Annotated in this window: 50 protein-coding genes, 1 rRNA gene and 1 pseudogene (1 of these 52 cut by a window edge); 37 read left to right on the forward strand and 15 right to left on the reverse strand. The window is 72.0% G+C overall.

Translation table 11 applies throughout. From position 1 onward, the window contains the following. Positions 1–178: 178 nt before the first annotated feature. The 3 genes from rrf (at position 179) to ACZ58V_RS34890 (ending at position 2,345) form a co-directional block, all read left to right on the forward strand. Positions 179–295 (forward strand): 5S ribosomal RNA (gene rrf / locus ACZ58V_RS34880). A 194-nt stretch (positions 296–489) separates the two neighbouring features. Next, positions 490–1,707 (forward strand): hypothetical protein, encoded by a 1,218-nt coding sequence (locus ACZ58V_RS34885; protein ID WP_471295426.1) that lies wholly within the window; start codon positions 490–492, stop codon positions 1,705–1,707. Then, positions 1,599–2,345, forward strand: a complete 747-nt coding sequence (locus ACZ58V_RS34890) for a tetratricopeptide repeat protein (protein WP_468197487.1) — start codon at positions 1,599–1,601, stop codon at positions 2,343–2,345. Before ACZ58V_RS34885 ends, ACZ58V_RS34890 begins: the two co-directional genes overlap by 109 nt. 76 nt (positions 2,346–2,421) lie before the next feature. On the opposite strand, the gene ACZ58V_RS34895 is transcribed toward ACZ58V_RS34890, so the two are convergent. Then, positions 2,422–3,714, reverse strand: a complete 1,293-nt coding sequence (locus ACZ58V_RS34895; protein WP_471295172.1) for a DUF1015 family protein — start codon at positions 3,712–3,714, stop codon at positions 2,422–2,424. Between the two features lie 72 nt (positions 3,715–3,786). On the opposite strand from ACZ58V_RS34895, the gene ACZ58V_RS34900 reads away from it, so the two are divergent. From ACZ58V_RS34900 to ACZ58V_RS34915, 4 genes are all read left to right on the forward strand, one after another. After that, entirely contained in the window at positions 3,787–4,818 is a 1,032-nt protein-coding gene (locus tag ACZ58V_RS34900) for an HAD hydrolase-like protein (protein ID WP_468197081.1), read from the forward strand. 113 nt (positions 4,819–4,931) lie between these two features. Continuing rightward, the gene (locus ACZ58V_RS34905; RefSeq protein WP_468197083.1) at positions 4,932–5,975 is read left to right on the forward strand and encodes a FecCD family ABC transporter permease; all 1,044 of its coding nucleotides are present in this window, start codon (positions 4,932–4,934) and stop codon (positions 5,973–5,975) included. Beyond that, positions 5,972–7,012, forward strand: a complete 1,041-nt coding sequence (locus ACZ58V_RS34910) for a FecCD family ABC transporter permease (protein WP_471295175.1) — start codon at positions 5,972–5,974, stop codon at positions 7,010–7,012. The genes ACZ58V_RS34905 and ACZ58V_RS34910 overlap by 4 nt, the downstream gene beginning before the upstream one ends. Next, complete coding sequence (locus tag ACZ58V_RS34915; RefSeq protein WP_468197087.1) at positions 7,009–7,869, forward strand: ABC transporter ATP-binding protein; 861 nt, start codon at positions 7,009–7,011, stop codon at positions 7,867–7,869. The genes ACZ58V_RS34910 and ACZ58V_RS34915 overlap by 4 nt, the downstream gene beginning before the upstream one ends. On the opposite strand, the gene ACZ58V_RS34920 is transcribed toward ACZ58V_RS34915, so the two are convergent. Next, positions 7,853–8,200, reverse strand: coding sequence for a sterol-binding protein (locus tag ACZ58V_RS34920; RefSeq protein WP_468197088.1), 348 nt, complete (start codon positions 8,198–8,200; stop codon positions 7,853–7,855). The genes ACZ58V_RS34915 and ACZ58V_RS34920 overlap by 17 nt on opposite strands. 42 nt (positions 8,201–8,242) lie before the next feature. On the opposite strand from ACZ58V_RS34920, the gene ACZ58V_RS34925 reads away from it, so the two are divergent. The 5 genes from ACZ58V_RS34925 (at position 8,243) to ACZ58V_RS34945 (ending at position 13,516) form a co-directional block, all read left to right on the forward strand. Next, the gene (locus ACZ58V_RS34925; protein ID WP_468197091.1) at positions 8,243–8,572 is read left to right on the forward strand and encodes a hypothetical protein; all 330 of its coding nucleotides are present in this window, start codon (positions 8,243–8,245) and stop codon (positions 8,570–8,572) included. A 7-nt stretch (positions 8,573–8,579) separates the two neighbouring features. After that, positions 8,580–9,395: a TlyA family RNA methyltransferase gene (locus ACZ58V_RS34930; protein ID WP_468197093.1), complete on the forward strand. Its 816-nt coding sequence runs from the start codon at positions 8,580–8,582 to the stop codon at positions 9,393–9,395. Further along, a complete protein-coding gene (locus tag ACZ58V_RS34935) occupies positions 9,392–10,297 on the forward strand; it encodes an NAD kinase (protein WP_189731107.1) in 906 nt (301 codons plus the stop codon). Before ACZ58V_RS34930 ends, ACZ58V_RS34935 begins: the two co-directional genes overlap by 4 nt. A 95-nt stretch (positions 10,298–10,392) precedes the next feature. Continuing rightward, positions 10,393–12,111, forward strand: coding sequence for a DNA repair protein RecN (gene recN, locus ACZ58V_RS34940; RefSeq protein WP_468197490.1), 1,719 nt, complete (start codon positions 10,393–10,395; stop codon positions 12,109–12,111). A 259-nt stretch (positions 12,112–12,370) separates the two neighbouring features. Continuing rightward, a complete protein-coding gene (locus ACZ58V_RS34945; protein WP_471295178.1) occupies positions 12,371–13,516 on the forward strand; it encodes a glycosyltransferase family 4 protein in 1,146 nt (381 codons plus the stop codon). 4 nt (positions 13,517–13,520) lie between these two features. Here the strand turns inward: ACZ58V_RS34945 and ACZ58V_RS34950 are convergent, their stop codons facing one another. After that, positions 13,521–15,167 carry a PucR family transcriptional regulator gene (locus ACZ58V_RS34950; protein ID WP_471295179.1) on the reverse strand — a complete coding sequence of 549 codons (1,647 nt, stop codon included), beginning with the start codon at positions 15,165–15,167 and terminating at the stop codon, positions 13,521–13,523. 104 nt (positions 15,168–15,271) lie between these two features. Between ACZ58V_RS34950 and ACZ58V_RS34955 the strand changes: the two genes are divergently transcribed. Beyond that, the gene (locus tag ACZ58V_RS34955; protein ID WP_471295180.1) at positions 15,272–16,228 is read left to right on the forward strand and encodes an LLM class F420-dependent oxidoreductase; all 957 of its coding nucleotides are present in this window, start codon (positions 15,272–15,274) and stop codon (positions 16,226–16,228) included. A gap of 54 nt (positions 16,229–16,282) precedes the next feature. Here ACZ58V_RS34955 and ACZ58V_RS34960 read toward each other — a convergent pair whose 3' ends face one another. Then, on the reverse strand, positions 16,283–18,085 hold the full coding sequence (locus tag ACZ58V_RS34960) for a glycoside hydrolase family 15 protein (protein WP_468197102.1): 1,803 nt from the start codon (positions 18,083–18,085) through the stop codon (positions 16,283–16,285). Positions 18,086–18,606: 521 nt separating this feature from the next. On the opposite strand from ACZ58V_RS34960, the gene ACZ58V_RS34965 reads away from it, so the two are divergent. The 10 genes from ACZ58V_RS34965 to ACZ58V_RS35010 all read left to right on the forward strand — a co-directional run bounded on the left by ACZ58V_RS34965 (position 18,607) and on the right by ACZ58V_RS35010 (position 30,755). Next, positions 18,607–20,265: a CTP synthase gene (locus ACZ58V_RS34965; RefSeq protein WP_468197492.1), complete on the forward strand. Its 1,659-nt coding sequence runs from the start codon at positions 18,607–18,609 to the stop codon at positions 20,263–20,265. A gap of 96 nt (positions 20,266–20,361) precedes the next feature. Continuing rightward, on the forward strand, positions 20,362–20,988 hold the full coding sequence (locus tag ACZ58V_RS34970) for an NUDIX domain-containing protein (protein ID WP_382590621.1): 627 nt from the start codon (positions 20,362–20,364) through the stop codon (positions 20,986–20,988). Between the two features lie 265 nt (positions 20,989–21,253). Then, positions 21,254–23,293, forward strand: coding sequence for a tetratricopeptide repeat protein (locus ACZ58V_RS34975; RefSeq protein ID WP_468197104.1), 2,040 nt, complete (start codon positions 21,254–21,256; stop codon positions 23,291–23,293). 136 nt (positions 23,294–23,429) lie between these two features. Beyond that, positions 23,430–24,554 (forward strand): alanine dehydrogenase, encoded by a 1,125-nt coding sequence (ald, locus tag ACZ58V_RS34980; protein WP_468197107.1) that lies wholly within the window; start codon positions 23,430–23,432, stop codon positions 24,552–24,554. Between the two features lie 412 nt (positions 24,555–24,966). After that, positions 24,967–26,094 carry a ParA family protein gene (locus ACZ58V_RS34985; RefSeq protein WP_215122371.1) on the forward strand — a complete coding sequence of 376 codons (1,128 nt, stop codon included), beginning with the start codon at positions 24,967–24,969 and terminating at the stop codon, positions 26,092–26,094. Next, positions 26,091–26,657 (forward strand): hypothetical protein, encoded by a 567-nt coding sequence (locus ACZ58V_RS34990; protein ID WP_468197495.1) that lies wholly within the window; start codon positions 26,091–26,093, stop codon positions 26,655–26,657. Before ACZ58V_RS34985 ends, ACZ58V_RS34990 begins: the two co-directional genes overlap by 4 nt. Positions 26,658–26,675: 18 nt before the next feature. Next, entirely contained in the window at positions 26,676–27,914 is a 1,239-nt protein-coding gene (locus ACZ58V_RS34995; RefSeq protein ID WP_471295185.1) for a segregation and condensation protein A, read from the forward strand. Next, on the forward strand, positions 27,911–28,597 hold the full coding sequence (gene scpB / locus ACZ58V_RS35000; RefSeq protein ID WP_468197112.1) for an SMC-Scp complex subunit ScpB: 687 nt from the start codon (positions 27,911–27,913) through the stop codon (positions 28,595–28,597). The genes ACZ58V_RS34995 and scpB overlap by 4 nt, the downstream gene beginning before the upstream one ends. Beyond that, positions 28,597–29,661 carry a pseudouridine synthase gene (locus tag ACZ58V_RS35005; protein WP_189731127.1) on the forward strand — a complete coding sequence of 355 codons (1,065 nt, stop codon included), beginning with the start codon at positions 28,597–28,599 and terminating at the stop codon, positions 29,659–29,661. The genes scpB and ACZ58V_RS35005 overlap by 1 nt, the downstream gene beginning before the upstream one ends. A gap of 74 nt (positions 29,662–29,735) precedes the next feature. Then, a complete protein-coding gene (locus ACZ58V_RS35010) occupies positions 29,736–30,755 on the forward strand; it encodes an ADP-ribosylglycohydrolase family protein (RefSeq protein WP_471295188.1) in 1,020 nt (339 codons plus the stop codon). A 3-nt stretch (positions 30,756–30,758) separates the two neighbouring features. On the opposite strand, the gene ACZ58V_RS35015 is transcribed toward ACZ58V_RS35010, so the two are convergent. Together ACZ58V_RS35015 and ACZ58V_RS35020 are read right to left on the reverse strand one after the other, a co-directional pair. Continuing rightward, on the reverse strand, positions 30,759–31,457 hold the full coding sequence (locus ACZ58V_RS35015; RefSeq protein ID WP_471295190.1) for a nucleotidyltransferase domain-containing protein: 699 nt from the start codon (positions 31,455–31,457) through the stop codon (positions 30,759–30,761). 22 nt (positions 31,458–31,479) lie between these two features. After that, positions 31,480–31,920 carry a Rieske (2Fe-2S) protein gene (locus tag ACZ58V_RS35020; protein ID WP_471295191.1) on the reverse strand — a complete coding sequence of 147 codons (441 nt, stop codon included), beginning with the start codon at positions 31,918–31,920 and terminating at the stop codon, positions 31,480–31,482. A 180-nt stretch (positions 31,921–32,100) separates the two neighbouring features. On the opposite strand from ACZ58V_RS35020, the gene aroH reads away from it, so the two are divergent. The 5 genes from aroH (at position 32,101) to der (ending at position 36,551) form a co-directional block, all read left to right on the forward strand. Next, positions 32,101–32,463, forward strand: coding sequence for a chorismate mutase (gene aroH / locus ACZ58V_RS35025; RefSeq protein WP_468197122.1), 363 nt, complete (start codon positions 32,101–32,103; stop codon positions 32,461–32,463). After that, entirely contained in the window at positions 32,460–33,545 is a 1,086-nt protein-coding gene (locus ACZ58V_RS35030; RefSeq protein WP_468197124.1) for a prephenate dehydrogenase, read from the forward strand. Before aroH ends, ACZ58V_RS35030 begins: the two co-directional genes overlap by 4 nt. Positions 33,546–33,661: 116 nt before the next feature. After that, positions 33,662–34,342 (forward strand): (d)CMP kinase, encoded by a 681-nt coding sequence (gene cmk / locus ACZ58V_RS35035; protein ID WP_471295193.1) that lies wholly within the window; start codon positions 33,662–33,664, stop codon positions 34,340–34,342. After that, positions 34,339–34,986: a lysophospholipid acyltransferase family protein gene (locus ACZ58V_RS35040; RefSeq protein ID WP_468197127.1), complete on the forward strand. Its 648-nt coding sequence runs from the start codon at positions 34,339–34,341 to the stop codon at positions 34,984–34,986. Before cmk ends, ACZ58V_RS35040 begins: the two co-directional genes overlap by 4 nt. 80 nt (positions 34,987–35,066) lie before the next feature. After that, positions 35,067–36,551: a ribosome biogenesis GTPase Der gene (gene der, locus ACZ58V_RS35045; protein ID WP_468197129.1), complete on the forward strand. Its 1,485-nt coding sequence runs from the start codon at positions 35,067–35,069 to the stop codon at positions 36,549–36,551. Positions 36,552–36,611: 60 nt separating this feature from the next. On the opposite strand, the gene ACZ58V_RS35050 is transcribed toward der, so the two are convergent. Further along, positions 36,612–37,001, reverse strand: coding sequence for a hypothetical protein (locus ACZ58V_RS35050; protein WP_468197131.1), 390 nt, complete (start codon positions 36,999–37,001; stop codon positions 36,612–36,614). A gap of 86 nt (positions 37,002–37,087) precedes the next feature. Next, on the reverse strand, positions 37,088–37,870 hold the full coding sequence (locus ACZ58V_RS35055; RefSeq protein ID WP_468197134.1) for a hypothetical protein: 783 nt from the start codon (positions 37,868–37,870) through the stop codon (positions 37,088–37,090). A 543-nt stretch (positions 37,871–38,413) separates the two neighbouring features. Between ACZ58V_RS35055 and ACZ58V_RS35060 the strand changes: the two genes are divergently transcribed. Further along, a complete protein-coding gene (locus tag ACZ58V_RS35060; RefSeq protein ID WP_471295197.1) occupies positions 38,414–39,052 on the forward strand; it encodes a LysM peptidoglycan-binding domain-containing protein in 639 nt (212 codons plus the stop codon). 86 nt (positions 39,053–39,138) lie between these two features. On the opposite strand, the gene ACZ58V_RS35065 is transcribed toward ACZ58V_RS35060, so the two are convergent. Genes ACZ58V_RS35065 through ACZ58V_RS35075 form a run of 3 tightly spaced genes read right to left on the reverse strand, consistent with a single transcriptional unit; the run spans position 39,139 to position 43,073 of the window. Next, complete coding sequence (locus ACZ58V_RS35065) at positions 39,139–39,780, reverse strand: ATP-binding cassette domain-containing protein (protein WP_471295199.1); 642 nt, start codon at positions 39,778–39,780, stop codon at positions 39,139–39,141. Next, positions 39,777–42,578 carry an ABC transporter permease subunit gene (locus ACZ58V_RS35070; RefSeq protein ID WP_471295201.1) on the reverse strand — a complete coding sequence of 934 codons (2,802 nt, stop codon included), beginning with the start codon at positions 42,576–42,578 and terminating at the stop codon, positions 39,777–39,779. Before ACZ58V_RS35070 ends, ACZ58V_RS35065 begins: the two co-directional genes overlap by 4 nt. 9 nt (positions 42,579–42,587) lie before the next feature. Continuing rightward, positions 42,588–43,073, reverse strand: coding sequence for a hypothetical protein (locus ACZ58V_RS35075; protein ID WP_471295203.1), 486 nt, complete (start codon positions 43,071–43,073; stop codon positions 42,588–42,590). A 139-nt stretch (positions 43,074–43,212) separates the two neighbouring features. On the opposite strand from ACZ58V_RS35075, the gene ACZ58V_RS35080 reads away from it, so the two are divergent. The 3 genes from ACZ58V_RS35080 to ACZ58V_RS35090 are packed head-to-tail and all read left to right on the forward strand — an operon-like array spanning position 43,213 to position 46,134. Further along, a complete protein-coding gene (locus ACZ58V_RS35080) occupies positions 43,213–43,776 on the forward strand; it encodes an MTB12 C-terminal domain-containing protein (protein ID WP_471295204.1) in 564 nt (187 codons plus the stop codon). After that, the gene (locus ACZ58V_RS35085; protein WP_471295207.1) at positions 43,751–45,037 is read left to right on the forward strand and encodes an ABC transporter substrate-binding protein; all 1,287 of its coding nucleotides are present in this window, start codon (positions 43,751–43,753) and stop codon (positions 45,035–45,037) included. Before ACZ58V_RS35080 ends, ACZ58V_RS35085 begins: the two co-directional genes overlap by 26 nt. Positions 45,038–45,093: 56 nt before the next feature. Beyond that, positions 45,094–46,134, forward strand: a complete 1,041-nt coding sequence (locus ACZ58V_RS35090) for a helix-turn-helix transcriptional regulator (protein WP_471295209.1) — start codon at positions 45,094–45,096, stop codon at positions 46,132–46,134. Here ACZ58V_RS35090 and ctaD read toward each other — a convergent pair. Further along, positions 46,133–47,704: pseudogene (gene ctaD / locus ACZ58V_RS35095) on the reverse strand (aa3-type cytochrome oxidase subunit I); the annotation flags it as partial. The gene ACZ58V_RS35090 and the pseudogene ctaD overlap by 2 nt on opposite strands. Before the next feature lie 404 nt (positions 47,705–48,108). On the opposite strand from ctaD, the gene ACZ58V_RS35100 reads away from it, so the two are divergent. Further along, positions 48,109–48,324 carry an I78 family peptidase inhibitor gene (locus tag ACZ58V_RS35100; protein ID WP_382498034.1) on the forward strand — a complete coding sequence of 72 codons (216 nt, stop codon included), beginning with the start codon at positions 48,109–48,111 and terminating at the stop codon, positions 48,322–48,324. Between the two features lie 58 nt (positions 48,325–48,382). On the opposite strand, the gene ACZ58V_RS35105 is transcribed toward ACZ58V_RS35100, so the two are convergent. Together ACZ58V_RS35105 and ACZ58V_RS35110 are read right to left on the reverse strand one after the other, a co-directional pair. Next, positions 48,383–49,366, reverse strand: coding sequence for a phosphatase PAP2 family protein (locus tag ACZ58V_RS35105; protein ID WP_471295211.1), 984 nt, complete (start codon positions 49,364–49,366; stop codon positions 48,383–48,385). A 227-nt stretch (positions 49,367–49,593) separates the two neighbouring features. Beyond that, entirely contained in the window at positions 49,594–50,814 is a 1,221-nt protein-coding gene (locus tag ACZ58V_RS35110) for a hypothetical protein (RefSeq protein WP_471295212.1), read from the reverse strand. A gap of 274 nt (positions 50,815–51,088) precedes the next feature. Here ACZ58V_RS35110 and ACZ58V_RS35115 point away from each other — a divergent pair, with 274 nt between their 5' ends. Together ACZ58V_RS35115 and ACZ58V_RS35120 are read left to right on the forward strand one after the other, a co-directional pair. Beyond that, the gene (locus ACZ58V_RS35115; RefSeq protein ID WP_468197157.1) at positions 51,089–52,696 is read left to right on the forward strand and encodes an MFS transporter; all 1,608 of its coding nucleotides are present in this window, start codon (positions 51,089–51,091) and stop codon (positions 52,694–52,696) included. A 979-nt stretch (positions 52,697–53,675) separates the two neighbouring features. Continuing rightward, positions 53,676–54,866, forward strand: coding sequence for an acyl-CoA dehydrogenase family protein (locus ACZ58V_RS35120; RefSeq protein WP_468197160.1), 1,191 nt, complete (start codon positions 53,676–53,678; stop codon positions 54,864–54,866). A 51-nt stretch (positions 54,867–54,917) separates the two neighbouring features. Here the strand turns inward: ACZ58V_RS35120 and ACZ58V_RS35125 are convergent, their stop codons facing one another. Next, positions 54,918–55,355, reverse strand: a complete 438-nt coding sequence (locus ACZ58V_RS35125; protein ID WP_184597617.1) for a cell division protein SepF — start codon at positions 55,353–55,355, stop codon at positions 54,918–54,920. A gap of 288 nt (positions 55,356–55,643) precedes the next feature. Here ACZ58V_RS35125 and ACZ58V_RS35130 point away from each other — a divergent pair, with 288 nt between their 5' ends. Further along, a complete protein-coding gene (locus tag ACZ58V_RS35130; protein WP_468197163.1) occupies positions 55,644–56,849 on the forward strand; it encodes a DUF5685 family protein in 1,206 nt (401 codons plus the stop codon). A gap of 188 nt (positions 56,850–57,037) precedes the next feature. Beyond that, positions 57,038–57,082, forward strand: partial view of a S1 family peptidase gene (locus ACZ58V_RS35135; RefSeq protein WP_471295215.1) — the 5' portion only. It continues 861 nt past the right edge of the window; 45 of the gene's 906 nt are visible here — the first part of the coding sequence; the start codon lies at positions 57,038–57,040; its stop codon lies beyond the right edge, outside the window.

The raw sequence follows: 57,082 nt of genomic DNA on the forward strand, positions 1-57,082 counted from the left end.
GTTGATAGGCCGGATATGGAAGCACGGTAACGTGTGGAGTTGACCGGTACTAATAGGCCGAGGGCTTGTCCTCAGTTGCTCGCGTCCACTGTGTTAGTTCTGAGACAACGAACAGTTGTCGGCTTTGAGCAGAACAAACAATTAAAGAGTGTGCTTGTTCGCTCGAAACCATTAGGGTTTCGGTGGTTATAGCGTAGGGGAAACGCCCGGTTACATTTCGAACCCGGAAGCTAAGCCTTACAGCGCCGATGGTACTGCAGGGGGGACCCTGTGGGAGAGTAGGACGCCGCCGAACAATCTTTGGAAGGACCCCTGGTCCCAGCGTTCAGCTGGGACCAGGGGTCCTTTTTTATTTTGCGGTGCGCACCGGGTAGCCGGCTGCGCGAGAATGACTTGCGGTACCGAAGACAGGAGTCACCATGTCCACCAACTCTCCCGACGACCGACCGGAGCGCGATCAGCGGCGACGGGAGGGGGACCGGAGCGACCGTGGCGGTCAGCGCGGGGACCGTGGAGACCGTGGGGGCTTCCGCCGCGACAACAACCGCCGCGACAACGACCGTGGTGGCTTCGGCCGTCGTGAAGGTGACCGAGGCGATCGAGCCGACCGCGGTGAGCGCGGTGGCTTCCGGCGTGACGATCGTCGCGACGACAGCCGTGGTCGTGACGACAACCGCGGTGGTGGGTTCGGCCGGCGCGACGACCGTGACCGGGGACCGCGCAGGGACGACCGCGACCGCGGCGGGTTCCGGCGTGACGACCGCGGTGACCGTCCCGCCTTCCGGCGCGACGACCGTGGAGAGCGCCGCGACGATCGGGACCGTGGTGGCTTCCGGCGTGACGACCGTCGCGACGACAGCCGTGGTCGTGACGACAACCGTGGCGGTGGCTACGGTCGGCGCGACGACCGCCGGGGCGATGTCCGTCGTGGAGACGACCGTGGACCGCGCGGTGGTTTCCGACGGGACGACAGGCGCGATGACCGTCGAGACGATAGGCGTGACGACCGTCGAGATGACAGGCGTGACGACCGTCGAGATGACAGGCGTGACGACCGTCGCGATGGCGACCGCGGTGGGTTCCCGCGGCGCGACGACCGCGGAGAGCGTCGCGACAACCGGGACCGCAACTTCCGTGGTGACGACCGGGACCGTAACTCCCGTGGTGACGATCGCGACCGTGGTTTCCGGCGTGACGACCGCGGTGGTTTCCGCCGTGATGACAGGCGCGATGACCGTCGTGACGAGCGCCGTGGGGACGACCGCGGGGAGCGTGGCGGTTTCCGTCGGGACGACGCCGGTCGAGGCGGGCGTGGTGGCTTCCGTCGCGACGACGCTCCGCGCGGCGAGCGGGGCGAGTTCCGGCGCGACGACCACCGCGGCGACCGTGGTGATCGCAGCGAGCGTGGCGGCTTCCGTGGGCGCGATGACCGTGGCGGGCGCGACGACCGTGGCGGGCGTGGGCCGCGGCGGGACGATCGCGATCGCGGCTTCCGGCGCGAGGGCGGTGACCGTGGTGGTTTCCGTGGGCGCGACGACCGACGTGGCGCCGGCCGGTTCCGTGAGGAGCGGGAGCGGGACAGGGAGCCGATCAAGCGGCTGCCGATCCCCGAGGACGTCACGGGCGAAGAGATCGACAAGGACGTACGGCAGGAACTGCAGAGCCTGCCGAAGACGCTCGCGGACGACGTCGCCAAGAACCTGGTGATGGTCGCTCGGCTCCTCGACGAGGACCCCGAGGGCGCGTACGGCTACTCGCGGGTCGCGCTGCGGCTGGCGTCGCGTGTCGCCGCCGTGCGGGAGGCCGCCGGGTTCGCCGCGTACGCCAACCAGAAGTACGGCGAGGCGCTGGCCGAGTTCCGGGCCGCCAAGCGGATGACCGGGAACATCGACCTGTGGCCCGTCATGGCCGACTGCGAGCGTGGGCTCGGGCGGCCGGAGAAGGCGCTGGACATGGCCGGCGCCCCCGAGGTGCACAAGCTCGACAAGGCCGGACAGGTCGAGATGCGGCTCGTCGCCGCCGGTGCGCGGCGTGACATGGAGCAGCTGGACGCGGCCATCGTGACACTGCAGAGCCCCGAGCTGGCCGCCAACTCCGTGCAGCCGTGGACCGCGCGGCTGCGGTACGCGTACGCCGACGCGCTGCTCGCCGCCGGGCGGGAGAGCGAGGCGCGGGAGTGGTTCGCGAAGGCCGTGGAGGCTGACCGGGACGGCAGCACGGACGCGTCGGACCGGCTCGCCGAGCTGGACGGTGTGGAGTTCGTCGACGTCATGACCGATGACGACAGCGACACCGACGACGTGAGCGACGGCGGGGACTCCTCCGAGGAGGAGAAGAAGGACTGACGTCCGGTGGAAGGGGGCGGATCCCGGTGTGGATCCGCCCCTTTTCTCTGTGGCCAGAGGCCCAGCTTCTTTGTGTTCAGAGGTCGAGCGTGCGCAGCACCAGGCCCGATGCCGGCTTCGGGCCGAACGACGTCGACTTGCGCGGCATCGTCACGCCCTGGCGGGCCAGGTCGCGGACGACCTCCTCGCGGACCGGGTGCATCAGGACGGCCGTACCGCCGTCGCGTTCCGCCTTGGCGACCGTGGCGGCCGTGTCGTGGATGTAGGCGATGTGGGCGGGGGAGTCCTCGGGGATGTGCCAGACGTGCTCGAGGAGCGTGGCGTGCAGGACCGTCGCGTCGAGGGTGCGCCAGGCAGCGGGGCGGTCGGCGGGGATCGTACGGGCCAGGAGATCCGGGTCCGGGTGGTCGACGAGATGGAAGGAACCGTCGCCGGCCAACAGGAACGCGTTGCCCTCGCAGGCCGCGTCCGCCAGCGCCTCCAGGGCCTCGGGCAGGGGGGCCACCAGGCGGCGTACCCGGAACAGACCGTGCAGGGCTGCCACGGCCCGGTCGACCGGCAGGTCGTGGAGGAGACGGTGGATGGCGCGGACCCGGAGGGGGTAGCGGGCCGTGTCGACCAGGAGGACCAGGCCGTGGTCCCACGGGCTGGGGGAGGGGTGTTCCGTGCGGAGCCGGCAGTAGGTCGCCCAGCGGTGGTGGCCGTCGGCGATGAGGGCCTGGTGACGGGCCAGGTCGGTCTGGATCGCAGCCAGGTCGGCGGGCGCGGTCACGGACCACAGGCGGTGGCTGAAACCGTCCTCCGTGGTGGTGGAGAGGAGAGGCGGCCGGTCGGCGGTGCGCTCGATCAGGTCCGCCGTGGTCGTCGTCGGGCCGTCGCCGCGGTAGGTCAGCAGGAGGGGCTCGAGGTTCGCGGACGTGGCCCGCATCAGGGCCGCGCGGTCGGCGACGATGTGGGGCATGACGTCCTCGTGCGGCAGCACCACCTGCTCGGCGGGGTCCGACACGCGCAGGGCGCCGATGATGCCGCGTTGCAGCATGCCGTCGCCGTCCCGTTGCTCGTAGATGTACAGGCCGGGTTCCGGGTCGGTGGCCAGGACGCCCTCGGAGAGCCAGCGGTGCAGGGTCTCGGCGGCCTGTTCGTTGCGGGCGCTGGGCGTGGCGGCCTGGGGCAGGATCAGGCGCACGATGTTGTGCGGGTCGGAGGACTCGAGGTGGTGCAGACCGTCGGGACGAACCACGACGTCATACGGCGGAGATGTCACGGCGGCAAGGCTGCCGACCCGGTCGGGGTCGTAACGAAGGCCTCGGAACGGGGTGAGTTCCAGGCCTCGGTGCGCCGTTGCCTCCGAGTGACCTGCTGTGTTCATCCCGGCATCGTACGGGTGTCAGTGGCATGGGGGATGATCGGGGGAAAGCCGTCGAACGAGGAGCGATGCGGGATGAGCCGGAGCGTCAGGACGAGGCCCGAGGGCAGTGGGCAGGCCCTGAGCGAGGCGTACGACACGGCGCTGCTCGATCTGGACGGGGTCGTGTACGCGGGTGGGAGCGCGATCGCGTACGCCGTCGAGTCGCTGGCCGAGGCGCGGGCGGGCGGGATGCGGCTCGCGTACGTCACGAACAACGCGCTGCGGACTCCGGACACCGTGGCCGCGCATCTGACCGAGCTGGGGATACCCACGGGCGCGGACGACGTCATCACCTCGGCGCAGGCGGTCGCCCGGCTGATCAGTGAGCAGGTGCCGCAGGGCGCCCGGGTGCTGGTGATCGGAGGGGAAGGGCTGCGGGTGGCACTGCGCGAGCGCGGGCTCGTGCCCGTCGAGTCGGCGGACGACGATCCGGCGGCGGTGGTGCAGGGGTTCGGCGGGCCCGAGCTGCCGTGGGGCCGGTTCGCGGAGGCCAGTTATGCGGTCGCGCGCGGCGTGCCGTGGTTCGCCTCCAACACCGACCTGACGATTCCGAGCGGGCGCGGGATCGCGCCGGGCAACGGCGCGGCGGTGGAGGTCGTCCGGATCGCCACGGGCGCCGAGCCGCAGGTCGCGGGGAAGCCGCTGCCGCCGATGCACCGGGAGACCATCCTGCGGACCGGGGCGAAGCGGCCGCTCGTGGTGGGGGACCGGCTGGACACGGACATCGAGGGCGCGTTCAACGGGGACGTCGACTCGCTGCTCGTCCTGACCGGGGTCACCGACGGTGCGCAGCTGCTGGCCGCGCCGCCGCAGCACCGGCCGACGTATGTGGACGCCGATCTGCGGGGGATGCTCAGCGGCCAGCCGGACATCGACGCGGTGGGCGACGGCGGATTTCGGTGCGGAGGCTGGACGGCGACGGCCGGCGCGGAGGTGCTGGAGCTCGACGGGGACGGCGAGGCGCTGGACGGGCTGCGCGCGCTGTGTGCGGCGGCGTGGACGGTCGCCGGTGAGGATGTGTGCGAGCTGGACGGCGTGAAGGCGCTGGCAAGGCTGGGCCTCTGAGCACCGGTTGGGAACCGCGGTGCGCGGGCACGCTACGGCTGTGCGTGGGTCCGAGGGGCCGCGGCCGGATCCGGAATCGTGATCGAATGGCAGGGTAGGCTAACCTAACTTGCGTGTTGGTCGAGAGTCCCCCCGAACAGCGCGCGGAGACCGCCCCCGCGCCCCCGACTCGACGGGTGGTACGAGCCTTTGGGCTGGTCCTGGCCGTCGCGATCCTGGTGATCGTCGCGCTGGCGAGTATCGCGATCGGAGCGAAAGAGCTGTCCCTCGGGCAGGTCTGGCACGGTCTGTTCGCGGACTCGGGGACGTACGGCGATGTCGTCGTCGCTGAGCGGATGTCACGGACCGTGCTGGGGCTGCTCGCCGGGGCCGCCCTCGGTCTGGCCGGCGCGGTCCTGCAGGCGCTCACGCGCAACCCGCTCGCCGATCCCGGACTGCTCGGCATCAACGCCGGAGCGTCCGCCGCGGTCGTCACGGCGATCACGTTTCTCGGGGTCACCTCGCTCAGTGGGTACGTCTGGTTCGCGTTCTTCGGCGCGGCCGCGGTCGGGGCGCTGGTCTGGTTCCTCGGCGGCAGCCGGGGCGCGACGCCGGTGCGGCTCGCGCTCGCCGGTACGGCGATCAGCGCCGCGCTCTACGGCTACCTCCAGGCCGTGATGATCATGGACGACGCGGCGCTCGGCAAGATGCGCTTCTGGACGGTCGGTTCGCTGTCCTCGGCGACCGACTCGACCATCAGTCAGGTCCTGCCGTTCCTGCTGGCCGGTACGGTCCTGGCGCTGGCCCTGGCCCGGCCGCTCAACGCCATGGCCATGGGCGACGACACCGCCAAGGCGCTCGGCGCCAACCTGAACCGGACCCGGGCACTGTCCATGCTGGCCGCGACCGTGCTGTGCGGGGCCGCGACCGCCGCCTGCGGGCCGATCGTGTTCGTCGGGCTGATGGTGCCGCACGTCGTGCGCTCCTTCACCGGGCCCGACCTGCGCTGGATCCTGCCGTACGCGGCGATCCTGTCGCCCGTGCTGCTGCTCGGCGCCGATGTCGTCGGCCGGATCGTGGCCCGGCCGGCGGAACTCCAGGTGGGCATCGTGACCGCGATCCTCGGCGGACCGGTGTTCATCTACCTCGTACGACGGCGGAGGACGGCGCAGCTGTGAAGACCACCAACCGTGCTGTGAGGTCCCCGGGCGGGCTCTCGATACGCCTGGACGTGCGGGCCTTCGTCGTCGTGCTTCTGCTGCTGGCCGCGGCGCTCACGGCGAGTGTCGTGCTCATCGGCACCGGCGACTTCCCGATCCCGGCCGCCGATGTGCTGCGGACGCTGTTCGGCCAGGGCAACGAGGGCCAGGAGTTCATCGTCAACGAGCTGCGGCTGCCGCGGGTCCTGGTCGGACTCTTGGTCGGCGCCTCCCTCGGACTCGGCGGCGCACTGTTCCAGTCCATCTCCCGCAATCCGCTGGGCAGTCCGGACGTGCTCGGTCTCGGACAGGGGGCGACGGCCGGCGCGCTCACGGTGATCGTGCTGTTCGCTGGGGACGCGAACCAGGTCGCCCTGGGCGCGCTCGTGGGCGGCCTGGTGACCGGGCTCGCGATCTACGTGCTCGCCTGGAAGCGGGGCGTGCACGGCTACCGGCTGGTGCTGGTCGGCATCGGTGTCTCCGCGATCGTCACCGGGGTCAACGGCTATCTGCTCACCAAGTCCGACATCGTGGACGCGGCCCGAGCGGTCGTGTGGATGACCGGATCGCTCGACGGCCGTGACTGGGACCAGGTGTGGCCGCTGCTCGGGCTGTGCGCCGTGCTCGTGCCGCTCGCCCTCTGCAACGCGCGCGGGCTGCGGATGATGGAGATGGGCGACGACGTGTCGTACGCCCTCGGGGTCCGGGTGGAGCGGGTGCGTCTGCTGCTGATGGTGGCGGCCGTGCTGCTCACCGCGTCCGCGACCGCCGCCGCGGGTCCCGTCAGCTTCGTCGCGCTCACCGCGCCGCAGCTGGCCCGGCGCCTGACCCGTTCGCCCGGCCCGAACCTGCTGCCGTCCCTGTGCATGGGCGCGGCCCTGCTGGTCACCGCCGACTGGCTCTCGCAGCGGGCGTTCGGCGCCGAGCAGCTGCCCGTGGGCGTGGTCACCGGTGTGCTCGGCGGTGTCTACCTGCTGTGGCTGCTGGTCACCGAGCGCAGGGCGGGCCGGATATGAGCAAGAACCAAAGGAGCACTGTGAACCGTCTGTCCGCCGAGAACGTCACCCTCGCCTACGACCAGCGGGTGATCGCCGAGCAGCTGTCGGTGGAGATACCCGACAACTCCTTCACCGTGATCGTCGGCCCCAACGCGTGCGGCAAGTCGACGCTCCTGCGGGCACTGTCGCGGATGCTCAAGCCCAGCGAGGGCCGGGTGCTGCTCGACGGTCAGGTCATCCAGTCGATGCCCGCGAAGAAGGTCGCCCGGACCCTCGGCCTGCTGCCCCAGTCGTCCATCGCGCCCGACGGCATCACCGTCGGCGACCTGGTGGGCCGGGGCCGTTACCCGCACCAGGGCATCCTGCGCCAGTGGTCGACCGACGACGAGCGTGTCGTCCAGGAGTCCATGCGGCAGACGGGCGTCGCCGAGCTCGCCGAGCGCTACGTCGACGAACTCTCGGGCGGTCAGCGCCAGCGGGTGTGGATCGCCATGGCACTCGCCCAGCAGACCCCGCTGCTGCTGCTCGACGAGCCGACGACGTACCTGGACATCCAGCACCAGATCGACGTACTGGACCTGTGCGCGGAGCTGCACGAGGAGCAGGGGCGCACGCTCGTCGCCGTGCTGCACGACCTGAACCACGCCGCCCGCTACGCCACGCACCTCATCGCCCTGCGCGAGGGGAGCGTCATCGCCGAGGGCGCGCCGAGGGACATCGTCACGGCCGGGCTGGTCGAGGAGGTCTTCGGGCTGCGCTGCCAGGTCATCGACGACCCGGAGACGGGGACGCCGCTGGTGGTGCCGGCGGCGCGCCGGGCACGCGCCGGGGCAGCGGCCGGGGCCGAGAAGGTGGCCGCTACAGAAGCTTCCTGAGCTGGAGCAGGTCCCGCACGCCCGCGTGCAGCTTCACCCGGCCCGAACCCCAGGCCTTGGCGAAGCTCAGCTCGCCGTCGACCAGGGCCACCAGATCGTCGCCGGCCATGACGAGTCTGATCTCGGCTTTGGCGGGCGGCGGTCCCTGCACGGTCTCGTGCACCTGGATCCGCCCGCCGCGCATGCGGCCGACGAAGGTGACGTCCAGGTCCGTGATGTGGCAGCTCACCGAACGGTCCAGGGACGCGGCGTCGCGGACGTCCCCTTCGGCGCGCTGCATGTTGTCCGAGAGCTTGTCGAGTGCGCTGCGGCACTCCTCGATCGTGGCCATCGCCGACGACGGTACCGCAGCGGTTCGCGGTAGCGTCGGGGCATGGACGACGCAGTTCCCGAAGCGACGCCGGTGCGGGAAGAAACCGAGCCCGAGCACGACCCCGCCGCCCCCGCGCCCCTGAACGTGCCCCGCACCCCCACGGGCGTGGCCGACGTGGACGCGTCCCTGGACCGGCTGGGCGACGCGGACCACCTCGCCACGGACGGACACATCGAGGTGTACGAGGATGTACACCGGGGGCTGCGCGACGCGCTCACCGCGCTCGACGCCCGCCCGGGACCTCCGGCTCCCGCCCGTCACCCGACCACCACCCCTCAACGAGACCCTTCGGGTCACCCCGCTCGATCGCCGTACGAACACAGGAGCTGAACACACCGTGGCAGGAGTCGCACGCCGCCGTCTCGACGCGGAGCTGGTCCGCCGGAAGCTCGCGCGCTCGCGTGAGCATGCCGGCCAGCTGATCGCCGCCGGGCGCGTCTCCGTCGGCAAGACCGTCGCGACCAAGTCCGCCACGCAGGTGGAGACGGCTGCCGCGATCGTGGTGGCCCAGGACGACGGCGATCCCGACTACGTGTCCCGGGGCGGCCACAAGCTCGCCGGCGCGCTGGAGGCGTTCGTGCCGCAGGGGCTTGCCGTCGAGGGGCGCAGGGCGCTCGACGCGGGCGCGTCCACCGGCGGTTTCACCGACGTTCTGCTGAGGTCGGGCGCCGCCCATGTCGTCGCCGTGGACGTCGGATACGGACAACTCGCATGGGCCCTCCGAAACGATGAACGCGTCACCGTCAAGGACCGTACGAACGTACGCGAGTTGACGCTTGAAGTGATCGATGGGGAGCCTGTGGATCTTGTCGTGGGGGATCTGTCCTTCATCCCGCTCGGGCTGGTCCTGCCCGCCCTGGTGCGGTGCGTGAAACCGGACGCCGATCTGGTGATGATGGTCAAGCCGCAGTTCGAGGTGGGCAAGGAGCGCCTCGGCAGCGGGGGAGTCGTACGCAGCGTCCAGCTGCGGGCCGAAGCGGTGCGGGGGGTGGCCGAGAAGGCGTGGGGACTGGGGCTCGGGGTGAAGGGCGTGACGGCGAGTCCGCTGCCCGGGCCGTCGGGGAATGTCGAATACTTTCTGTGGCTGCGGGCCGGGGCACCGGAACTGGACCCGGCCGATGTCGACCGTGCAGTGGCGGAGGGGCCGCGTTGACCGAGAACCGAGCTCGTACTGTTTTCCTGCTCGCCCACACGGGGCGGCCCGCGGCCGTGCGCAGCGCCGAGCTCGTGGTGAAGGGGCTGCTGCGCTCCGGCCTCGGCGTGCGCGTCCTGGCGGCCGAGGCGCGTGACCTGCCGCTGCCGGACGAGGTGGAGCTGGTCAAGGAAGCCACTCCGCAGTGCCTCGACGGATGCGAGCTGCTCATAGTGCTGGGCGGTGACGGCACGCTGCTGCGCGGCGCCGAGTTCGCGCGGGCGTCGGGCGTGCCGATGCTCGGCGTCAACCTCGGACGGGTCGGGTTCCTCGCGGAGGCCGAGCGCGACGACCTCGACAAGGTCGTCGACCGGGTGGTGACCAAGGCGTACGAGGTCGAGGAGCGGATGACCGTCGACGTCGTGGTGCACCGCAACGGCGACATCGTGCACACGGACTGGGCACTGAACGAGGCGGCCGTGCAGAAGGTGTCCGCCGAGCGGATGCTGGAGATCGTCCTCGAGATCGACGGGCGGCCCGTGACCGGGTTCGGCTGCGACGGGATCGTGTGCGCGACGCCCACGGGGTCGACCGCCTACGCGTTCTCGGCCGGTGGGCCGGTGGTGTGGCCGGAGGTCGAGGCGCTGCTGATGGTGCCGATCAGCGCGCACGCGTTGTTCGCGAAGCCGTTGGTGACATCGCCGGATTCTGTGTTGGCTGTGGAGGTTCTGCCACACATTCCGCCGGGTGTGCTGTGGTGCGACGGGCGGCGGACCGTGGAGTTGCCCGCCGGTGCGCGGGTGGAGGTGCGGCGGGGGGCTGTGCCGGTTCGGCTGGCCCGGCTGCATCATGCGTCCTTCACGGACCGGCTGGTGGCCAAGTTCGCGCTGCCTGTTTCCGGGTGGCGGGGGGCGCCTCACTAGCGTGGTGAAGGGCGATCCACTCTCGTGGGTGACAGGGGCGGGCCAGTCGCAATTGCTTGCTCGGACCTCGTAAGGTCGTGTCCGTGTTGGAGGAGATGCGGATACGGTCGCTCGGCGTGATCGACGATGCCGTGGTCGAGCTGTCGCCCGGGTTCACCGCTGTCACCGGTGAGACGGGTGCGGGCAAGACCATGGTGGTCACCAGCCTGGGGTTGCTGCTGGGCGGGCGCGCGGACCCGGCGCTCGTGCGGATCGGGGCCGGGAAGGCGGTCGTGGAGGGGCGGATCACCGTCCCGGACGACGCCACGGCCGCGGTACGCGCCGAGGAGGCCGGGGCCGAGCTCGACGACGGTGCCCTGCTGATCAGCCGTACCGTTTCCGCCGAGGGGCGCTCGCGGGCGCACCTGGGCGGGCGCAGTGTGCCCGTGGGGGTGCTCGCCGAGCTCGCGGACGAGCTGGTGGCCGTGCACGGGCAGACCGACCAGCAGGGGCTGCTCAAGCTGTCCCGGCAGCGGCAGGCGCTCGACCGGTACGCGGGCGACGCCGTCGCCGTGCCGCTGGCCAAGTACGGCGAGGCGTACAAGCGGCTGCGGGCCGCCTCCGTCGAGCTCGACGAGATCACCACGCGCGCGCGGGAACGGGCCCAGGAGGCCGACATGCTGCGCTACGGGCTCGACGAGGTCGCCGCCGTCGAGCCCCGGGCCGGTGAGGACGTGGAACTGGCCGAGGAGGCCGAGCGGCTGGGGCACGCCGAGGCCCTGGCGGCCGCCGCGGCGGCCGCCCACGCGGCGCTCGCGGGCAATCCGGAGGACCCCGAGGGCGTCGACGCCGGGACGCTCGTCGCGGGCGGCCAGCGGGCCCTGGACGCCGTACGGTCGCACGACCCGGCGCTGGCCGCGCTCGCCGACCGCATCGGGGAGATCGGTATCCTGCTGCGTGACGCGGCGGGGGACCTGGCCGGGTACGCCGACGATCTGGACGCCGATCCGCTGCGGCTGTCGGCCGTCGAGGAGCGGCGGGCCGCGCTCACCGGGCTGACCCGGAAGTACGGCGAGGACATCGCCACCGTGCTGGCGTGGGCCGAGACGAGTGCCGCCCGGCTGACCGAACTCGACGGTGACGACGAGCGGATCGGGGAGCTGACCGCCGAGCGGGACGCGCTGCGGTCCGAACTGGGTGGGCTCGCACAGGCGTTGACGGACGCGCGGACGGAGGCCGCCGAGCGGTTCGCCGCCGCCGTGACCGCCGAGCTCGCCTCGCTCGCCATGCCGCACGCGCGCGTGTCCTTCGACATCCGGCAGACCGAGGACCCGGAGGGCGTCGAGGTCGGCGGCCGTGCGGTCGCGTACGGGCCCGCGGGTGCCGACGAGGTCGAGCTGCTGCTGGCCCCGCACCCGGGCGCGCCGCCGCGGCCGATCGCCAAGGGGGCGTCCGGTGGTGAGCTGTCGCGCGTGATGCTGGCCGTGGAGGTCGTGTTCGCGGGGACGGATCCCGTGCCGACGTATCTCTTCGACGAGGTCGACGCCGGGGTCGGCGGCAAGGCAGCGGTCGAGATCGGCCGGCGGCTCGCACGTCTGGCGAAGACCGCGCAGGTCGTGGTCGTGACCCATCTCCCGCAGGTGGCGGCCTTCGCCGACCGGCAGTTGCTGGTCGAGAAGACCAACGACGGATCGGTCACGCGTTCCGGTGTGAAGGTGCTGGAGGGGGAGGACCGGGTCCGGGAACTGTCCCGCATGCTCGCCGGCCAGGAGGACTCCGAGACGGCCCGGGCGCATGCGGAGGAGCTGCTGGCGACGGCTCGGGCGGACAGGTAGCGGGAGGGCGCACGGGCGTTCGGTCGCATGGTCGGGCAGGCGTGCCCCATCTTCACTCGTGTGGGTGACTCGGCCCGGCGCATTCCTCCCGATGCCGCGCCCCACTGTCGCGCCGCCGGGGTTCCGGCGTTCCCGGAACCCTCATATGTGCTGGCATCCTTGGCGGAGTACGCGTAGGAAACCGCGCGGTGCGTTCCCCGCGCTCGTTCGTTCTGTACGTTCGTCGTGACCGCCCGACCCGAACCAGGAGCCCGGCCACGTGACCCCCGTGAGCAGCCACTCACCGCCTGGCCAGTCGCCGCTGCGCACCGTGCAGGTGCTGGGCGGAGGCAATGCCGCCAGCAGTGCGCATGTGCGTTCACTGGCCGCGGGGCTCGTCGCGAGGGGCGTGAAAGTTACGGTATGCGCCCCCTATGAGGCGGATCGCGCCTATGACTTCAGCGGTGTCGGGGCCGATCACGTGCACGTGCCGCGCAGCAGTGACCCGGTGTCGGTGGCGGCCCTGCGGGCGGCCTGTGCCAACGCCGATCTGGTGCACGCGCACGGGCTGCACGCCTCGTTCCGTGCGGTCCTCGCGCTCAGCGGGCGGCGCGTGGGTACTCCGCTGGTCGTGACGTGGCACGACCGGGCGCACGCCGACGGGGCGCGTGCCCATCTGCTGCGGGTGCTGGAGCGGCGGGTCGTGAAGGCGGCCAGCGTCGTGCTGGGGACGACGTCGGCGCTCGTGGACCGGGCGCGGTGGACGGGTGCCCGGGACGCGCGGCTCGCGGCCGTCGCGCTGCCCGCCCCCCGCAGGCCCGTGGAGCCCGACGACCCCGACGGGCTGCGCCCCAAGGTGCGTGCCGAACTCGGCGCCATCGGGCGGCCGTTGCTGATGGCCGTCGGCTCCCTGGAGCGTCATCGCGGGTACGACGTGCTGCTGGACGCCGCGCGGGCGTGGCGCCGGCTCGACCCCGTCCCCCTGGTCGTGATCGCCGGGGAAGGGCCGCTGCGCGGCGAGCTCCAGGAGCGGATCGAGGGCGAGGGGCTGCCCGTCCGGCTCATCGGGCGGCGCGACGACATCACCGACCTGCTCGCCGCCGCCGACCTCGCCCTGCTGCCGAGCCGGTGGGAGGAGGCACGCTCCGTCCTCGCCCAGGAGGCCCTGCACGCGCGCGTGCCGCTCGTCGCGACCGATGTCGGTGGCATGCCCGAACTCGTCGGCGACGCGGCCGAAGTCGTCCCGCACGGGAACGCGGAGGCGCTCGCCGGCTCCGTCGTACGCCTGCTCGGCGACCCGGAGCGCCGGGAACTGCTGAGGGAGAAGGGCGCCCGGCAGGCTGCCACCTGGCCGAGCGAGGACGAGACCGTCGCCCAAGTGCTCAGCGTGTACGACGAGTTGACCCAGATCCGGCCCCTCACCTGAGGATCTAGGAGACATGCCTGCGGGCCCGCAGCGCCAGGCTCAGGGCCAGTACCGTCTGCGGGTCGTCGAGGTCCGTGCCCAGCAACTCCCCGATGCGCGCCAGGCGGTTGTAGAGGGTCTGCCGGTTGAGGTGGAGCTCCCGGGCGGTCTCCGCCTTGCGTCCCGCGTGGGCGAGGTAGGTCGCCAGGGTGGGCAGCAGCGGCGGCCGGGAGCGGCGGTCGTGCTCCAGGAGCGGGCCGAGGGCCCGGTCGACGAAGGCGGCCAGGTCGGGGTGGTCGCGCAGCCGCCACAGCAGCAGGTCGATGTCCAGACGGCGGGCGTCGTACCAGGGCCGGTCCGGCAGGCCCTGGGCCGCGGTCGCCGTCTCCGCCGCGTGCCGCAGGCCCGACGCCGCCGCCGTCCAGCCGCCGGCCATCCCCACGACCACCACCGGTGGCTGCCCGCCCGGCCGCAGCATCCCGGCCCGCTCCACACCGGCCCGCAGCGCCGCCGCGACCCGGTCCGCGACCGTCGCCCGTTCCGACTCCGCACGCAGCCCGAGCAGCACCGGCACCCGGCCCTCCACCGGCCGCACCCCGAGCAGCACGGGCACGCCCACCGACGCCAGCTCCTCGGCGACCGCCCGGGCCAGCACGGCCCACCCTCCCCCGGGGGACAGGGCGTCCCCGAGGAGCCGCATGACCACCGGCAGCAGCGGGCCCTCGCCTGGTCTGAAGCCCAGTACGCGCGCCTGCGCCGGGGCGTCCTCCGCCGTGACCCGGCCCTCGGCGAGGTCCGTGAGGAAGTCGCCGCGCCCACGCGCCGCCAGCTCCTCCTCCTGCCGTGCCTGCATCAGCACCACGGCCAGGATGCCCGCGGCCCGCTCGGCCGCCATCCGGTGCACGGGCGCCAGAGGGGTCCGCACGGGCAGCAGGACGAGACGCGCGCGGACGCCACCGCTGCCGGGCCCGCCGCCCGGTACGTCCACCAGGACCGAGCCCGGGAGCGGCGGCTCGTCCTTGTGCTGGCCGCGCAGCCCCTCCCACACCTGGAGCGGGTCCGTTCCCTCGGGACCGGACCCGGCGGCGTACAGCAACTGCCCGTCCGCCGTCTCCAGGAAGACGGGATTGTCGCCGAAGTCCGCCAGAATGCCCAGCACTTGGGGCACCCCGCCGCCGCCCAGCAGAGCCTCGGTACACCGCCGGTGCACCTCCTCGGCCCGCTGGAGCAGCGTGTAGTGGCCGTTGACGATCTCGGTGTGGATCTCCTCCGTGACCGTGACGAACGGCACCTCGCGGTGCAGCTGGACCAGCGGCAGCCCGGCCGAGCGGGCCGTGTCGACGAGGGCGGCGGGCAGCCGTGAGAAGCGCGGGCCGAGCTCCACCACCAGGGCCGCGATACCGCGCTCGGCCAGCGTGCGCACGAACGCCCGTTGTTCGGCCGGGCGGGTGCCGAGGCCGTAGCCCGTGGTCAGCAGCAGTTCGCCGCCCTTGAGCAGCGAGGCGATGTGCGGCACCTCACCGGCGTGCACCCAGCGCACGGACCGCCCGAGCCGGTCGGCGCCCGCCAGCACCTCGGGCAGCCCGCTGCGCAGCCCCGGCAGCTCCAGCGCCCGCTGCACGGTGATCCCGGCGCCCTGCGTGTCGTGACCGCTGTCCGTCCCGCTGTCCATGTGCCGGACGCTACCCGCGCGGGTGCCTCCCGGACATCTCCGGCGGGGCACGGGGCCGATCACGCCCCGGATTACGGCGTGATCGACCGGGTACGTGCGCGGTCATGGAATTCAGCGTGGTGGCAGTGGGCCGGGAGGACGACAGCCCGGTCGAGGAGCCGTTGCGGGTCGCGGTCCTCGCCGACCGGCTCGGGTACCGGGAGGTGTGGGCGGGCGAGGGACCGACGTGGGACTCGTTCGTCCTGGCGACGGCGATCGGCGCGGCCACCGAGCAGGCCGTGCTGACGGCCGGGCCCGTGCCGGTGACGGTGCGCGACCCGCTCACCATCGTCCGGGGCGCCGCGTCCACCGCGGCCGTCACCGGCCGGCCCGTCGGTGTGGCCCTCGGCACCTCCAGCAAGCGGGTCGTCGAGGGCGTGCACGGCCGGCCGCGGACCCGGCCCGCCGCCGCCCTCGAGGAGTCGGCGGCGACCGTACGCGCGCTGTGGGACAGCGTGCCGGGCGATCCGATCGTGCCCGGCAGCGGCTTCCCGCGCCGGCTGCCGCCGCCCGGGGGCGAGGTCACCGTCGCGGCGTTCGGCGAGCGCGCGATCGCGGCCGCCGTCGGGCACGCCGACCGGCTGCTGCTCGACATCGTCTCGCCGGAGCAGGTCCGCGTCCTGCGGGCGCGCATGCTCGCCGCCGCCGAGCGCGCGGGCCGTACGCCGCCCCGGCTGGCCGCCTGGCTGCCCGCCGCCGTGGATCCGGAGCCGGAGACGCTCACACAGGTCCTGCGCAGCGTCGTCGGTTATCTCGCCGTGCCGGGCTACAGCGACATGTTCGTCGAGGCGGGGCTCGCCGAGGTCGTCGAACTGGCCGCCAAGGGCGCCGACCGGGACACCCTGCTGCGGGCCCTGCCGCCCGCGGCCGCGGGCACGGTCGCCCTCGTCGGCGACGCCGGCACCGTCCGTGCCCGTATCGACGCCTACGCCGAGGCCGGCCTCGACGAGATAGCCCTGGTCCCGGCCACGGCGGGCGACCCGGCGGGGGAGCGCACGCTCACGGCCCTCAGGCCGGCATGACGCGGCGCGCCGCCCGTCACACGAGGCGGCGCGCCCATCCGCTGTCCGGTCCGGTCAGCCGCCGTACGCGCCCGAGGCCGTCAGACGCAGCGCCGTGTCGATCAGCGGCACGTGGCTGAACGCCTGCGGGAAGTTGCCCACCTGGCGCTGGAGGTGCGGGTCCCATTCCTCGGCCAGCAGACCGAGGTCGTTGCGCAGGGACAGGAGCTTCTCGAACAGCTTGCGGGCCTCGTCCACGCGGCCGATCATCGCCAGGTCGTCGGCCATCCAGAACGAGCAGGCGAGGAACGCGCCCTCGTCGCCCGGCAGACCGTCGACGCCCGCGTTGTCGCCCTCTGTCGGGTAGCGCAGGATGAAGCCGTCCGGCGTGGACAGCTCCCGCTGGATCGCCTCGATGGTGCCGATGACGCGCTTGTCGTCCGGCGGCAGGAAGCCCATCTGCGGGATCAGCAGCAGCGAGGCGTCCAGCTCCTTCGAGCCGTACGACTGCGTGAAGGTGTTGCGCTCCTTGTCGTAACCCTTCTCGCACACGTCCCGGTGGATGTCGTCGCGCAGTTCCTTCCACCGCTCCAGCGGGCCGTCGGCGTCACCGGACTCGATGAGCTTGATCGTGCGGTCGACCGCGACCCAGGCCATCACCTTGGAGTGCACGAAGTGGCGGCGCGGGCCGCGCACCTCCCAGATGCCCTCGTCCGGCTCCTGCCAGTGGCCCTCCAGGTAGCGGATCAGCTTGAGCTGGAGCAGCGAGGCGTAGTCGTTGCGCGCGAGACCCGTCATATGGGCCAGGTGCAGGGCCTCGGTGACCTCGCCGTACACGTCCAGCTGGAGCTGGTGGGCCGCGCCGTTGCCGACCCGGACCGGGGCGGAGTTCTCGTAGCCCGGCAGCCAGTCCAGCTCCGCCTCGCCCAGCTCGCGCTCGCCCGCGATGCCGTACATGATCTGCAGGTTCTCCGGGTCGCCCGCCACGGCCCGCAGCAGCCACTCGCGCCAGGCGCGGGCCTCCTCGCGGTAGCCGGTGCGCAGCAGCGAGGACAGGGTGATCGCCGCGTCGCGCAGCCAGGTGTAGCGGTAGTCCCAGTTGCGGACGCCGCCGATGTCCTCCGGCAGGGAGGTGGTGGGCGCGGCGACGATGCCGCCGGTTGGGGCGTACGTCAGGGCCTTCAGCGTGATCAGCGAGCGGATCACGGCCTCGCGGTAGGGACCGTGGTACGTACAGTGGTCGACCCACTCGCGCCAGAAGTCCTCCGTCGCCTCCAGCGACTGCTCCGGCTCGGGCAGCGGCGGCGGCTCCTTGTGCGAGGGCTGCCAGGAGATCGTGAACGCGATCCGGTCACCCGGGGCGACCGTGAAATCCGCGTACGTCGTCAGAGACTTGCCGTAGGTCTCGGCGGATGTGTCGAACCACACGGAGTCGGGGCCCGCCACGGCCACCGTGCGCCCGTCGTGCTTGTGCACCCACGGCACCACCCGGCCGTAGGAGAACCGCATCCGGAGCTCCGAGCGCATCGGCACGCGGCCCGAGACGCCCTCCACGATCCGGATCAGCTGCGGGGCGCCGTCACGCGGCGGCATGAAGTCGGTCACCCGGACCGTGCCCCGCTGGGTGTCCCACTCGGACTCCAGCACCAGCGAGTCACCGCGGTAGCTGCGCCGGGCGGCGGTGGGTGGCTGCTGGTCGGAGGCATACGCGGGACCGAGCCGCCAGAAGCCGTGCTCCTCGGTGCCCAGCAGGCCGGCGAAGATGGCGTGCGAGTCGAAGCGGGGCAGGCACAGCCAGTCGACCGTCCCGTCCCGGCAGACCAGGGCAGCGGTCTGCATGTCTCCGATGAGTGCGTAGTCTTCGATGCGCCCGGCCACGTGCAACTCCAGTCGAACGGCCACGTCACCCCACGAGGGGGCTGTCGCTAGTGCGGTCAAGGGGGGTTTCAGCAAGTCTTGCAATGCGTCGTTGAGCGATGAAGCAAAACAGGTCACTCAGCCGTGACGCAAAGCGCCCATTGTTGCTCAACGAACTGACGAGCTCACGTTGTTCCGGCGCTCACAGGCGGGGGGTGGTGCCGTTGGGCCGGGCGGGCTCGGCAGCGAGTGTCCGAGCAGGATACGACGCACGCAGATGATCTGTGTGCCGCTCCGGGCAAGCCAGGTACGCCGAACGAGTGAGCAACGGGTGAGGAACCGGTAACGGCGACCGCCTCCGTGTCGGCGTGTGCGCGGAGCGTGGCCGGAAGCCATCGCCCCGAGGCGCTGATACGCTGGTAGCCCGTGGACCGGTGGGCCAGCAAACCCCCGAACCGCAGCGACGGCAACCCCCGGAGAAGCCTCCGGCCGGCAGCCGCACCGCAACCCCAGACCGCGACCACGGGAGCCCCCTCTTGGCCATGCCGCCCGCTGCTTTTCGAAACTCGACGACCAAGCACATCTTCGTCACCGGGGGTGTCGCCTCCTCGCTCGGCAAGGGCCTGACGGCCTCCAGCCTCGGCATGCTGCTCAAGGCCCGCGGTCTGCGTGTCGTGATGCAGAAGCTCGACCCGTACCTGAACGTGGACCCGGGCACGATGAACCCCTTCCAGCACGGTGAGGTGTTCGTCACGAACGACGGCGCCGAGACCGACCTGGACATCGGCCACTACGAGCGCTTCCTCGACCGCGACCTGGACGGCTCCGCCAACGTCACCACCGGTCAGGTGTACAACACCGTGATCGCCAAGGAGCGGCGCGGCGAGTACCTGGGTGACACCGTGCAGGTCATCCCGCACATCACCAACGAGATCAAGCACCGTATCCGCCGCATGGCGACGGACGAGGTCGATGTCGTGATCACCGAGGTCGGCGGCACGGTCGGCGACATCGAGTCGCTGCCGTTCCTGGAGACCGTCCGCCAGGTCCGGCACGAGGTCGGCCGTGACAACGTCTTCGTCGTCCATATCTCGCTCCTGCCCTACATCGGCCCCTCGGGTGAGTTGAAGACGAAGCCCACCCAGCACTCGGTTGCGGCCCTGCGCAACATCGGTATCCAGCCGGACGCGATCGTGCTGCGCTGCGACCGCGAGGTGCCCACCGCGATCAAGCGGAAGATCTCGCTGATGTGCGACGTCGACGAGGCCGCCGTCGTCGCCTGCCCCGACGCCCGCTCGATCTACGACATCCCGAAGACCGTGCACGGCGAGGGCCTGGACGCCTACGTCGTCCGCAAGCTGGACCTGCCGTTCCGGGACGTCGACTGGACCACCTGGGACGACCTGCTCGACCGCGTCCACAACCCCGACCACGAGATCACCCTCGCGCTGGTCGGCAAGTACATCGACCTGCCCGACGCCTATCTGTCGGTCACCGAGGCGCTGCGGGCCGGCGGCTTCGCCAACCGGGCCCGCGTGAAGATCAAGTGGGTCACCTCCGACGACTGCAAGACCCCGGCGGGCGCGGCCCAGCAGCTCGGCGATGTCGACGGCGTCTGCATCCCCGGCGGCTTCGGCGACCGCGGCGTGCTCGGCAAGGTCGGCGCGATCAAGTACGCCCGCGAGAACAAGATCCCGCTGCTCGGCCTCTGTCTCGGCCTGCAGTGCATCGTGATCGAGGCCGCGCGCAACCTGGTCGACATCCCGGACGCCAACTCCACCGAGTTCGACCCGGCCACCGGCCACCCCGTCATCTCCACCATGGCCGAGCAGCTCGACATCGTCGCCGGTGAGGGTGACATGGGCGGCACCATGCGGCTGGGCATGTACCCGGCCAAGCTGGCCGAGGGCTCGATCGTGCGCGAGGTGTACGACGACAAGGAGTACGTCGAGGAGCGGCACCGTCACCGGTACGAGGTAAACAACGCCTACCGGGCCGAGCTGGAGAAGAAGGCGGGTATCCAGTTCTCCGGCACCTCCCCGGACGGCAAGCTCGTCGAGTACGTCGAGTACCCGCGCGACGTCCATCCGTACCTGGTCGCCACCCAGGCACACCCGGAGCTGCGCTCGCGCCCGACGCGTCCGCATCCGCTGTTCGCCGGGCTCGTCAAGGCCTCGGTCGAGCGGAAGACTTCGAAGTAACACACCAGTTGTACGGTGGCCGGGGTGCATCCCTTCAAAGGGTGTGCACCCCGGTTTCTTTTCAGCAGGTCGGGTCGGGTACGTGGAAGGACAGGCATGACGATCAAGGACACCCCGGAGGAGTGGGAGGTCCGGGCGACGGACACCCCCTTCGTCGGCAACAAGACCTCCGTCCGCACCGACGACGTGGTCATGCCCGACGGCACCGTGGTCGGCCGTGACTACCAGGTCCACCCCGGCTCCGTGGCCGTCCTCGCCCTCGACGAGGCCGACCGCGTCCTGGTCCTGCGCCAGTACCGCCACCCCGTGCGCCACAAGCTGTGGGAGATCCCGGCCGGCCTGCTCGACGTCCCCGGCGAGAACCCGCTGCACGCCGCGCAGCGCGAGCTGTACGAGGAGGCGCACGTCAAGGCCGAGGACTGGCGGGTGCTGACCGACGTCTACACCACCCCCGGCGGCTGCGACGAGGCCGTACGGATCTTCCTCGCCCGCGATCTGTCCGAGGCCGAGGGCGAGCGCTTCGCGGTCGAGGAGGAAGAGGCCGACATGGAACTCGACCGGGTCCCGGTCGAGGACCTCGTGAGGGGCGTGCTCGCCGGCGAACTCCACAACAACTGCCTCGTGGTGGGCGTCCTGTCCCTGGTCGCCGCCCGCGCGGGCAACGGCCTGGACGCACTGCGCCCGGCCCAGGCGCCGTGGCCGGCGCGGCCGTTCGAGGCGTGAGCGCAAGGGGCCGGACGGGGCGTGAAGGGGCTTGAAGGGGCTTGAAATCGCCCTGCCCCTCCGCCCTGCCCCCCTCCTCCCTGCCCCCTCCGCCCTGCCCCTCCAAGCCCCTCCAAGGTGTGAAGATCGGCTGATCCGATCGGGGGATGTGGCCGCCGTACCCGTCGCGCTCCACCCGGAACGTTGCAGAGCGTGAACTAGGCTCTGAGGCACGCCCGAACCGGATTCCCGGCGGGCTTGCGTGCGTGGGACGGGAGTGTGGCCCGTGACGGATCAGGTCGTGGAGACAGGCGACGTGCGGCTGACCGGACACGCTGCCGGCGAGAGTCAGTTCCTGGGCCGCACACGGGAGTTGAAGGAACTGCGCGCCGACATCGAGCGCGCCGGCCTGGACACCCTCGCCGGCCGCAAACCCCCACGCGCGCGTGTACTGCTCATCGCCGGCCGGCCCGGCTCAGGACGCACCGCACTCGCCGAGGAACTCGCACAGCAGGTCGCGGACCGTTACCCGGACGGGGTGCTGCGCGCCCGCCTGACCGACCCCGACGGCACCCCCGTACCCGTCGAGCGCGCGGCCCGCGACCTGCTCGCCGCCCTGGACCGGGAGGCCCCGGCCGGGGCCTGCGGCGACGACCTCACCGACTCTCTGCGCGGCGCCCTGGCCGACCGCCGTGCCCTGCTCCTGCTGGACGACGCGGCCGACGCCGAGCAGGTCGACGCGCTGCTGCCCGACACCCCGGACTGCCTGGTCGTCGCGGTCTCCGAGGGCCCGCTGACCGGCATCTCGGACGTCCGCCCCTGCACGCTGGGCGGCCTGGACGCCAAGTCCGGGGTGGAGCTGCTGTCCCGGCACACCGGCTCGGTCCGCATCACGGTCGACCCCCGGGCCGCCGAGGGACTCGCCGAGGAGTGCCAGGGCCAGCCCGCCGCGCTGATGCTGGCGGGCGGCTGGCTCGCGGCCCGCCCCAAGGCGGCCGTCCTGGACCTCGCCAAGCAACTGCGGACCGACCCCGCCGAGGGGACCGCCCTGAGCCGGGTCTTCCGCCTCGCCTACGATGCCCTGCCCGCCTCCGCCGCGAGGATGCTGCGCCTGCTCGCCCTCGCCCCGGCCGGACTGGTCGACCCGCAGGCCGCCTCCGCGCTCGTCGGCTGCTCGGTGGACAGCGCCCGCACCACGCTGGACGACTTCGTCGCGCTCGGCTTCCTGCACGCGGTGGACTCGCCGCTGCCGCAGTACGAGGTCCCCGGCTGTCTCCACCCGCTGCTCCGCGTCCTCGCCCGGCACCACGAGCGTCCGGCCGACCTCCAGGTGGCCCGTGCCCGCATGCTGGAGCGGACCGTACGGCTGCTCCAGGTCTGCCGTGCCATCACCGAGACCGACAGCCCCCAGGCACGCCAGAAACTCCTCGACATGCCGCGTGCCCTGCGCTTTCCCACTCCCAGGGCGGCCGCCGACTGGCTGCGCCTGACCCGGCCCGCCCTGCTGGCCTCGGCCCGGCTCGCGGTCGGCGACGGGGAGCTGGACACCCTGGCCCGGCGGCTGATGTCCCAGCTGGTGCGGGCGATGGTGGCGCACGTCGGGACCCAGGCGGCCGCGCCCGACCTCTACGAGGTCCACAGCCTGGTCCTCGACGTGGCCGAGCGCCGCGACCTGCCCCGCGAGCGGGCCGCCGCCCTGCTCAACCTCGGAGACCTCGACGCCCGGACCGGCCGTACGGCCGACGCGCTGGTGCGCTACCGGGCCGCGCTGGACGCCGGACGCGAGATCGACGACCCGTACGCGGCCGGACGCGCCATGGAATCCGTAGGCGGCGCGCACCTGGAGCTCGGCGACTACGACCGGGCCGCCGACTGGTTCGGCCGGGCCCTGGTCGAGCGGCTCGCCCGGGACGAGCGTGCCGACGCCGCCCGGCTGTACGGGCGGATCGCCGCCGCCCACACCTTCGCGGGCCGCTACGGCGAGGCCCTGCGGAACTGGCGCGCGGCGATCTCCGGGCACCGCAAGCTCGGCGACGTGGCGGCCCAGGCACGGGCCCTGAGCGAGTTGGCACGGGTCCAGGAGTACGCCGGCCGCCCCGACGAGTCGCTGCGCACCTGCCGGGAGGCCGTGGAATGGGCGCGGCGGGCCGAGGACACGCGGTTGCAGGCCGCGCTGCATCTGCGGGTCGCCGACACCCTCGAACACCTCGGCGACCCCGCGTCGGCCGGGCTGCACCGGGGCGCCGCCGAACGGCTCCTCGGGGAGGTAAACCAGGAAGATGACGCTGACGCCTGCGAAATCCGTACCGCATCCGCTGAAGATTGATGCAATGAAAGGCTAGACAGCGGGAACACCTTCATTAGACTGGCTCTGCCGCACGTTCTCCTGCGGTATCTCCCGGTGTGCCTGTGCGCGGCCGGGTATGCCTAGTAATGCCCCCATACCCTCTGAGCCAAGGACCGTGATCGACGTGAAGGTCGGCATCCCCCGCGAGGTCAAGAACAACGAGTTCCGGGTGGCCATCACCCCCGCCGGCGTGCACGAGCTGGTGCGTCATGGCCACCAGGTCGTCATCGAGCGCGGCGCCGGCACCGGCTCCTCGATCGTGGACGAGGAGTACGTCCTCGCCGGCGCCCGGATCCTGGACACCGCCGACGAGGTGTGGGCCGCCGCCGACCTGCTGCTGAAGGTCAAGGAGCCCATCGCCGAGGAGTACCACCGCCTCCGCAAGGACCAGACGCTCTTCACCTACCTGCATCTGGCCGCCTCCAAGGAGTGCACGGACGCCCTCCTGGAGTCCGGCACCACGGCGATCGCGTACGAGACGGTCGAGCTGCCCAGCCGCGCGCTCCCGCTGCTCGCCCCGATGTCCGAGGTCGCCGGCCGGCTGGCCCCGCAGGTCGGCGCCTACCACCTGATGCGCGCCAACGGCGGCCGGGGCGTGCTGCCCGGCGGTGTCCCCGGCGTCCTGGCCGGCCGGGCCGTCGTCATCGGCGGCGGTGTCTCCGGCTGGCAGGCGGCGCAGATCGCCATCGGCCTGGGCTTCCACGTGACCCTGCTCGACAAGGACGTCAACAAGCTCCGCGAGGCGGACAAGATCTTCGGCACGAAGATCCAGACCGTCGTCTCGAACACCTTCGAGCTGGAGAAGGCCTGCCTGGAGGCAGACCTCGTCATCGGCGCGGTGCTGATCCCCGGCGCCAAGGCCCCGAAGCTGGTCACGAACGAGCTCGTCTCGCGGATGAAGCCCGGAAGTGTCCTTGTCGACATCGCGATCGACCAGGGCGGCTGCTTCGAGGACTCCCGCCCGACCACCCACGCCGAGCCGACCTTCCCGGTCCACGAGTCGGTCTTCTACTGCGTCGCCAACATGCCCGGCGCGGTGCCCAACACCTCCACCTACGCGCTGACCAACGCCACGCTGCCGTACATCGTGGAGCTCGCGAACCACGGCTGGGCGCAGGCGCTGCGCCGCGACCCGGCGCTGGCCCGGGGTCTCAACACGCATGACGGCAAGGTCGTTTACCGCGAGGTCGCCGAGGCCCACGGCGTGGAGCACGTGGAGCTGGCCTCGCTGCTCGTCTGAGTCCGGCGGCCGGTAAATCGGCTAAGTCATCAACCCGTAAAGGCGATACGTCAACACAGGCCGTCAACGCCGCACACCCGGCCGGACCTTGCCCGACAAGGTCCGGCCGGATGTGTGTATGGTCACTTCGCGCTTCTCGAGCAACTCGCCTCGAACGTAACCCTTCAACCGATTCGCACACCGGTGAAACCTGCCGTGCGACGGCCGTACGCCCTTGACAGCGGGATGTTTCATTGCCGACACATCGGGCCGGGTCCGGCGGATTGTGTTGCTGCGGACGCCCGACACGCCATAGAGTCGCCAACCGTCGGCATGGTGCCACGCTGACCTGTCTAGAAGTTTCCTGGTCACCAAGGAGGTAAGACGACTTGTGAATGAGTCGACATTTACTCCCGGGGGTGGCCAACCAGGAATGCCTGCACGGGACCAGGAGCCCGCGGGATTCGCGGCTGTCGGCTCCGTCGCTGTGCGCACCTTCGCAGCCCACCAGAGTCAGCAGGCGACTCACACAGCACACCAGAAGATGGATGGCCATCACGTGAACGCCATGGCCGGCGGCGGAAGTGGCGCGCCCCACAACCAACTCGCCGACTACGACGAACTGCCCGAGGGGCACTTCTACGACCCCGACGCGGAGTACGAGCCCGACCCCGAGTACGCGGCCACTCTCGCGCCCGACGCGGCCAGACAGCGCCGGGAGCGCATCGGTCCGACCGGGCGCCCGCTGCCGTACTTCCCGATCCCGGGCCCGCTGGGCGACCACGGTCCCGCGAAGATCATCGCGATGTGCAACCAGAAGGGCGGCGTCGGCAAGACGACGTCGACCATCAACCTGGGAGCCGCGCTCGCGGAGTACGGACGCCGGGTCCTGCTCGTGGACTTCGACCCGCAGGGCGCGCTGTCGGTCGGTCTCGGCGTCAACCCGATGGAACTCGACCTCACCGTCTACAACCTGCTCATGGAGCGGGGCATGGCGGCCGACGAGGTGCTGCTGAAGACGGCGGTCCCCAACATGGACCTGCTGCCCAGCAACATCGACCTGTCGGCGGCCGAGGTCCAGCTGGTCTCCGAGGTCGCCCGCGAGTCGACACTGCAGCGCGCCCTGAAGCCGCTGCTGCCCGACTACGACTTCATCGTCATCGACTGCCAGCCCTCGCTCGGCCTGCTCACGGTCAACGCCCTGACGGCCGCGCACAAGGTGATAGTGCCGTTGGAGTGCGAGTTCTTCGCGCTGCGCGGTGTGGCGCTGCTGACGGAGACCATCGAGAAGGTCCAGGAGCGGCTCAACCCGGAGCTGGAGCTCGACGGGATCCTCGCCACGATGTACGACTCGCGCACCGTGCACAGCCGTGAGGTGCTCGCGCGTGTCGTCGAGGCGTTCGACGACCACGTCTACCACACGGTCATCGGGCGCACGGTCCGTTTCCCGGAGACCACGGTCGCCGGTGAGCCGATCACCACGTACGCCTCCAACTCCGTCGGTGCCGCCGCCTATCGCCAGCTCGCCAGGGAGGTGCTCGCCCGGTGTCACGCCGAGTGAGTCTGCCGGGGGCCGACGAACTCTTCCGTACGACAGGGGGGATGGGGCTGCAGTCGTCCTCGCCCAGGCGCCAGGTCAACGGCGACGCCCGGGTGCCCGCTCCGGCGGGTGAGGGCGACGCGGCGGCGGGCGCTGAGGACGCGCCGCAGTCGGTGCCCGCACAGGGCGGCGACGGCGAGGGCGCCGAGCATGTGGCGGCGGACGCGGAGTCGGCCGATGCCGGGGAGTCCCGCAGCCGCTCCGCGGCCGCGGAGCGCTCCGGCTCCGGGCGGCGCCAGGCGGCGCAGGAAGGTTCTGCCGCCGCGGGCGCGGCGCCGCGCAAGCGCGGACGGGCGGCCGCGCGCCGCCCCAGCGGCCGTGAGCGGCACGACGAGAAGATCACCGTGTACGTGTCCGCCGAGGAACTCATGGATCTGGAGCACGCCCGTCTCGTGCTCCGCGGCGAGCACGGCCTGGCGGTCGACCGCGGCCGCATCGTCCGCGAGGCGGTCGCCGTGGTCCTCGCCGACCTGGAGACCCGCGGAGACGCCAGCATCCTCGTACGACGCCTGCGCGGGCGGTAACGGTAGCCTGCGGGGGCTATGACCTCGAACGCTTCCCCTCCACCCGCCGACGGCCCGAACGGCCGTCGGCGCGCGTTGGGGCGGGGGCCGGGCGCTCCGCGGGTGGAGCCGGAGCCGCCACCGCCGTCTCCTGCGGAGGCGTGGCCCGAGGCCGCGCCGCCCGAGCCCGTGGCACCGGCTGAGCCGGCAGTGGCGGAGGCCACGGCGCCGGCGGCCGAGCAGGTGGAGCCCGCCGAGGCCGCGGAGGCTGTCGAGCCCACGGAAGCTGTCGCAACGGCGCGGCCCGTTGAGCCGGTGGCGCCCGTCGAGGCGGGCGTGGCGGCGGTGGCTGGTTCGGCTGCGGTGGTTGTCGAGGCGCCGGTTGCGGCGGGGATTCGGGTCCCGGTCGCGGCGGAGGCAGGGTCCGTCGAGCCGACTGCGGGGTCCGAGGCCTCGGGCGACGCCGGTGACGGGGTCTTCAAGGTTCGGCTCGCCAACTTCGAAGGTCCCTTCGATCTGCTGCTGCAGTTGATCTCCAGGCACAAGCTGGACGTCACCGAGGTCGCGCTGTCGAAGGTGACCGATGAGTTCATGGCGTACATCCGGGCGCTGGGGCCGGACTGGGATCTGGACGAGACGACCGAGTTCCTCGTCGTCGCGGCCACGTTGCTCGATCTGAAGGCGGCACGGCTGCTGCCCGCCGCCGAGGTGGAGGACGAGGGCGATCTGGCGCTGCTCGAAGCCCGGGATCTGCTGTTCGCCCGGCTGCTCCAGTACCGCGCGTACAAGCGGATCGCGGACATCTTCAGCGGGCGGCTCGACGACGAGGCCCGGCGCTATCCGCGTACCGTCGGGCTCGAACCGCAGCATGCCGAGCTGCTGCCCGAGGTCGTCATCAGCATCGGGGCGGAAGGGTTCGCCAAGCTCGCCGTGAAGGCGATGCAGCCCAAGCCCAGGCCGCAGGTGTACGTCGACCACATCCACGCCCCGCTGGTCAGCGTGCAGGAACAGGCCCAGATCGTCGTGGCCCGGCTCAGAGAGCTCGGCGAGGTCAGCTTCCGGGCGCTCGTCGAGGACACCGACGACACCCTCACCGTCGTGGCCCGCTTCCTCGCCCTGCTGGAGCTGTACCGCGAGAAGGCCGTGGAGCTGGAGCAGGAGGCCGCGCTGGGCGAGCTGCTCGTGCGGTGGACCGGCGGGGACGGGGACGAGGCACCGACCGTCACCGACGAGTTCGACCGGCCGCCCGAGCCGCCGAAGGAGGAGAAACCGGCGTGAGTGAAGAAATCAGCGAGATCCCGGCCGGGCCGCGTACCGTCGCCGACCTCGATCTCAAGCCCGCTCTGGAGGCCGTCCTGATGGTCGTGGACGAGCCCGCGACCGAGGAGCACCTCGCGAAGATCCTCGACCGGCCGCGCCGCCAGATCACGGACGCGCTGCGCGCGCTGGCCGACGAGTACACGGTCCAGGGGCGCGGCTTCGAACTGCGGTTCGTCGCGAACGGCTGGCGTTTCTACACCCGCGCCGAGTACGCCCCCGCCGTCGAGCGCTTCGTGCTGGACGGCCAGCAGGCCCGCCTCACCCAGGCCGCCCTGGAGACCCTGGCCGTCGTCGCGTACCGGCAGCCGGTCAGCCGCAGCCGGGTCTCGGCCGTGCGCGGAGTCAACTGCGACGGCGTCATGCGGACCCTCCTGCAACGGGGTCTGGTCGAGGAGGCGGGCACGGAACCCGAAACAGGTGCGATCCTGTACACGACGACGAACTACTTCCTGGAGCGGATGGGCCTGCGCGGTCTGGACGAGCTCCCGGAGCTCGCGCCCTTCCTCCCGGAGGCGGAGGCGATCGAGGCCGAGACCCAGGAGGGCGTACCGTCGTTCGACCCGGACGCGCCTGATGACGACGTGCCGGGCCGCCCGGTGAACCCGGGTACCGACGACGAAGACGACCAGACGGAACTTTGATGCGAAGCAGCGGCAGGAACGGCGGAAACGGCGGGCGCGGCAATCACCGCGGCGCCGGCAACAACAGGGATGACAAGCAGGGGCAGGGCCGCCCCAGCAAGCCCCGCCCCGAGGAGCGCCGCTACGACGTGGGCCCAGGGGCGACGAAGGACGGGCCCAAGTCCGGGCGCGGCGGTGCGGCGCGCGGCGGTGCCAAGGGCGGTCCCAAGCAGCCCCAGCAGCGTGGGCGTACGGCTCCGGCGCGCCCTCGTGAGTACGAGGCGCAGATCGAGGAGCGCAACCGCGACCGGTACGCCGGGAAGAAGGACGTCAAGCTGCCCAAGACCTTCCCGGGCGCCGAGCAGGAGGGCGAGCGGCTCCAGAAGGTGCTCGCACGCGCGGGCTTCGGCTCCCGGCGCGCCTGTGAGGAGCTGATCGAGGAAGCCCGGGTCGAGATCAACGGCGAGATCGTCCTGGAACAGGGTCGGCGCGTCGACCCGGAGAAGGACGAGATCAAGGTCGACGGGCTCACCGTCGCCACGCAGCGCTTCCAGTTCTTCTCGCTGAACAAGCCCGCCGGTGTCGTGTCGACGATGGAGGACCCGGAGGGCCGGCAGTGCCTCGGTGACTACGTCACCAACCGCGAGACCCGGCTCTTCCACGTCGGCCGGCTCGACACCGAGACCGAGGGTGTCATCCTGCTCACCAACCACGGCGAGCTGGCGCACCGGCTGACCCACCCGAAGTACGGCGTGAAGAAGACCTACCTCGCGCACATCGTCGGCCCCATCCCTCGCGACCTCGGCAAGCAGCTCAAGGACGGCATCCAGCTGGAGGACGGCTACGCGCGCGCGGACCACTTCCGGGTCGTCCAGCAGACCGGCAAGAACTACCTCGTCGAGGTCACCCTCCACGAGGGCCGCAAGCACATCGTGCGGCGGATGCTCGCGGAGGCCGGTTTCCCGGTCGACAAGCTGGTGCGGGTCGCCTTCGGGCCGATCACCCTGGGCGACCAGAAGTCGGGCTGGCTGCGGCGGTTGTCCAACACCGAGGTCGGCATGCTGATGCAGGAAGTCGATCTCTAGGCTGGTGCGGACACTCCGCACGCTGTGAGTTCCCCACGCCCCGAAGGGCGCGGGGAACGGAAGGACTCCTGCAGATGGCCACGCTCGTCCACAAGCAAGCCGCCACCGGAACGCTCACAGGCCTCGCGCTTGGGGACGCGCTCGGCTATCCGACCGAGTTCAGCCTGGTGGACAGGATCGTCGCCAGATTCGGTCCGTGGCGGCAGCTGGAGCTGCCGACGCCGGCGCTGGTCACCGACGACACGCAGATGACACTGGCGCTCGGCAGGGGCGTACGGGCGGCGATGGACCGGGGCGTGCTGGAGCCCGAGGGGATGGCCGAGGCCGTGCGGCAGGAGTTCATCGCCTGGAACCGCTCGCCCGAGAACAACCGCGCCCCCGGCAACACCTGCCTGCGGGCCTGCCGCCTGCTGGAGCACACGGACCGCCCCTGGCAGGACGCCAGCCAGATCCAGTCCAAGGGCTGCGGCGCCAACATGCGCGTCGCGCCCCTGGGTGTGATCCAGGGCCTGAGCGACGAACAGCGCGCGGGCGCCGCCCAGTTGCAGTCCGCCCTCACCCACGGGCACCCCACCGCGCTCGCCGCGTCCGACCTCACCGCGCACGCCGTACGACTGCTCGCGACGGGTGCCGAGCCGGGCGAGCTGATCGGCCTGCTCCGTTCGTACGCCTTGGAGAACCGCAGCCACTACCATGAGAGCTGGCTCGGCGACCTGTGGACCCGGGCCAAGGCTCCGACGCCCGAGCAGTTCATCGCGCTCGGCTGGGACGAGTGTCTGGCCATCCTCGACCGCCTCCGGCACGCCGTGGGAACCGTCTCGCCCGAGGACGACCCGTGCCTGGCCACCGGCGAGGGCTGGATCGCGGAGGAGGCCCTGGCGACCGGGCTGCTGTGCTTCCTGCTCTTCCCCGACGAGCCGGTGACGGCCCTGCGCCGCGCCGCCTGCACCGCCGGCGACTCCGACTCGATCGCCTGCCTGGCGGGCGCCTTCGCCGGCGCGTACCTGGGGGCCGAGGTCTGGCCGGCCGAGTGGGCCGGCCGTATCGAGTACCGCAGCGACCTGCTGACCCTCGGGGCGCTCTGGGACGCGTGAGTCCTAGCGGCCCGGGTCCGTCCGCAGGGCCGAGGCCCTGCGGACGCGGACGAGGAAGTCCTCCACGCGCTCCCGGTCCGGTTCGGCCGGGAGCGGGCTGCGCGTGGCGGCCTCGGCGGTCTCCGCTTCCAGGCGGGTCATCCAGGACTCGACGCCGGACCAGGGCACCTCGCCGCGCTTCACCGCGAGCAGCGGCTCACGCTGGTCACCGACATCGACCGTGAGCGTGCCCGTGCGCAGCGCGTCGCGGGCGCTGATGAGCAAGCGCAGCAGATGCATCGCGTGCTTCCAGCGCGGGGCGCCGTGGGTACGGACATCGGCCTCCAGCTTGCGGCGCTGGCCGTACGCGTACCGCGTGAACGTCACGTGGACCCGCCGGGAGAGGAACGCCTCCCGCAGGGCCAGGAGCTCGCGGCCCGTGTCGTCGGCGTACTGCACGAGCGGGGAGTGCAGGCACTCCAGGATGTTCGGATTGGCACGCAGGGCCAGCTCGCAGAAGCGCTCCAGCTCCCAGCTGAACTGCTCCTCGGCCGGGCCCTCGACGTGCGTCGGAGGCTTGTCGAGGCGCCAGAACAGAGGCGTGGGAGCCAGGAACACGCCACGGCGGTCGGTGTCGCTGCCGTCCGTCGCAAGACCGAAGGCGCGGGAGCCCATCACGCAGGCGTAGATCGTATGGTCGCGTATCAGGTGATCGGGCCGCATGCCCGGGAGAGTACGCGGACTCTCACGTGAGGCGGACCGAGTTTCCCTCCACGGTGATCTGCTCGGCCGGCAGGGCGCGGGTCGCCGGGCCATGGGCCACCGCGCCGTCGGCGATGCGGAACTTGCTGCCGTGGCAGGGGCAGTTGATCGTGCCGTCGGAGACCGTCGTCACCAGGCAGCGCTGGTGGGTGCAGATGGCCGAGAACCCCTTGAACCGACCCTGCTCCGGCTGGGTCACCACGACCTCCTCGTTCTTGAAGATCTTGCCGCCGCCGACCGGGATCTCGTCGGTGGAGGCCAGCTCCTGACCGGCGGGGGCGTCCGTAGTCTCCTTGCCGGTGGGGGAGACCGTCGACGTGGAGCCGTTGTCGCCGCCGTCCCCGCCGCAGGCCGCGACCAGCGCCACCGCGCCTGTCGCGCCCGTCGCGAGGAGAACCGTCCGGCGCGTGGTGTCGTACGTCATGTCGTCACTCCGAAAGTGCCAAAACGGAAGAAAAGGGACTTTTCTGAATCTTGGCACTGAAAATACCCAAGGAATAGTAATTCCGGTGTCTCATCGGGCGGGCGCCGCGCATCCCGTTCGCGCGGGCTGACTAGGCTGGACGGACGTAGAGCGACACGCACGTCAGCAAGGAGCAGCGCCGTGGCGGTACGAGCGGTCCGGGGGGCCGTCCAACTCGAGCGGGACGAAGCCGGGCACATGGACGAGCGGGTCGGAGCCCTGCTCACGGCGATCCTGGAGCGCAACGAACTCGCGGCCGACGACCTGATCAGCATCTGGTTCACGGCCACGCCCGACCTGCACAGCGATTTCCCGGCGGCCGCCGCCCGCAAGCTCGGCATCGTCGACGTACCGCTGATCTGCGCCCAGGAACTCGACATCGAGGGCGCCATGCCCCGGGTCGTCCGGGTTCTCGCGCACATCGAGTCCGACCGGCCCCGGGCCGGTATCGCCCACGTCTACCTCGGCGCCGCGGCCGCCCTGCGCAAGGACATCGCCCAGTGAGAACCGCACTCGTCATCGGCACCGGCCTCATCGGTACGTCCGCCGGCCTGGCCCTGTCCCAGCGGGGCGTCACGGTGCACCTCGCCGACCCGAACCCGGAGCAGGCCCGCACGGCGGCCGCGCTCGGGGCCGGTACCGACGAGGCGCCGGACGGGCCCGTCGACCTCGCGATCGTCGCCGCCCCGCCCGCCCACGTGGCGGACGTGCTCGCCGACGCCATGCTCCGCGGAGCGGCGCGCGGCTACCTGGACGTCGCCAGCGTCAAGGGCGGGCCGCGCCGCGAGCTGGAGGCACGCGGCCTCGACCTGACCGCCTACATCGGCACGCACCCCATGTCGGGCCGGGAGAAGTCCGGCCCGCTGGCCGCGACCGGGGATCTCTTCGAGGGCCGGCCCTGGGTGCTGACCCCGACCCGGGACACCGACACCGAGGTGCTGAACCTCGCCCTGGAACTGGTCTCGCACTGCCGTGCCGTGCCGGTGGTGATGGACGCCGACGCCCACGACCGTGCCGTCGCCCTCGTCTCCCACATGCCCCACCTGGTGTCCAGCCTGGTCGCCGCGCGTCTGGAGAACGCCGAGGAGGCGGCCGTACGGCTGTGCGGGCAGGGCATCCGGGATGTGACGCGGATCGCCGCGTCCGACCCCCGGATGTGGATCGACATCCTCTCCGCCAACCCCGGGCCGGTCGCCGACCTGCTCACGGACGTCGCCGGTGACCTGGAGGAGACCGTGCGGGCCCTGCGCGCCCTGCAGTCCACCGACGACCACAAGCGCCGCGAGGGCAGCACCGGCATCGAGGACGTCCTGCGGCGCGGCAACGCGGGGCAGATCCGCGTCCCCGGCAAGCACGGCTCCGCCCCGCGGGTCTACGAGGTCGTGGCGGTGCTCATCGACGACCAGCCGGGACAGCTGGCCCGGATCTTCGCGGACGCGGGCATGGCCGGCGTCAACATCGAGGACGTACGGATCGAGCACGCGACCGGGCAGCAGGCCGGTCTGGTGCAGCTGATGGTGGAGCCGAAGGCGGCACCCGTGCTGAGTGCCGCGCTGCGCGAGCGGGGCTGGGCGATCCGGCAGTAGTGCATCCTGGACGTGGCTGGCCGACGCGCGGCCGGACGAGTGACCCGCACCCAGTAACCTTGTGCGGGGCAGTCGCGCCCTCACCCCCGCCAGCCCGGTTCAGGAAGGTCTCCACTGTGGAAAGCCCCACGCCCGTGATTGTCGCCATCGACGGCCCCTCCGGCACGGGCAAGTCGAGCACCTCGAAGGCCGTGGCGGCGCAGCTCGGGCTGAGCTACCTGGACACCGGCGCCCAGTACCGGGCGATCACCTGGTGGATGGTGAGCAACGGCATCGACATCGACGACCCCGCCGCCATCGCCGCCGCGACCGGCAAGCCGGAGATCGTCTCGGGCACCGACCCGCAGGGCCCGACCATCACCGTCGACGGCGTCGACGTGGCCGGCCCGATCCGCACCCAGGAGGTCACCTCCAAGGTCAGCGCGGTCAGCGCGGTGTCCGACGTGCGGGCCCGGATCACCGAGCTGCAGCGCACGATCGCCGCCTCAGCGGAGAACGGCATCGTGGTCGAGGGCCGTGACATCGGCACGACCGTGCTGCCCGACGCCGACCTGAAGATCTTCCTCACCGCCTCCCCGGAGGCGCGTGCCGCCCGCCGCAGCGGCGAGCTGAAGGGCTCCGACGTCCACTCCACCCGTGAGGCCCTGATCAAGCGGGACGCGGCAGACTCCAGCCGCAAGACCTCGCCGCTCGCCAAGGCCGGCGACGCGGTCGAGGTGGACACCACCGAGCTCACGCTGGCCCAGGTCATCGAGTGTGTCGTCACCCTCGTCGAGGAGAAGCGGGCAGGGAAGTGACCGAGCTGCCTTCGGCGCGGAGCGCCGAGGTCGGGCGGCGCATCGGCGTCGGCCTGATGTACGGGCTGTGGAAGCCGCGCGTGCTCGGCGCCTGGCGGGTGCCGGTGACCGGCCCGGTGATCCTCGCCGTCAACCACTCCCACAACATCGACGGCCCGATGGTCATGGGCGTGGCGCCCCGGCCGACGCACTTCCTGATCAAGAAGGAGGCGTTCGTCGGCCCGCTCGACCCGTTCCTGACCGGCATCGGCCAGCTGAAGGTGGACCGCGACACCACCGACCGCACGGCGATCACCCGGGCGCTCGGCGTGCTGGAGAACGGCGGCGTGCTCGGCATCTTCCCCGAGGGCACCCGGGGCGAGGGCGACTTCGCCTCGCTGCGCGCCGGGCTCGCGTACTTCGCGGTGCGCGGCGGCGCCCCGATCGTGCCGGTCGCCGTGCTGGGAAGCACCGACAGGCGCGGACGGTTGATAAAGGGGCTGCCCCCGCTGCGCTCGCGCGTCGACGTCGTCTTCGGCGAGCCCTTCGACGCGGGCGACGGCAGCGGGCGCCGTACGCGCAAGGCGCTGGACGAGGCCACCGGCCGCATCCAGAAGCAGCTCGCCGCCCACCTGGAAAACGCCAGGCGCCTCACCAGGCGCTAGGCAACACTGAGTAGTGGATCAGCCCGGAAGACAGCGGGTACTCCACCGACCACCAAGATGAACGACGAGGTACGGACTTCATGAACGACCACATCCAGCCCGACGGCTCGGCCCCGCACGAGCACGACCACGGGGCGCTCGGCGACGTCGAGTACGCGGAGTTCATGGAGCTCGCCGCGGAGGAGGGCTTCGCCCCCGAGGACGTCGAGGGCGCGATCGAGGAGGCCGGGCACGGCCCGCTGCCGGTGCTCGCCGTGGTCGGCCGGCCCAATGTCGGCAAGTCGACTCTCGTGAACCGCATCATCGGACGCCGTGAGGCGGTCGTCGAGGACAAGCCGGGTGTCACCCGCGACCGGGTGACGTACGAGGCCGAGTGGGCGGGCCGCCGCTTCAAGGTCGTCGACACCGGCGGCTGGGAGCAGGACGTCCTCGGCATCGACGCCTCCGTGGCCGCCCAGGCCGAGTACGCCATCGAGGCCGCCGACGCGGTCGTCTTCGTCGTCGACGCCAAGGTCGGCGCCACCGACACCGACGAGGCCGTCGTACGACTGCTGCGCAAGGCCGGCAAGCCGGTCGTGCTGTGCGCCAACAAGGTGGACGGCCCCAGCGGCGAGGCCGACGCGGCGTACCTGTGGTCGCTGGGCCTGGGGGAGCCGTACCCCGTCTCGGCGCTGCACGGCCGGGGCACCGGCGACATGCTGGACCAGGTGCTGGAGGCGCTGCCCGAGGCCCCGCGCGAGGCGTTCGGCCCGGGCGGTATCGGCGGGCCGCGCCGCATCGCGCTGATCGGCCGCCCGAACGTCGGTAAGTCCTCGCTGCTGAACAAGGTGGCGAACGAGGAGCGCGTCGTCGTCAACGAGCTGGCGGGCACCACCCGTGACCCGGTCGACGAGCTGATCGAACTCGGCGGCGTCACCTGGAAGTTCGTCGACACGGCGGGCATCCGCAAGCGCGTCCACCTCCAGCAGGGCGCCGACTACTACGCCTCGCTGCGCACGGCCGCCGCCGTCGAGAAGGCGGAGGTCGCCGTCATCCTCATCGACGCCGCCGAGTCGATCTCGGTGCAGGACCAGCGGATCGTCACCATGGCCGTGGAGGCGGGCCGCGCGATCGTCGTCGCCTTCAACAAGTGGGACACCCTCGACGAGGAGCGCCGCTACTACCTGGAGCGGGAGATCGAGACCGAGCTCGGCCAGGTGGCGTGGGCCCCGCGGGTGAACGTCTCGGCGCGCACCGGGCGCCACATGGAGAAGCTGGTCCCGGCGATCGAGACGGCCCTGGCGGGCTGGGAGACCCGGGTCCCGACGGGCCGGCTGAACGCCTTCCTCGGTGAGCTGGTCGCCGCCCACCCGCACCCGGTCCGGGGCGGCAAGCAGCCGCGCATCCTGTTCGGCACGCAGGCGGGCACCAAGCCGCCGCGGTTCGTGCTGTTCGCCTCCGGCTTCATCGAGGCGGGCTACCGGCGCTTCATCGAGCGCCGTCTGCGCGAGGAGTTCGGCTTCGAGGGCACGCCGATCCACATCTCGGTGCGGGTGCGCGAGAAGCGCGGCGCGAAGAAGAAGTAACGCGAAACGGTGGAAGGGCGGCCCCCGCGGGGGCCGCCCTTCCACCGTTTCGGTGCTCGCTCAGACGCCGCTTCGTGGTACCGGCGGCAGGGCGGCCGGCACATAGTGCATCGCCGTGCCGTGTGCGCTGACGGTCCCGACGCGCTGCCAGTGCGGCTGGTGTCCGGCGGCATGCCGGGCGCTCTGGGCCCCCGCGCTGTACGCACTGTACGAGCTGCCGTACGAATAGCTGTACGAGCCCGTACTGTGCGGGATGGTCCCGAAGGCGGTGAACCCCAGCTTTTCCTCGCCGCTGCGGTCGCCGGGCAGTGCGCGGAAGGACTTGACGTACTCGGCGTAGAGCGCGTCGTAGATCGGCGTGGCCGATGGGCTGCCCTGGGAGTCCTGAGCCGACCGCGCGGAGGGGATCGACGAGTAGGACTGGCGGCGTGAAACGTCGTATGCGTGCACGTATGTCCAAACGACCCCGCGGGTCAAGGGATGCGGCCCGCGTACGGCTTTCGCGGGTGTGGGGGCCGTGCGGGTGACCCGCGGGCTCAGGTGCCGGCCAGCGGCAGGGCCGCGCCGACCAGCTTTCCGGTCGCCGCCGCCTTGTCCAGGGCGTCCCGCATCAGGTCCTCGCGCGGCTGATGGCCGATCGAGCCGACGGGCGCGGCGAACATCAGTACCTGCTGGTGCTTGTTGGCGGCCGCGCGCCAGGGGTCGGTCACCTGGAGCGGCTGGTGCGCCTGCCACCAGGCCACCGGCTGTCCGCCGTTGCTGCCGGGCTGGAGCACCGCGTGCAGCTGGCCCACAGCGAGCAGCACCGACCAGCCGTGCAGCACCGGCGGTACGGCGGACAGGTCGGTCAGCGGCATGAAGCCCTGCTCGATGAGCAGCGGCAGGAAGTCGTCACCGGAGCCGGTCGCGCCGGGCCGGGCGACGGGCACGGTCGGCTCCACCACCAGGGCCGGGTGCAGTTCCCCGGCGATCAGGACGAGCCCGCTGGTCACGCCGAGCACCGCCGGCTCGGGCGCCGTCTGGTCGGACACCATGCCGCCGGTGTCGCCGGCGATGGACTTCACGGCGCCCCGGAGCTGCTCCTCGGTCACCTGGACGACCTGCGAGGGCAGGCAGCCGGAGTGGGCGAAGGCGAGGACGGCGGTCTCGTCCCCGATGAAGAGGACGGTGCTGGTGCGCTCCTGCTCGGAGTCGCCCGGAGTGCGGCAGGACGTGCAGTCGTAACTGCCCGGGGCGGTCTCTCCGGCGAGCAGACGGTCTGCTTCTTCGTCGCCGATCTCGGCGCGTACCTCGTCGCTGACGTCGAGCATGCGCGGCACGGGGGGCTCCCTCGGGGATGCGGTGCGTGGCAAAGCCGGGTGGCTCCCGGCCCGTGGTCCGGGTAGGCCCCGGCTCATGAAGAAGACAACGGGCGATCTGTGGCGGGAGTCACGCCCCAGGGCGAACGGAATCGAACCAACCGGCGCGCAGGGTCACGTTCGGCACGGAATCGCGCACTCACGGTCAAGTCCCTTGATTGTAAAGGGCGTTGAAGTGGTGAGGTGGGTCACATGCCACTCAGCCGGTTGGTCGACAAATCATGAAATCCAGGAATGAAGTGGGTGTCCGGAAATTGCCGTTACCCGAGGTATCGGTGAACTGGCCTGGAGTGACGGGCCCCTGGTTGATGACAGGCCGTCAACTCCTTAGATTCCTCCGCCGTGTGCAGCGAGCACCGCTCGGGTACGTCAGCCGGCCGCACGGTTCTCCGGAACCGCGCAGCACCACCACCGGCGGGCGGGGCGAGCGCGATCCACGTGCCCCATGGCGCGTGGAGTGGCGTTCCGCCTTGGGGGACCCCGGGTGTTTCGAGAGGGAACTACATGTCCGAATGTGCCGATATCACCCGCGACAACGCTCGGAAGAACCCGGTTCGTACGACGGCGGTCCTCGCCGGGGCGGCGTTGCTCGCCCCCCTCGGACTGCTGGCGGCGACCGGCAACGCCGCGGCGGCTGACAGCGGAGTGTGGGACCGCATCGCCCAGTGCGAGAGCGGCGGCAACTGGCACATCAACACCGGCAACGGCTACTACGGCGGACTCCAGTTCGCCCCCTCGACCTGGAGCGCCTACGGCGGCACGGCCTACGCGGCCACCGCCGACCAGGCGAGCAAGTCCCAGCAGATCGCCGTCGCCACCAAGGTCCAGCGCGCCCAGGGCTGGGGCGCCTGGCCGACCTGCTCGGCTCGCGCCGGGGCGAGCGGAAGCGCACCCGCGGCCTCCGCCGCCGACCCGGTCGCCTCCAGGCCCGCTCCGGAGAAGCAGTGGAAGGCGCCGGAGCGTTCCGCACCACACCCGAACCGCAGCACGTCCCGCGGCGACTACACCGTCCGCGAGGGCGACACCCTGAGCGGCGTCGCCGCCCGGCACGGGACCACCTGGCAGCGCCTCTACGCCGCCAACAAGTCAGCCATCGGCGGTGATCCCCACATGATCGTGCCCGGCCTGCGCCTCGACATCTGAGCCGCTGTTCCACCTCGCCGGAACAAGGGGTCCCGTCCGGTCGCTCGACCGGGCGGGACCTTGTCGTGCCGGGCGCCGGCCGTCGGTCATCGCCTGAGCTCGCCCGCCTCCCCGGCGAACACGACCGACCCGCGGCGCAGTTCGTAGACGATCGCGGGCCGGTCCCGCAGATCGGGCGGCAGCCGCTGCTCGGCGATCACCACGCACGCGTCGAGCGCGCTCAGCAGCTCGTACGTCCGGGCCGCGACCGCGGGCGACATGCCCTGGGCGGGCTCGTCGACGAGCACCACGCGCGCGCGTGCCAGCAAGGCCCGGGACAGCGCGAGCATGCGCTGCTCCCCGCCGGAGAGGGTGCCGGCGCGCCGCTCAAGCAAGGGACGCAGCTGCGGATAGGCGTCGAGGGCCGGGGCATGGTCCGGGGCGGCGAGTCCGAGGTTCTCGCGCACGCTGAGCGAGCCGAACACGGCCTGCCGCTCCGGCACCAGGCACAGCCCGCGCCGGGCCCGCTCGTACGCCGGTACGCGGGTCACGTCGGCGCCGTCCCACACCACCGCCCCGCCCGACAGGGGCACGGTGCCGGCCAGCGCGCGCAGGACGGTCGTGCGGCCGGAGCCGTTGCGGCCCAGCAGGACGGTGAGGCCGGGGCCGGGCGCCGCGAGGGTGACGCCGTGCAGGGCCTCCAGCGGGCCGTAGCGCACGCGCGCGTGGCGCAGGGAGATCGTCGTCATCGGCCGGCCGCCGTTCCCAGGGCGTCCAGGACGCGCTCGGGCGGACCGGAGGCGACGATCCGGCCCGCGGTCATCACGTGCACGACATCGGCGAGGCCCGCGACCAGGTCCAGGTCGTGCTCGACGACGAGCAGGGCCGTGCCGTCTGCGGCCAGGGCCTTCAGGACCCGGGCCAGGGCGGCCACTTCGGCGCTGTCGAGGCCGGCGGCGGGCTCGTCGAGCAGCAGCACGCGGGGGCCGCCCGCGAGGACCCGGGCCAGCTCCACGCGGCGCAGTGTCCCGGTGGGCAGCCCGGCGGCGGGCAGCGCCCGCACCGGCCCGTCCAGCCCGAGCAGCCTGAGCGTCCGCTCCACCGCGCCCGGGTCGCTCACCCGGCCCTGCTCGGCGCCCACCCGGACGTTCTCGGCCACGGTCAGCGACGGGAAGACGGCCAGTTGCTGGAACGTCCGTGCGACACCGAGCCGGGTCCGGGCGTGAGCGGGCAGCCCGGTGATGTCCCGCCCGCCGAGCCACACGGCCCCGCGCGCGGGGCGCAGCGTCCCGGCCAGACAGTGGAACAGGGTGCTCTTCCCCGCCCCGTTGGGGCCCACGACGGCGGTGATCCGGCCGGGGGAGAGGGCCAGGTCGACTCCGTCGAGCGCGGTGAAGCCGCCGTAGCGGGCGTGGAGGTGACGGGCGGTGAGGAGGGGAGCGGCGGGGGCCGTGGCGGTCGGGCCCGAAGGCGGTGGGGTGGCGCGGACGGGCGCCGCCGCGCGCGGCCGGCCGGCCGGCGGGCGGCTACCGTCGCCAGGCAGGCGGTGGGGTGCCCGGCCCGACGGGCCGCGTCCTGAGCCGCTCTCGCCGTTCCCGTGCTCGCGCCGCCCGGCCGCACCCGTGCCCTCCGCCCTCCGTGCCACGCGCGTCGCCCCCGTCGGTACCGGCGCGCTCCGGGCCGTACGCGGCTCCGCCGGGCGCAGCAGCGCGCGGGCCCGGGCACCCACCGGTGTCAGGGCCGGGGTGCGGCGCAACCGCAGGAGTTCCGCCGCCGTACGCAGGGCCTCGTAGGGGCCGCCGGGGAAGCGGCCCACGAGGATCGCCAGGACGCCGATCAGCGCCGCGGCGACACCGCCCCGGGTGCCCGCGTCCAGGCCGACCAGGAGGGCTGCGGCGGCGAGGGCGCCGAGGGTGCTGTCGGCGCCCAGCACCACGACCGCCGCGAACCACAGCAGGCCGCGCACCGGGTCGTACGCGGCGGCGTCGAAGGCGCGCAGGCCCATGCCGAGCATGCCGCCGCCCAGCGCGGCCAGCGCGGCGCCCGCGACGAAGGCCAGCAGCTTGAGGGACGGCACCTGGACGCCCGCCGCCTGCGCGCCCCGCTCGTGGTCCCGCATGGCCGCGAGGGCCCGGCCCGTCCGCCCCCGGCGCAGGGCGTGCGTCGCCAGCAGCGCGACCGCCAGCAGGAGCAGCTCCAGGACGTAGTAGGCACGGTCCCCGTCGAAGCCCGCCGGGCGGCCCAGCGACAGGCCCGACGTGGCGTACGGCTGGGCGAAGACGAAGCGGCTCACTCCCACGCCGACCGCGAAGGTCGCGAGCGCCAGCGCCAGGCCCCGGCGGCCGATCGCCGGCCAGCCGGTGAGCAGGCCGAGCGGCGCCACCAGGACGACCGCCACCGCGAGGGCCGCCAGCTCCGGCAGGCGGGGCAGCCCCGGGAAGCGGCCGGCCGCCAGCAGCGCGGTGAACAGGGCGCCCAGACCCGCGTACGCCGCCTGGCCCAGCGAGATCTGGCCGCCCCGGCCGGTGACCACCACCAGGGACAGCAGGATCACGGCCAGCGCCGGCACCTGGACCGAGGTGTGCAGGTCACGGCCGGCCAGGCCCAGCGGCAGCAGGAACAGCACGGCCGCCACGATCCACGCGCCGGGCGGTGTCGGGACCCGGGCGGTGGCGGTGCGCGGCAGCGCGTCCCGGGTGCCCACGCCCGGCAGCACCAGGGCCGCGATCAGCAGCGCGACGACGAACAGGTTCGTGCCGACGGCCTGGAGCAGCGGCTCGCCCCAGCCCGACGGATGCAGCCGCGTCAGCTGGCTCTGCGCCACCCCGATGGCCAGCGCCACCACCACCGCGACCGGCAGGCTCCGCATCCGCGCGGCCACCGCGACCGCCACGACCTCCATCACGAGCAGCGGCAGCCCGTACGGGTCGAGACGCACGTACGGCGCCAGCAGCACGCCCGTCAGGCCCGCCGTGAAGGAGCCGAACGCCCAGCCAGCGGCCGCGACCCGGTCCGCGTCGATGCCGCCCAGCACGGCGAGCTGCCGGTCGTCGACCACGGCCCGCAGCTCCCGCCCGAACCGCGTCCGGCGGACCACTACCGCGACCCCGGCGGCCAGCACCAGCACCACCGCCAGCTGCCCCCACGGCTCGTCAGGCACCAGCTCCGGCGCGTCCTCCCGCGCCCCCTGCCCCCACAGCAGCGCCGCCCCGCCCACCAGCAGCACGAACACCCCGATGGACGCCACCAGCGTCTGCGCCGGGTCACCGCCGAGGACGGCCAGCGGCCGGAAGACGAACCGTTCCAGCACGACCCCCAGCCCCGGCGCCAGCACCAGCAGGGTCACCGTGGCCCCGAGCCACAGCGGCCAGCCCCACTCGACCACGCACTGCCGCAGCACATACGCGCACACCATCGCGATCGCGCCGTGCGCGAAGTTGAGCACGCCGGTCGCGCGGTACGTCACGATCAGGCCGATCCCGGTCAGCGCCGCCGCGCTGCCGACCGAGAGGCCGGCCAGGGTGAGGTCGTACGTCAGCGAGGACATCGGCCGGGCTCAGTCGGTTTCCCCGGTGGGCTCGCAGATCGGGCAGGGGCCCAGTTCACCGCTCGCCACCAGCTTGGAGTCGACCGGGACCGCCTCCGCCCTGCCCGCGACCAGCGGACAGTCCGCGCGGTGCCACAGCGTGCCGCCCGGCACCATCAGCTGCTCGCCGCTGACCGCGAGCGGCGCGAGGGAGGCCTGCCCGGTCTCGGCGCGCCCCTGAGGGCCGTCGGGTCCGGCGGCCACCAGCAGGCCGTACAGCTCCTCCACGCGCGCGGCGGCGATCGAGCCCCGGCCGTGGGCCAGCAGCACCGCCCCGGAGACGATCAGCGCCGCGCCGGGGACCGTGCAGGAGGCGAGGTAGGGGAGCTGCCGTTCCGCGAAGCGCTCGCCGGAGACGCCGTACCAGCCGACGACGCACAGCACCGCGCCCGCGGCCAGCGCGGCCCAGCCGGCCCACAGGACGGGATGCACGGTCCGCAGTCGGCTTGTCCGCATCGCTGGCTCCCACACGTCGGTTCGGCTGTGTGCTGGCTGCCTGTTCAAGTCCGGCGATCGCTTGCACTATGCCCTGTGGAAGCTGACCCTGAAAGCACCGGGCGCACATGGCCCGGACCGACACCCGGTGGTGAGCCAGATGGTTCTCGGCAGCGACCTCAGGCGGGGTAAAGCGACAGAGGGCCCGCGAGCCGCGGGACGGGGTACGGCGATCGCGGCCGCCCTGGTCCTGGCCCTCGCCCCGGCCCTCGCGGCGTGCAGTGACGACAGCGGCGGCGGCAGTGAGAGCACGCCGCCCACACCGACCGCGGAGCGGACCACGAGCGCCCCGGCGAGCGCGCCGGCGGACCGGACCGCGGCCGAGAAGGAGATCAAGCAGAACTGGGAGACGTTCTTCGACCCGCAGACCTCGACCGAGGACAAACAGGCCGTCCTGGAGAACGGCGACCGGATGGGCCCGGTGCTGCAGGCCTTCAGCGGTGACGAACGCGGCGGGCAGGTCGAGGCGCAGGTCACCAAGGTCGAGTTCACCTCGGCGACCGGGGCGGACGTGACGTACACGCTCACTCTGAAGGGGGCCACCGCCCTGCCGGACGCCTCCGGGACAGCCGTCGAGCAGGACGGCACCTGGAAGGTGTCCGTCAAGACGCTGTGCTCGCTGGTGCAGATGAGCGGCAATGGGTCGCCGGTCCCGGGCTGCTGAGATCCTCGCCGCGGTGCTTTTCCTGGCCCTGAGCGCGGCCTGCGGCAGCCGGCTCCCGGAGAGCGACTTCGAGCGTGACGACCGCTCCCCGGCGCCCCGGGACTCCGCGCCCCTGCGGGTCGGCATCATCACCAGCGCCACCAGCCCGGTCGGCGGCAACGCCTTCACCGGCCCGCGCGACGGTGCCAAGGCCTGGTTCGACCGGCTCAACGCGCGCGGCGGCGTCGACGGCCGCCGCGTCGAGGTTCGCCTGTGCGACGACGGCGGCAGCGGCGTCGGCAACAACGAGTGCGTCCACAAGCTGGTCGAGGAGGACGACGTCGTCGCCCTGGTCGCCACCACCGCACTGGACTACGCGGGCGCCTCCCGTGTCTCCCGCGCGCGCGTGCCCGACATCGGCGGCCAGCCCATCGGCGGCGCCTACGACACCTACCCGCACCTCTACGGCATCTACGGCAGCCTCGCGCCCCGCGACGGCACCACCGGCTGGGACGGCAAGCTGTACGGGGGGACCGAGGTCTACCGCTACTTCAAACGGGAGCACGGCGCCCGTACCGCCGCCGTCGTCTCCTACAACCAGTCCGCGTCCGCCGCCTACGCCCGGCTCGTCGAGCGGGGCCTGCGCGCCGAGGGCTACAAGGTCGTCACCGAGCAGGTCGACTTCGCCCTGCCCAACTTCCGCGCCGTGGCGGCCGATCTGAAGGAACAGGGCGCCGACCTGGTCTTCGACGCCATCGACAGCCACGGCAACGCCCGGCTCTGCCAGGCCATGGACCAGGTCGGCGCCGACGTCACCGCCAAGGTGACCAACGTGCAGAACTGGACGTCCACCGTCCCCGACGACTACGAGGACGCCCCGCGCTGCCGCAACGCCCTCTGGGCGACCGGCGCGAGCCGCGACTTCGACGACACCGGCCACCCGGCCGTACGGGAGTTCCGCGAGGCGACGAAAGACCTGGAGACGCGCTCCCAGTGGCAGCTGGAGGGATGGGCCGCCGCACGCTGGTTCACGGACGCGGCGAAGTCCTGCGCGAAGACCGGCATCACGCGCGCGTGCGTCGACGGCTTCATGAACCGCAGCCAGGGCTACACGGCGGGCGGACTGCTCCTGCCCGTCGAGTTCCGGCGGCTCGCCGAGCCCCCGAAGACCCGCGAGACCTGCCTGTCGGTGGCCCGCTGGCAGGACGGCAAGGGCTGGGTCGGCCAGGGCGACATGAACCGCACCTGCTTCGACGTACCGCAACTGGCGTATGAGCCTTGAGAACAGCAGGGCCTTGAGGACAGTGGCTGTCCGCAAGGGCTGACAGACTCGCTTTCATGTTGGAGACCTCGGCACGCCTGCTGCGTCTGCTGTCCCTGCTCCAGGCCCACCGCGAGTGGTCCGGCGCCGACCTGTCCGAGCGGCTCGGCGTCAGCGCCCGCACCCTGCGCCGCGACGTCGACCGGCTGCGCGAGCTCGGCTACCCGGTCAACGCCAGCCCCGGCACGGGCGGCGGCTACCAGCTGGGCGCCGGTGCCGAACTGCCGCCGCTGCTGCTGGACGACGACGAGGCCGTGGCCGTGGCGGTCGGGCTGCGCACGGCCGCCGGGCAGGGCATCGAGGGCATCGGCGAGACCTCGGTACGGGCCCTCGCCAAGCTGGAACAGGTGCTGCCGAACCGGCTGCGCCGCCGGGTGGGCGCCCTCAACGCCTTCACCGTGCCGATGCTGCGCGGCCCCGTGCCCGACGCCGTCGACCCCGTCGTGCTGACCGAGCTCGCCCACCTCTGCCGGGACGCCGAGCGGCTGCGCTTCGAGTACCGCGGCCACGACGGCACCCTGAGCCGCCGCAGCGTCGAACCGCACCGCCTGGTGTGCACCGAGCGACGCTGGTACCTGGTCGCCTGGGACCTGGAGCGGGAGGACTGGCGCACCTTCCGCGTGGACCGCATCACGCCCAGGCCGCCGCACGGCCCGCGCTTCGTACCGCGCGAGCCACCCGCCGAGGACCTGGCCGCCTATGTCTCCCAGGGCGTCTCCACGCGCGTGTACGCCGCCCACGCAGTCGTGCGGCTCCTGGCGCCCCTGGAGGAGGCCGCCGCCCACATCTCACCCTCCGCCGGGGTGCTGGAGGCCGAGGGCCCCGGCAGCTGCCTGCTGCGCTGCGGAGCCGGCAGCCTCGACGTGATGGTCATCCACGTGGTGATGCTGGGCTTCGAGTTCGAGGTGCTGGAGCCGGTGGAGCTGATCGAGGCGATCAGGAGGACTCGCGACCGGCTTGATGGCGCTTTGGCTCGGGCTGCGCAGTCAGCGCCGCGTACTCCGGATGGTGCAGGTCGAACGCCGGCGACTCGGACCGGATCCGGGGCAACGCCGTGAAGTTGTGCCGGGGCGGCGGGCAGGACGTCGCCCACTCCAGGGAGCGGCCGTAGCCCCAGGGGTCGTCGACCTCGACCTTCTCGCCGTACTTCGCCGTCTTCCACACGTTGTAGAGGAACGGCAGCGTCGACATGCCGAGCAGGAACGCGCCGATCGTCGAGACGGTGTTGAGCGCGGTGAACCCGTCCGCGGCGAGGTAGTCCGCGTACCGGCGGGGCATGCCCTCGGCGCCCAGCCAGTGCTGCACCAGGAACGTGGTGTGGAAGCCGACGAAGAGCACCCAGAACTGGATCTTGCCGAGCCGTTCGTCGAGCATCTTCCCGGTGAACTTGGGCCACCAGAAGTAGAACCCGCCGAAGATCGCGAAGACGACGGTGCCGAAGACGACGTAGTGGAAGTGCGCGACCACGAAGTACGAGTCCGTCACATGGAAGTCCATCGGCGGCGACGCCAGGATCACCCCGGTCAGCCCGCCGAACAGGAACGTCACCAGGAAGCCCGCTGCCCACAGCATCGGTGTCTCGAAGGACAGCGAGCCCTTGAGCATGGTGCCGGTCCAGTTGAAGAACTTCACGCCCGTCGGCACCGCGATCAGGAAGCTCATGAAGGAGAAGAACGGCAGCAGCACCGCGCCCGTGACGAACATGTGGTGCGCCCACACCACCACCGAGAGGCCCGTGATCGCCATCGTCGCGCCGACCAGCGTCAGATAGCCGAACATCGGCTTGCGGCTGAAGACCGGGATGATCTCCGTGATGATCCCGAAGAACGGCAGCGCGATGATGTACACCTCGGGATGCCCGAAGAACCAGAACAGGTGCTGCCACAGGATCGCCCCGCCGTTGGTCGCGTCGAAGACCTGAGCGCCGAACCGCCGGTCCGCCTCCAGCACCAGCAGCGCCGCCGCCAGCACCGGGAACGCCATCAGGATCAGGATCGACGTGAACAGCGTGTTCCAGACGAAGATCGGCATCCGGAACATCGTCATGCCGGGGGCGCGCATCCCGATGATGGTGGTGATGAAGTTGACCGCGCCGAGGATCGTGCCGAAGCCGGACAGGGCCAGCCCCATGATCCACAGATCGGCTCCGAGGCCCGGCGTGCGCTCCGCGCTGTTGAGCGGGGCGTAGGCGGTCCAGCCGAAGTCCGTCGGCCCGGAGGGCACCAGCAGCGAGCCGAGCACGATCAGCCCGCCGAACAGGAACAGCCAGTACGACAACATGTTCAGCCGGGGGAAGGCGACGTCGGGCGCGCCGATCTGGAGCGGCATCAGCTCGTTGGCGAAGCCCGCGAAGGTCGGCGTCGCGAACAGCAGCAGCATGATCGTGCCGTGCAGCGTGAACGCCTGGTTGTACTGCGTGTTGTCGATGATCTGGAGTCCCGGGCGGGCCAGCTCGGCGCGCATCAGCAGCGCCATCACACCGGCGACCAGGAAGAAGAGGAACGACGTGATCAGGTAGAGGTGGCCGATCTTCTTGTGGTCCGTCGTCGTCAGCCAGTCGACGACCACCCGCCCGTGCCGCTTCCTCGGCGCGGGCCGCGCCGTCGCCTGTACGGTCTGCGTCCCCATCGCTCGCTCGCCCTTCGCTCATCGCGCACCGGGCCCGCCGAAGCCCGCGCCGCACGTGCCCGCGAGCTCACGTCATGATGCTCGGGTCACCGCGCGCTCCGACAGGGGCGTATCGGCCTCTCCATGCCCGATCCACGCATTTCCTGTGCGGCGCCGGCTCGGCCGGACCGATGGCGGCGCCGGAATGGAATGGAGCTCCGGGGGTACTTCTCCCGGAACTTTCCGCCGGGCTTTTCCATGAGCTCATGTGACACGCGGGAATTACGATCGAATGCCTGCGGAAGGACTACAGAAGGCCTACGGAACCGCTCGTCCGTGTGACGGACATCGCCGGAAACAGCTGTCGTGATCTTGTGACAGAAGTGTGACCGGGGCCGGACAGCCACCGGGGGTAGCGTGGCGGCATGGCACCGATTCCGACACCTTCCGCGGAACCCGACGACAGCCCGGACACCTATGTCGGCCTGCCGGCCGACCGGGCCGAACACCTCGCGCGTGAGCGCGGCTGGCCGACGGTGCGCTCGTTGCCGCCGGGGGCGATCATCACGATGGAGTACCGCGTGGGACGGCTGAACTTCGAGGTGAAGGGCGGCCGGGTGGCGCGGGCCTGGAAGGGCTGAGACCGAGACACGGCGAAGGCCCCGGTTCCGCTCCGGAACCGGGGCCTTCGTGTGTCCGTCAGGGGTGGGCCGAGGAGGCCGAGCCGCGCGGGTGCCGCTCCGGGTGCGGCGGGCGTCGGCTGCCGGCCGGGGTGACCGGGGTGCGCTCCGAGCGGGCCGTGTGCGGACCCGGGGCCAGGTAGGCCGGGGTCCGGGGCGAACGGGCCGCGATGTCCTCCCGGTCGGCGGGCAGCGGCGTGACCACCACGGGCGGCGCGCTGACCGGGGCGGAAGCCGTACCGCTCAGGCGGGACCGCCAGCGGTCGCGCAGGTCGAAGATCCTGGCCTCGGCACGGGCGATCAGCGGCTCGAACCACGGCAGGGCGAGCATGATCAGCAGGCCCGCGACCCAGCCGAGGAGCACATCGCTCAGCCAGTGCGTACCGAGGTAGACGGTGGCCAGCCCGACGCCGAGCGAGGTCACGGCGGACACGGCGGACAGCCAGCGGCGCGCTCTGGGGGTGGAGGCGAGATAGGCCAGGATTCCCCAGGTCACCACGGCGTTGGCGGTGTGACCGCTCGGAAATATATCGCCGCCGAGGCCCATCTCGTTCGAGCCGATGATGGTCGCGTAGTGCGGCCCCAGGCGGCCCATGCCGTACTTGGCGGCGCCGACCGTGATGTTCAGCAGCAGCAGCGAGACCCCGAGGGCGAGCAGCGGACGCAGGGTGTGCTGCCGCCAGGAGCGCCAGCCCAGCCAGGACGCCACCATCACCGCGGTCGGGCCGCGCTGGCCGAGCACCACGTAGTAGTCGACGAACCAGTGGATCTCCGACCACTGCTGGTACGGCCGGAAGAACATGACCTGCCAGTCGAGCCGGACCAGCCAGGACGTGATCACCACAGCCCACACGATCGCGCCGTAGAACGCCGCGGTGGCGGCGATGAGCACGATGCGGTGCCTGCTCATCTTCGGCACATCGATGTGGGCGGGTCGTTCCGGCTCACGATCCAGCCGGGCGAACACCCGGTCCAGACGGGTGAGCTTCGGTTCGGTACGCACCCAATCGACGTTACAGCGAGTGAGCTCTGATCCCGGGCGAATCAACGGCTTTGTGATGACGATGTGATGTGGGATTCCTCTCAGGAGGAGGTTTATTTCCACCGAATCCGCAATCGTCGGCCGCTGTGGCCTTCAATTCCTTTGATCATTCCGGATGGGGGTTTTATTGCGCTTTTGAATTCGTTCACCGGAGCATGGTGCGGAATTCCCCCGGCGCTCACAGCGGGTCAGGGCGGACCGGAGCCGTTCAGCCAGAACGCCCCGTACACCGCGGAAGTCACCGCGACGGACCCCAGCACCAGCGCTGACCTGCGCGTACGCAGCCGGGCCAGGGTCAGTGCAAGGGGCAGCAGCAGGGGGAAGGCGGGCACCAGCAGGCGCGGTTTCGAGCCGAAGTAGCTCGACGCGCAGAGCGCGAGCGCGGTGACGACCCCGGTGTAGACCAGCAGCGGCAGCGGCTGGCGCTGACGTACCCCGACCACATACAGCCAGATGACTGACGCGACCCCGACGATCAGCCCGACGCCGGCCAGGGCCGAGGGGAACGACGTGAACTTTTCGGCGACGAACCGGGCGAAGGCGTAACCGCCGTCGAAGCCGTTGCGCCACCCGGCCTGCACGTCGAGATAACCGAGCGGCCCCTTGCCGGTGTGGTGGCCGACCCACAGCACGTAGCCGGCGGTGCCGAGGGGGGCCAGCAGCATGCCGAGGACGCGAGAGGCATCGGCGGAGGCGTTGAGGGGGGTGGGGGCCGAAGCGGGGGCGCTTGGCGTGATCCGTGCGCCGTCCGGCTCACCCGCGCGTCGGTCCCGCACGAAAGAGGCAAGGGCCGTCACCCACACCGCCGCCACCACCGCCATCCCCACCGGACGGGTCAGCCCCGCCAGCAGGGCCAGCGTGCCCGCCGCCGGCCAGCGGCCGGTCAGGACCGCGTACAGCGCCCACGCGGCGAGCGCCGTGAACAGGGACTCGCTGTACGCCATCGACTGCACGATCCCGACCGGGAGAACGGCCCACAGCAGCACCGCGCACACCCCGGCACGGCGGCCGTACACATGGTCGGCCACCGCGAAGATCCCCCAGGCCGCGGCGAGAGAGGCGAACAGACCGACGAGGAAACCCCCGTCCGCGTACGACAGCGGGGACACCGCCGCCACCAGCCGCTCCAGCCAGGGCAGCAGCGGGAAGAACGCGAGATTGGAGTGCACGTCCCCGTTCGCCAGGCGCACCTCGTAGCCGTAGCCGAGCTCGGCGACCCTGGTGTACCAGAGCGCGTCCCAGCGAGCGGTCAGCAGCGTGTACGCGCTCTTGTCCCGGGCCGCGCTCCACACGGCCAGGGCGACGAGGCCCAGGGCGCGCACGGCCGCGTACCCCAGCAACGCCGGGGCCGCCCGGCGCAGCGCCCCGGCGCGGGACGACGGGGTCACGCGCGTCTCGAGATCGGTCACGGGCCCGATTATCGACCCGGGGCGGAACCGGGCGGCCGGCCGGGGCGTGGTCGGGACAGAGGGGAGTGGCGGGGGAGTGGCGTACGCCACATCTTTCCGCCGGAACTGTGAGAGGTCCGCCACTAGGCTCCGGCGGGGACTCGCGTACGCTGACGTGTCACTCGCTTTTCGTTTGCGCGGGCCGGAGACCACCGCTCCTCTCCGGCCGAGTCGCGGGGGCGTCCCCCACCCCGTGAGCCCGCCGATCGCGAGGGAACATCTGGGAGGTACGTACATGTCCGGGACGACCACGGCTGCCGCTGCGCTGCGCCGTCGGGCGGCCGGGGCCGGTGCCAACCGCTGGGTGGTTCTCGTCGTCCTCTGCGTCAGCCTGCTGCTGGTCGCCGTGGACGCCACCGTGCTCCACGTGGCCGTCCCCGCCGTCACCGAGGATCTGAGGCCCGGCGGCATCGAGCTGCTCTGGATCGTCGACGTCTACCCGCTGGTCTGCGCCTCGCTGCTGATTCTGTTCGGCACCCTGGGCGACCGCGTCGGCCGCCGAAGGGTCCTGCTCCTCGGGTACGCGCTGTTCGGCGTGGCCTCCGGGATGGCGGCCCTGGCGGACAACGCACCGATACTGATCGTCGCGCGGGCGCTGCTCGGTGTGGGCGGCGCGATGATCATGCCCGCGACCCTGTCGATCCTGCGCCAGGTCTTCCCGGACCGGCGCGAGCGGGCGCTCGCGATCGGCATCTGGAGCGCCGTGGCCGCGGTGGGCGCGGCGGTCGGGCCGCTGCTGGGCGGCTTCCTGCTGGAGCATTTCTGGTGGGGATCGGTCTTTCTCGTCAACATTCCGTTGATGCTGGTCAGTCTTCCGGTGGGGCGGCTGCTGCTGCCCGAGTCGAAGGGCGACGGCACGGGTCCCTGGGACGTCGTCGGCGCCCTGATGGCGGCGGCCGGGCTGTTCGGCATGGTGCTGGGCGTCAAGAGACTCGGCGGCGGGGAGCCGGTGGAGAGCCTGCTCACCGTGCTGCCGTTGGTGGCGGGCGCGGCGCTGCTGGTGGCGTTCGTGCGACGGCAGCGGCGGCGGGCGCACCCGCTGGTGGACCTCAAGATGTTCGCGCGGCCGGCGTTCAGTACGTCCGTCGGCTGCATCGTGCTGGCGATGCTCGCGCTGGTCGGTCTCGAGCTGATCGCGGCGCAGTACCTCCAGCTGGTGCTCGGGCTGTCGCCGCTGGAGACGGGGCTGCGGCTGCTGCCGCTGACGTTCGCCGCGATGGCGGCCGGGCTGGCCGGTGCGCGGATGCTGCGGCGGTTCGGGCCGCGGCGGATGGTGAGCGTCGGGTTCTGCCTCACGGCGTTCGCGGTGGTGCTGCTGACGGCGCTCGGCCGGACGGACGACTGGCCGCTGATGCTGGCCGCGTTCGTGCTGCTGGGTTTCGGGCTGGAGACGACGCTTTTCGGGGCGTACGAGTCGATGCTGAGTGAGGCGCCGCAGGAGCAGGCGGGTGGGGCGGCGGCGATCGGCGAGACGTCGTACCAGCTCGGGGCCGGGATCGGGATCGCGCTGCTCGGCAGCGTGATGAACGCGGCGTACGCGCCTGGACTGTCGGGTGTGTCGGGGGTGCCGGAGTCGGCGTCCTCCTCGGCGGGGCATTCGCTGGGGGAGGCCTACGAGGTCGCCGCGCAGCTGGGCGGGTCTGCCGGGGCCGCTCTGCGGCATGCCGCCCGGGACGCGTTCGTGCACGGGCTGCATGTGACGTTGCTGGTGAGTGCGGGGTTGTTGCTGCTCGGCGCGGTGATGGCGTTGCGGTTGCCGCGGACCATGCAGTGCGAGGAGGAGGCGGGTGCGGTGGAGGTACCCGCGCAGAGGGACGCGACGGAGTCCCGCGTCTCGGTGTGACCCGCCCACCCACGCACCGCCCGTAACTGCCGACCGAGAGGTCAGGGTCGCCCGTGGGGGCGGGGCGCCGTCGGCGGCTTGAGGGCGGTCTGGGCGGGGCATCGAGGGCTGGGGCCGGAGGGCCTGCCGCTCTGCGGTGGCCGGGTGGTGCGGTGGCCCGGTGGCCCGGTGGCCCGGTGGTGCGGTGGTGCGGTGGTGAGGCGGCCTGGTGGCCCCGCAGTCCGGTGGTGAGGCGGCCCGATGGCCCGGTGGCGCGGCGGCCCGGTGGCCCCGCAGTCGGCGGCCCGACGGCCCGGCTGCCCGGTGGCCCCGCAGTCGGTGGCCCGATGGTGCGGTGGTGAGGCGGCCTGGTGGCCCCTCAGTCCGGTGGTGAGGCGGCCTGGTGGCCCCGCAGTCCGGTGGTGAGGCGGCCTGGCGGCCCGACGGCCCGGTGGCCCCGCAGTCGGTGGCCCGGTGGTGCGGTGGTGGGGTGGTGAGGCGGCCTGGTGGCCCTGCAGTCCGGTGGTGAGGCGGCCCGACGGCCTGGCGGCCCGACGGCCCGGTGGCCCCGCAGTCGGTGGCCCGATGGTGCGGTGGTGCGGTGGTGAGGCGGCCTGGTGGCCCGACGGCCTGGCGGCCCGACGGCCCGGTGGCCCCGCAGTCGGTGGCCCGATGGTGCGGTGGTGCGGTGGTGAGGCGGCCTGGTGGCCCTGCAGTCCGGTGGTGAGGCGGCCTGGCGGCCCGGGGGCGTAGGGGCCCGGTGGTGCGGAGGGGATGGTCCCGGGCTGTGCCCGGGGGGAATGCCTGAGCTGGGGGCTCGCTGGGGATCCGGCGTTGGCGTTGGCGGATCGCGGGAATCGGGCCCGCAGGCGCCGATGGTGCTTGGCCCCCGCCGGCGACCTTGAGCCCTCGGTTGGGAGCTACGGGTGGTGCGTGGGTGGGCAGGCGTCGTAGCGTCTTGGTTAGCGGTGCTAGTTAAAGAGCTTCGGAGGGTGCCAGCATGTCCGAGTCGTCCAGGATTCCTCCCTTCGACCCCGCCGATCCCCTCGGCCTCGACGACCTGCTGGATCCGGAGGACCTCGGCATCAGGGACACCGTCAGGGCCTGGGCCGCGGACCGGGTGCTGCCGTATGTGGCCGACTGGTACGAGAAGGGGGAGCTGCCCGAGATCCGGGAGCTGGCAAGGGAGCTCGGCGGGCTCGGTGCGCTCGGGATGTCGCTGAGCGGGTACGGGTGCGCCGGTGCCTCCGCCGTGCAGTACGGGCTCGCCTGCCTGGAGCTGGAGGCCGCCGACTCCGGCATCCGTTCCCTCGTCTCCGTGCAGGGCTCCCTCGCCATGTACGCCATCCACCGGTTCGGCAGTGAGGCACAGAAGCAGGAGTGGCTGCCGAAGATGGCCTCCGGCGAGGTCATCGGCTGTTTCGGACTCACCGAGCCCGACCACGGCTCCGACCCCGCCTCCATGCGGACGTACGCCAAGCGCGACGGCTCCGACTGGGTGCTCAACGGGCGCAAGATGTGGATCACCAACGGCTCGGTCGCCGGTGTCGCCGTCGTGTGGGCGCAGACCGAGGACGGGATCCGAGGGTTCGTCGTGCCGGCCGGCAGCAGTGGGTTCTCCGCGCCGGAGATCAAGCACAAGTGGTCCCTGCGCGCCTCGGTGACCAGCGAACTCGTCCTCGACGACGTACGACTGCCCGCCGACGCCGTACTGCCGGAGGTCACCGGCCTGCGCGGACCGCTCAGCTGTCTGTCCCACGCCCGGTACGGAATCGTCTGGGGCGCCATGGGCGCGGCCCGCAGTTCTTTCGAGGCCGCGGTCGACTACGCGAAGTCGCGGGAGCAGTTCGGGCGGCCCATCGGCGGCTTCCAGCTCACCCAGGCCAAACTCGCCGACATGGCGGTCGAACTGCACAAGGGGATTCTGCTCGCCCATCATCTGGGGCGGCGTATGGATGCCGGCCGCCTGCGTCCCGAACAGGTCAGCTTCGGCAAGCTCAACAACGTTCGGGAAGCGATCGAGATCTGCCGCACGGCCCGCACCATTCTCGGCGCCAACGGGATCTCGCTCGAATACCCCGTGATGCGGCACGCGACCAACCTCGAATCGGTGCTCACCTACGAGGGCACCGTCGAGATGCACCAGCTCGTGCTGGGCAAGGCCCTCACCGGACTCGACGCCTTCCGGTAGACGCCGTCCGGTGAACCCTGCGCGGGGGCAGGGCCGGTGAGCGGCCCTGCCTCAGCTCTGGTTGAAGAAGCCGTCCGTGCGGTGCCCGGCCGGGTCGCCGTTCACGATCTCCGTGTTGGCGGGGGTCAGCAGGAACACGCGCGTCGACACCCGCTCGATCGAACCCCGCAGGCCGAAGATCAGCCCGGCCGCGAAGTCGACCACGCGCTTGGCGTCGGCGGCGTCCATGGCCGTGAGGTTCATGATGACCGGCACGCCCTCGCGGAACAGCTCGCCGATGGCGCGGGCGTCCCGGAAGCTGTCCGGGGTCACCGTGCCGATGCGGCGTCCTCTCTCCTCGGCGACGTCCGAGGCCACCTTGACACGCGGATCGGTGACCCAGGCCTCCCCGGACTCGGTCCCGTCGGAGTAGTCGTCGTCGTAGTAACGCTCGTCTTCGTTGTCGTCGACGAGGCCAAGCCAGGCACTTGCCTTGCGTACCGATCCCATGGACGCCTCCTCTCACAGCGGTCTTTCTGCTTTCCGCATCCCTATGGTCGTCCATGATGCGGATGGCGCGCCAAGTGGATAGACGCCGCACGGGGGGTTTGTGACGGTACTGGTGCACAGCGATTCCGTCGAGAGTCCGTGTTTCCCAAGGGCCTTGTCGTAAACGACTGCTGACTGTGAGTGAAATATGATTCTTCACGGCGTTTGGGTGATGGACAGTGCGTACGGGTGAACGGGTTGGCCGATACTATGCGGCGCTCAAACGTCGTACGGAGCGCGGGGGACGTCGTGTTCGGAATGGTCAGGCCCTGTCGGCATCGGCTCGGTGAGAGTCTCACCGCCCAGTGGATGGCGCATTTGTGTGGGCTGTGTCTCGCGTTGCGCGGGGACCACGGGCAGCTCGCGCGGATCGTCACGAACTATGACGGGCTTCTCGTCTCTGTATTGACGGAGGCTCAGACGGGCCTCGCGACCGGCGCGTCGAGTGGTGTGGGACGGCGTACGGCGGGTCCCTGTCCACTGCGCGGGATGCGCACCGCGTCCGTCGCGCACGGTGAGGGAGCGCGGCTCGCGGCGGCGGTGTCGCTGGTGCTCGCCTCCGCCAAGGTGCGCGACCATGTCGCCGACGGCGACGGGCTGCTGGCCCGGGCGCCGGTGGCGCGCGCCGCGCGCCGGGTCGCGAAGGGCTGGGACCGGGCCGGGGCGCGGACCGGCTCCGCCGTCGGGTTCGACACGGCCGTCCTCGTCGATGCCGTGGACCGGCAGGGCGGCATCGAGGCGCTCGCGGGGCCCGGGACGCCGATCCTGACGGTGACCGAACCGACCGAGACCGCGACCGCCGCCGCCTTCGCGCACACGGCGGTCCTCGCCGGCCGGCCGTACAACGCCGGGCCGCTCGCCGAGGCCGGACGCCTCTTCGGGCGCCTCGCCCATCTGCTGGACGCCGTGGAGGACCGGCATACTGACGCCGCGTCAGGCGCCTGGAACCCGATCACCGCGACCGGCACCTCTCTCCAGGAGGCCCGGCGGCTCGCCGACGACGCGGTGCACGGCATCCGGCTGGCGCTGCGGGAGGCGGAGTTCACCGACGGGCGGCTGGTGCACCGGCTCCTCGTGCACGAGCTGCGCACCTCCGTCGACCGCGCCTTCGGCACGGCCTCCTGTGCTCACACCGCCGCTCCCGAGGCGGCCGGCCCCCATGCGCCGCCCGGTACCGGCGCTCCGGGCGGCCCCGGCGCCCCGCTGCCGCCGGAGCCGCCGCGCGGCAACCGGCGCGGGCTGCTGGCCGGATGCGCGGTGTGGCTCGGGCTCGCCTGTACGTGTCAGATGTGCTGCGGCACGTACCAGGACCCGTGGACGGGCGAGCGCAAGGAAGGACAGTGCGGCAACTGCGACTGCAGCGGATGCGGGGACTGCTGCAGCTGCTGCGACTGCTGCGGCAACTGCTGTGACAACTGCGGCTGCGACGGCTGCGACTGCGGCTGTAACTGCTGAGGCACCGTCAGGAAAGGTTGGCGGCCGAAAGGCCCCCTTGCGCCTACCGGCCGTTCGGCCGAATACTCCCCCCACAGCGCTTGTCAGGGGCACGGCGTGTTCGGGAACCGGACGCGCGGTCCCAGGCTGCGCCTCACGGGCCCGAGACCCCACGAGGGCCCCCTACTTCCCCTGTGGAGGAACGAAAAGTGAGGATCAAGCGCACCACCCCCCGCAGCGGCATCTCGAGACGG

The sequence above is a fragment of the Streptomyces sp. NPDC040589 genome (genome assembly GCF_055594445.1).

Excerpts from the sequence above, each read along its gene's own strand:
- ACZ58V_RS34965 (WP_468197492.1), top strand. The coding sequence starts at position 18,607 with ATGCCGCCCGCTGCTTTTCGAAACTCGACGACCAAGCACATCTTCGTC.
- ACZ58V_RS35125 (WP_184597617.1), bottom strand. The coding sequence starts at position 55,355 with ATGGGATCGGTACGCAAGGCAAGTGCCTGGCTTGGCCTCGTCGACGAC.
- ACZ58V_RS34950 (WP_471295179.1), bottom strand. The coding sequence starts at position 15,167 with ATGGACAGCGGGACGGACAGCGGTCACGACACGCAGGGCGCCGGGATC.
- ACZ58V_RS34995 (WP_471295185.1), top strand. The coding sequence starts at position 26,676 with ATGACCTCGAACGCTTCCCCTCCACCCGCCGACGGCCCGAACGGCCGT.
- ACZ58V_RS35060 (WP_471295197.1), top strand. The coding sequence starts at position 38,414 with ATGTCCGAATGTGCCGATATCACCCGCGACAACGCTCGGAAGAACCCG.
- ACZ58V_RS34970 (WP_382590621.1), top strand. The coding sequence starts at position 20,362 with ATGACGATCAAGGACACCCCGGAGGAGTGGGAGGTCCGGGCGACGGAC.
- ACZ58V_RS35080 (WP_471295204.1), top strand. The coding sequence starts at position 43,213 with ATGGTTCTCGGCAGCGACCTCAGGCGGGGTAAAGCGACAGAGGGCCCG.
- ACZ58V_RS35100 (WP_382498034.1), top strand. The coding sequence starts at position 48,109 with ATGGCACCGATTCCGACACCTTCCGCGGAACCCGACGACAGCCCGGAC.
- ACZ58V_RS35020 (WP_471295191.1), bottom strand. The coding sequence starts at position 31,920 with ATGACGTACGACACCACGCGCCGGACGGTTCTCCTCGCGACGGGCGCG.
- ACZ58V_RS34915 (WP_468197087.1), top strand. The coding sequence starts at position 7,009 with ATGAGCAAGAACCAAAGGAGCACTGTGAACCGTCTGTCCGCCGAGAAC.
- ACZ58V_RS34920 (WP_468197088.1), bottom strand. The coding sequence starts at position 8,200 with ATGGCCACGATCGAGGAGTGCCGCAGCGCACTCGACAAGCTCTCGGAC.
- der (WP_468197129.1), top strand. The coding sequence starts at position 35,067 with ATGAACGACCACATCCAGCCCGACGGCTCGGCCCCGCACGAGCACGAC.
- recN (WP_468197490.1), top strand. The coding sequence starts at position 10,393 with ATGCGGATACGGTCGCTCGGCGTGATCGACGATGCCGTGGTCGAGCTG.
- ACZ58V_RS35065 (WP_471295199.1), bottom strand. The coding sequence starts at position 39,780 with ATGACGACGATCTCCCTGCGCCACGCGCGCGTGCGCTACGGCCCGCTG.
- ACZ58V_RS34900 (WP_468197081.1), top strand. The coding sequence starts at position 3,787 with ATGAGCCGGAGCGTCAGGACGAGGCCCGAGGGCAGTGGGCAGGCCCTG.
- ACZ58V_RS34925 (WP_468197091.1), top strand. The coding sequence starts at position 8,243 with ATGGACGACGCAGTTCCCGAAGCGACGCCGGTGCGGGAAGAAACCGAG.
- ACZ58V_RS35015 (WP_471295190.1), bottom strand. The coding sequence starts at position 31,457 with ATGCGGCCCGATCACCTGATACGCGACCATACGATCTACGCCTGCGTG.
- ACZ58V_RS35090 (WP_471295209.1), top strand. The coding sequence starts at position 45,094 with ATGTTGGAGACCTCGGCACGCCTGCTGCGTCTGCTGTCCCTGCTCCAG.
- ACZ58V_RS35120 (WP_468197160.1), top strand. The coding sequence starts at position 53,676 with ATGTCCGAGTCGTCCAGGATTCCTCCCTTCGACCCCGCCGATCCCCTC.
- ACZ58V_RS35010 (WP_471295188.1), top strand. The coding sequence starts at position 29,736 with ATGGCCACGCTCGTCCACAAGCAAGCCGCCACCGGAACGCTCACAGGC.
- ACZ58V_RS35085 (WP_471295207.1), top strand. The coding sequence starts at position 43,751 with ATGGGTCGCCGGTCCCGGGCTGCTGAGATCCTCGCCGCGGTGCTTTTC.
- ACZ58V_RS35005 (WP_189731127.1), top strand. The coding sequence starts at position 28,597 with ATGCGAAGCAGCGGCAGGAACGGCGGAAACGGCGGGCGCGGCAATCAC.
- ACZ58V_RS34895 (WP_471295172.1), bottom strand. The coding sequence starts at position 3,714 with ATGAACACAGCAGGTCACTCGGAGGCAACGGCGCACCGAGGCCTGGAA.
- ACZ58V_RS35070 (WP_471295201.1), bottom strand. The coding sequence starts at position 42,578 with ATGTCCTCGCTGACGTACGACCTCACCCTGGCCGGCCTCTCGGTCGGC.
- ACZ58V_RS34985 (WP_215122371.1), top strand. The coding sequence starts at position 24,967 with ATGCCTGCACGGGACCAGGAGCCCGCGGGATTCGCGGCTGTCGGCTCC.
- ACZ58V_RS35115 (WP_468197157.1), top strand. The coding sequence starts at position 51,089 with ATGTCCGGGACGACCACGGCTGCCGCTGCGCTGCGCCGTCGGGCGGCC.
- ACZ58V_RS34955 (WP_471295180.1), top strand. The coding sequence starts at position 15,272 with ATGGAATTCAGCGTGGTGGCAGTGGGCCGGGAGGACGACAGCCCGGTC.
- ACZ58V_RS35075 (WP_471295203.1), bottom strand. The coding sequence starts at position 43,073 with ATGCGGACAAGCCGACTGCGGACCGTGCATCCCGTCCTGTGGGCCGGC.